The sequence below is a fragment of the Paenibacillus ferrarius genome (assembly GCF_002027705.1).
GTDB classification, from domain to species: domain Bacteria; phylum Bacillota; class Bacilli; order Paenibacillales; family NBRC-103111; genus Paenibacillus_E; species Paenibacillus_E ferrarius.
Map to the genome: position 1 here is coordinate 115,343 of NZ_MBTG01000023.1, position 57,671 is coordinate 173,013.

The window sequence follows — 57,671 nt, forward strand, 5'->3', positions numbered from 1 at the left end:
GGCAGCTTGCTGGACAAGGTTGGTGCGCTCGTCGCCAAATCCGAACACCATGCAGCGAATAATCAACTGATCATTGATATGAATCCATGGCGTCAAGGCACCCATGACAAAGAGAAGCTGAATATGCTGCGCACCGCCATTAAAGACTCTAAACAAGTTTCTTTTCAATATATTTCTTCACAAAGCGAGCAATCTATAAGAACCGCCGAACCGATGAGCATCGTGGCCAAAGGCTTTGGTTGGTATCTCTATGGTTATTGTCTGCTTCGCGAGAATTTTCGTGTCTTCCGTTTATCTCGAATGAAGGAAATCAACGTACTCTCTCAAACTTTTGAACGCAAAACAGAAACGATAGAGACGCTTCAGCACGGCTGGGGCAATCACGAACCCCATTCGCTTATTACACTTATCCTGCACGCTCAGCCTAATGTGCAGGCTCAAATCGAAGACTACTTCCAACCGAAACAGATTGACTATCAGCCGGACGGCTCCATGATGATCACGGCCACGCAGCCGGATGAGCCCTGGCTTCACGGGATGCTGCTAAGTTTCGGTCCGAGCCTACGGATACTTGAGCCGCCCCACATAGCAGCTATCATCAAAGAGAAGGCCGAAAAAATTGTTCAACTCTATTCGAACCACTGACAACCTGTTGTCAGTGGTAGTTGGCTATACTAGGGATATAGTACTCGAAAGGCTTAGTGCTTACGATGCCAGTCTGGCGAAAAGTTCAAGCGAATGCTTATGATGCCAGTTTTTCTGGCGAAAAACTCAAGCGAATGCTTACGATGCCAGTTTTTCTGGCGAAAAACTCAAGCGAATGCTTACGATGCCAGTTTTTCTGGCGAAAAACTCAAGCGAATGCTTACGATGCCAGTTTTTCTGGCGAAAAACTCTAAGGAGGCTCTCCCATGTTTAAAACAATTCAAGATTTCGTTGCGGAATGGAACAATGAAACACAAGCGACTCAGCGCGTGTTGGACACTTTGACGGATGTTTCACTTACACAACGTATTGCGCCGGACTTCCGCACGCTCGGACAACTAGGCTGGCACATTGCAACAACCATTCATGAAATGCTCTCACGTACAGGACTTACTTTCACGGCGCCTCCTGAGGAGCACCATGCCCCATCGTCTGCCCAAACAATTGCAGATACATATCGTACTGCCGCTGCCGGCCTTACCGATGCGATCCAGTCCCAGTGGACAGATGCCAAATTGGCGGAATCCACCGACATGTATGGAGAGCAGTGGGTGAATGCAGCAACCCTGCGTATTCTCATCTCCCATGAGATCCATCATCGTGGTGAAATGATCGTCTTGATGCGTCAAGCCGGTCTCCGCGTGCCGGACATCTACGGACCCACACGTGAGGATTGGATTGAACGTGGCATGGAGCCTCTGGTGTAGGAATTAAATAGACTAAAGAGGCTGTTTCCAAAAGTAGAAATAGCTACTTAGGAACAGCCCCTTTTTGTGTATTTCTATGGCTGCCCCTGATGCGTCTCTTGTATAATCAGATTCATTTTGACACATGTAGCGTTGGCTAGTTGTTGCAGGGAATTTGCTTGTCAAAGGGGAAGTTGAGCTGTTTCTTTCTATGTTTTCGATACAGTCAAAGACAAAGAAAGCTCTTCAGACACGTAGAGATATTCTTTTCCTTGGTAAACGGTACGAATGCAGCGAAATGAGTGGCTGAACTTTTTGAAAGCCTGCGATTATACATCTTTTTCATCCGAGAAATCACCTAAACGATGAAATTCCTGCGTTTCTGCAGGCTTTTGAAGCCCTTTCCGAACTTGAGGCTGATAAAGCTAAAAATTCCTGCACAATTGCAGGAATTTTCGTTTTCCGTACGTTTTTCTGGAAAAAGCCTGCACTTTTACAGGTATTATCGTCGATGACTGATACTCCTTGCGCGAATCCTGACGACCGTATGCCATGACACCACATGGCGGCGATCAAACCCCCGTCATCCTAATACCACACACCCCATACTCAAACATGGCTTGTAGTACGACCCCAGTTTATTCATGTCCATCCCTACGTCCCGAAACTCCTATCTACTTACCTAACTATACATCCACAGTTTCTGCCCATCCAGCCATTCATCCATCTATTCTACTTATCTATCTACCTGTACATCTACTTATCGCTCTGCCCATCGCCCCATCTATCTCCCCATCCATCTGCTTATCGTTCTATCCACCAATTCATCTATTTACCTGCTCATCACACCATCTATCTACTCATCTGTCTGTCCATCAATCTATCTGACTACCTGTGCATCTATTTATCTTTCTACCGATCAATCCATCTATTCTACTCATCTATCTCACCATCTATTTACTTATCGCTCTGTCCATCAATCTATCTAACTACCTGTGCATCTATTTACCTTTCTACTGATCAATCCATCCATTCCACTCATCAATCTCCCCATCGACCACCTTCTATCTCCCTACCTACCCACACTCCGATAAGCAGACAATGCGAGTCCCCTATCCATAAGCTATAATGGAATAAAAAACCAAGGAGGCGTCCGTATGCATCATCCAACCGTTATTGTTACCGGAGCTAACTCTGGGATGGGACTGGCAACCACCGTCGCCCTAGCCCGCAAAGGTGCGCATGTTATTATGCTGTGCCGCAGCAAGCAGAGGGGTGAGCTTGCGCTGGCTGAGGCGCGACAGCAAAGCGGATCCGATCGCATAGAGCTGATGCTTTGCGATCTGGGGTCGCTCGCGAGCATTCGCGCCTTCGCGGAAGATTTCCTTGCCAAGCACCAGATGCTCGATGTGCTCGTCAACAATGCCGGTGTGGTCACCGTGAAGCGGCAAACGACGTCCGATGGCTTCGAGGCCATGACGGGCGTCAATCATCTTGGTCACTTCCTGCTGACCAACCTGCTCTTAGAGGCCATTGTCCGCGCGCCGCAAGGGCGGATCGTGAACGTATCCTCCGGCGCCCATAAGATCGGGCGCTTCGATTTCGATAACCCTTACCTGATGCGGGGATTCAGTGTGTGGAGAGGGTATGCGCAATCCAAAATTGCGAATATTTGGTTCACGCGTGAGCTGGCCAAGCGACTAGCGGGCACCACAGCTACGGTCAATGCCCTGCATCCGGGAGCCGTCGGCACGAACATCGGTGTCGATCGCGACACCGGTTTTGGCAAATTCATGCACCGGCTGCTTCGGCCTTTTTTTCTGACGCCGGAACAAGGCGCGGAAACGGCGATTTATTTGTCCATCAGTCCGGACGTACAGACGATCAGCGGCGAATATTGGTATAAGAAGAAGATAGCGCCCATCTCGGAGAGGGCAAAGGATGAAGATATGGCACATCGCTTCTGGGCATGGAGTGAACAGAAGGTTCGCTTATAAGCGGCCAATAACGATGAAATCCCAACAAAAAGACGAGCAAACGCTATCCGTAGCATTTGTTCGTCTTTTTGTTAACAGATAACTCTGGTCCCAGCATATATCGGGAGCATTTTTTCATTTCATTGTGTACATTTTTCGGCTCAAATGATATTATGTTATTATGTAATTACGTAAATACGTAATTACATAAATTATTAATGAGGTGATCCAATTGACAGTGCCACGTGACTATGGAGCCGAGCTAGATGCATTGCAAGCGCAAATGAATACGCTCCAGCAACGAATCGAAGAATTCATGCATAGACAGGAAGATACGAGCAAATTTATGACCCAACAACAGCTGCCGGATGCGGAACAAGGCGGGGTCTTTTACTCGGGACAATTCCAGAGCGGGCCTACCCATTATCGCTGGGAGCCGCAAGAAAGAGGCGTTAGTCAGCTTCTGAGCTTGGATAGCGATAAAGCAGCCAAAATTCTTGGGGCTATCGGCCATAAGCAGCGTCTGGATATTTTGCGGACCGTTTTGCAAGAGCCGCTTACCGGTCCAGAGCTCGTTGAGCGTCTGAATATGGGAACAACGGGACAGCTTTATCATCATATGAAAGCATTAGCTGGCGCCGATCTGCTCGTACAGGAAGAGCGAGGCGGCAAATACGCAGTACCCGGCCATCGTGCACTTCCGCTCCTCCTGCTGCTTGCAGCGGCAGCTGATTTATTCGATACCAGTGATTTCCTTGACATGTCAGAGGTCAGAAATAATGCACATCCCTACTTGGGCGCAGCCAATGATGGCTATGACCCTCATCTTCTCCTCTGGGCTGTCGTCGAGAACAGCATTCTCGAGCATTTGCATGGGACCTGTACCGAGATCCATCTCATCCTGCATCGGGACGGCAGCGTAACCGTAGGCGATAACGGTCGAGGCATTCCTGTTCAGGCGCTTCCCGGCGTAGACCACCCCCGTGTTCAAACCGTTCTTACGGACATGAACCGTCTCAGTGCCAGCGCCTCATTCTTCGCACCTGGCAGCGAAAAAGGCATCAGCATGCCTATCGTCAACGCGCTGTCTCTTAAGCTTTCGGTTGAAATTCGCCGTGACGGCCGTGTGTTTCAACAATCTTATAAGCACGGCATCCCCCAAAGCGAGCTGCAAACCGTCGGGTTCACCCATGAGACTGGAACCAGCATGACTTTTTCGCCGGATCGGGACATTTTCACAAAACCATTTGATCGCAAGGAATTGGAGAAGCAGGCTGCGGAAATATCCGTTCTGTATCCGCAACTGCGCCTACAGGTGCTGCTGGATGAACCAACGGGTTGAACCCAGCAGACCAACCCTACAAGTTAGATAAAATCAACACCAACGCCGAGATCACGCCAGCGCTCATAGAAATCCGGGCACGTCTTCGACACACAGCCAGGATCAGCAATCTGCAAGCCATTTACCCTTGCACCGATCAGCGATAGCGCCATCGCCATCCGGTGGTCGTCATGAGGGTCAAGCAACGCTGGTTGTGGCTGTCCGGGGTGCACCGTCAAACCGTCTTCGTGCTCCTCGACTTGGATACCCAGCTTGCGAAGCTCCTGGCATATCGCCGCAATGCGATCACATTCATGATGCCGAATATGGGCAGCATCAGTCAGCGTAATAGGTCCGTCCGCGAATGGCGCCAACGCAGCAAGCGTAAGCGTCTGGTCGGACCAGCGCTGCATGCTTACAGTAAATCCCCCTTTAAGGCGTGCTGTGCCGCGCACCTCCACAAAAGTCTCGCCGCGAGTGATCGTACAGCCCATTTGCTCAAGTACATGCAGCAATTCGATATCCGGCTGGCGTGTCTGCGCCGAAATTCCCTCAATCCTTATGCGCCCATTCGTTAAAGCTGCTAATGCCCAGAAATAGCCGCACGTAGATACATCCGGCTCAAGAGATAATGTCCGAGCTTCATAGACACTTGGCTGAATCGCTATCGTCCGCCCATCGTCCTGAACTTCCGGTTTTACCCCAAATGCTCGCATCATATCCAGCGTCATTTCTACATAATCACGCTGTACGACCTCTCCATCAATGCGTATCATCAGCGGCTCTTTGGCATAGGGTGCGGCCAGCAATAATCCGCTGATAAACTGACTGGATACTGCGCCAGATACCGTAACCTCGCCTCCATTCAACCCATTTGCCTGCAAAGTCAGCGGCACACTCCCCGGATTCTCTTGATACTGGATATCGCAGCCTAAGCTTGATAGCGCATTTAACAGCACGGTTAGAGGTCTCTCGCTCATGCGCCGACTTCCTTTTAACGTCCAAACTCCCTTGCCTATCGCAAGCGCACTAGGCAAAAAGCGTGCAACCGTACCGGCTGCCCCCACATACAGCTCTGCTTCCGAGATCGCCCATTGCCCTTCATTCCCTTGGACAGTCACCGTATCCCCATCAACGTCAATGTGGACCCCCAGCTCTCTCAATGCTTTCATGCACCAATAAGAATCATCGCTTTGCAGAACACCCTGCAGCCGTGTCGTCCCCTTCGCCAGTGCGGCGATGATCAGCGCGCGGTTCGTAAAGCTTTTACTTCCAGGAATACGCAAAGTGTGATCAATCTGAGCATGAAGCGGCGATAACCGCACAGTTTGCCCCTCCTGATGCTGCGACCATGGTGATCTGGCTTCTCGGTCTGGTTCATGCTGAATCAATGATGATTTCATCTCCTGCACCCTCTCCAATTGTACTTAAGCTATAAGCTCATTATAATGAGGGGATTAGGCATAAATGAAATCGCCAAATAAGCACCTTCTCATAAAGGAGCTCTATATCATGATCCATTTGGAATGGTACCGTATTTTCCTGCACGCCGCCAGAACAGGCAATTTAACCAAGGCAGCACAAGAGCTGTACATCACCCAACCATCCGTTAGCTACGCCATTAAACAAATGGAGCAAGCCTTGTCCCTGAAGCTTTTCCATCGGCTGTCCAAGGGTGTGGAGCTTACGGAAGAAGGAAAAGCCCTGCTGGCTTATGTCGAACAGTCCTTCGCCCTGTTGGATGCAGGGGAACGCAAAATGTCCCAACTCAAAGACCTCACAGGAGGTGAACTTCGCATCGGAGCGAGCGACTCCTTATTCAAGCATTTCTTATTCCCTTATTTGGATAAGTATCATAAGCAGTATCCTGAGGTTCGTATCCGGCTCTCGCACGGTAAAACCTCCGAAATTACACAGAGGGTCAAAGAGGGCACCGTCGACTTTGGGCTGATTCATTTGCCCATTGCCGAAGATCCCCTTTTAACGATCCAAGCGATTATGACCTTGCAGGACTGCTTCGTAGGTGGAGAAGCTTATCGCGATAAGGCCGTTCTTCCTCTCACAGCCCATGATCTCGGCCAATTCCCACTGTTACTCTTATCAGCCGGAAGCAGCACCCGACGATTCGCTGAGCATTGGTTCTCCCAACAAAATGTCACAATTCAAGCCGATATTGAGCTAGGCAGCATTGATCTGCTCATCGAATTTGCCAAGCTTGGCCTAGGTGTCGCCTTCGTCTCCAAATCCTATGTAACCCAAGAACTAGCGGACGGGCTGCTCTACGAGTTGAAGCCTACTGTCGCCATTCCAACACGCTATATCGGAATCGCTGCTCGCCGAGATACAACGCCATCCCTCGCGGCTGCCAAATTTCATGAAATGCTGATGGCGGATATGCCGGCATTGGTTACATGAAACGTTTCTCCACTCTTTTGCTAATCAGCATAGATACGACTACGAATACAACAACATATAGAATCCGGTAGGGATTCTCAATAAATCCATTAAGATCGTGGCCGATAAAAGAAACCGACATGACCATGACGGCTTTCCCTGCGGCAACAGCAACTAGAAACGAGCGAAATCTCATTCCAACCAGCCCCGCAGCCATATTAATGACGACGAACGGGCCTAATGGAAAGAGGCTGAGCAGGAAGACATAGTTGAACGCCTGGCGACGAGCCCACACAAGGCTTTTCTGCACCTTTGGCTTCTGCGACCAGCGCTCTAGATAAGGGTGCCCTGCAACCTTTTTCACAAGGAGAAAAGTTACCAGACATCCGCTCACAATGCCGATCCAAGAATACAAAAAACCGAGCCAAAGCCCATATACAGCAGCATTTACGCTTATAATGACCAACGTGGGAAGCGGCGGAATGAACGATTTCATAAAAGGGAGAAGAAGACCGGGTAAAGGGCCGAGCGAACGGTACTTGTCTAACAGCAAGGATAAATTTTCTTCCGTGAAGTAGGACAAAAGTTCGGTTATTCCCATCTGTGCACACCTACTCTGTTTAACAAAAATTAGCGGCATACCGCGCCGCCCTCTATAGGCATGATAGCATACTTTATAGCGTTGGAGTACACCTGTTGCACCGTGAAAAAGCCTCCAAAACCACTTTATTGCGGCTTTGGAGGCTTAATTATGTCTAATGTGTGTGCAGCAAGCTTTCCGCTGGAACCTAAGCTTCCAGCGGGTTCACCGCTTCATGTAGCAGCCGCTCCAGCTCGGCTGCATAAGCCTTGGTCTGCGCTTCGTCCCAGCCGAAGCGCTCTGCCAGGAAGGCGACTGCCGGCGCCTTCCACTTCTTCGCCCACGCGATGTCGAAGAAGAGGGCACCCGTGCGGCGGATGAAGAAATCCGCCGGCTTCACGACCATCTCGCGCTCCACCGCGTATACGAGCGCAGCGAGCACGACGGCCGGCATGCCGCGCCGCGCCGCCTCATCCCGGTGCTGCTCCAGCAGCTCGTAGACGGCGTCCACGTTGGAGCCGTAGCGGTGCGCAAGCAGCGTTGCCTCTGGCTTCGTCAGCCCTAGCCGCTGGCCTTGGCTGATCTTGCCCTGCAAGAACGACGCCAGCTTCGCAGAGCCGCCCACATCGCCGCCAGAGATCGGCAGCATCCGGGTGCGGCTTGGCGGCAGCGCCGCCGAGACCTTGCCCTCCGCCAGCAGCATGGCGGCGATCTTGTCCACAACCGACTCCGCCATTTTGCGGTAGCCGGTCAGCTTGCCCCCGGCCATCGAGATGAGGCCGGAGTCCGAAACGAAGATTTCGTCGCGGCGCGAAATCTCGGAAGGGTCCTTGCCCTCTTGATGAATCAGCGGGCGCAGCCCGCTCCAGCTCGATTCAACATCCGCTTCCGTCAGCTCAAGGGACGGAAACATTTCGTTCGCGGCGCGCAGCACATAAGCGCGATCTGCAACCGTAATACGGGGATTCACAATATCCCCTTTATAATTGGTATCCGTCGTTCCGATGTAGGTTTTGCCGTCCCGCGGGATAGCAAACACCATTCTTCCGTCCGGTGTATCGAAATAAATCGCCTGCCGCAGCGGAAACTTGCTCTGATCAAACACCAGATGCACGCCTTTGGTCAAGTGCAGCGTCTTGCCTTGCTTGGATTTATCCATCTCACGCAAGGTGTCCACCCACGGACCTGCCGCATTTACAATTTTACTGGCATACAGCGAGTATGAATCCTTCCCGCCACTCATCTGATCAACCACGCGCACGCCGACCAGCTTGCCATTCTCCACGAGCAGTTCCTCGACCTTGGCGTAGTTTACAGCCATAACACCAAGCTCGACGGCTTTCTTCATCACTTCAATGGTTAAGCGTGCATCATCCGTCCGATATTCCACATAATAGCCGCCGCCTTTCAGATCCTTCTCCTTCAAAAGCGGCTCATGAGAAAGTGTCTGGTCAGGGCGAAACATCTTGCGCCGTTCCGACCTTTTGACACCAGCCAAGAAGTCATACACCCGCAAACCTAGCGATGTAGAAAATTTACCGAACGTGCCTCCTTTATAAAAAGGCAGCAGCATCCATTCCGGCGTCGTTACATGAGGGCCATTTTCATAAACAATAGCGCGTTCTTTGCCGACCTCGGCAACGACTTTAACATCCAATTGCTTCAGATAGCGAAGCCCCCCGTGAACCAATTTCGTCGAACGGCTCGACGTCCCTGCCGCGAAGTCCTGCATGTCAATCAGCGCGGTGCGAAGACCCCTGCTTTGAGCATCCAAAGCAATACCAGCGCCTGTAATTCCCCCGCCAATAACGATTAAATCCAAGGGCTGTTTCGTCATGGCTTGCAGAATCTCTGCTCTTTGCAGCCCATTAAATCCGTTCACGCCAACCGAAGTCTTTGTATGTTTTTGTTCCGTTGTCATCTGAATCTCTCCTCGCGTATATAAAAATAAAGAAGCCACAACACACCTAACACGTTCACACGCGTAGGCCGCTATGGCTTCTCCCAGTCTCCAACCGAATATTAACTTGTTATAAAATAGTATATCATTGCTTTGGATTATTTAAAAGCCATTGCGGCATTTACTGCTTTTTTCCAGCCCTGATACAGCTTAGCTTGCTGCTCACCCGCCATCGTTTGCTCGAAGGCATGATCCACCTGCCACTGAGCGGCAATCTCCGCTTGATCCTTCCAGAAACCGACCGCCAAGCCGGCAAGAAAAGCCGCACCAAGCGCTGTCGTCTCACTGATCATCGGGCGTTCTACAGTGACACCCAACATATCGCTTTGGAACTGCATCAGGAAGTCGTTCTTCACAGCACCACCATCAACCCGCAGCTTCGTCAGCTCAATGCCCGAGTCATCCTCCATCGCTTGCAAGACATCCTTGGTCTGATAAGCGAGAGACTCCAGCGTCGCCCGTATGAAGTGTTCTTTGGACGTGCCTCGTGTCAGGCCAAAAATTGCACCTCGCACATCACTATCCCAGTAGGGAGTCCCCAGCCCAACAAAGGCCGGAACGACATATACGCCATCCGTTGACGCAACCCTTTTCGCATAATCCTCCGTGTCCTTCGCAGACTTAATCATGCGCAGTCCGTCGCGCAGCCACTGAATCGCCGATCCCGCCACGAAAATGCTGCCTTCCAGCGCATATTCCACTTTTCCGCCCAGGCCCCAGGCAATTGTCGTCAGAAGGCCGCTGCGCGAAGGAATCGCATGATTGCCGGTATTCATCAGCATAAAGCAACCCGTGCCATACGTGTTCTTCGCCATGCCTTTGTCAAAACACGCTTGCCCGAACAAAGCCGCCTGCTGGTCTCCCGCCGCACCTGCAATCGGAATCGCCGATCCGAAAAAGAGGCTCTCCTGCGTATAGCCATACACCTCAGAGGAAGAGCGAACCTCAGGCAGCATCACCGCCGGGATGTCCAAATGACCAAGCAGCTCCTCATCCCACTTCAACTCGTGAATATTGTAGATGAGCGTGCGCGAAGCGTTGGAATAATCCGTCACATGCGCCTTGCCGCCTGTCAGCTTCCATATCAGCCACGTGTCCATCGTGCCAAACAGTAAATCCCCACGCACTGCCTTCTCACGGGCACCTTCCACATGGTCCAGAATCCACTTAATCTTCGTCCCCGAAAAATAAGCATCAATCAGCAGCCCTGTTCGCTCACGAAACAGATCGTTAAGCCCCTCAGCCTTCAACGCTTCGCAAATATCCGCCGTCTGACGCGACTGCCATACGATGGCATGGTAGACAGGCATGCCGGTATGCCGATCCCAGACAACCGCGGTTTCCCGCTGGTTCGTAATGCCAATCCCAGCAATTTCAGGAGGCTGCACCCCTGTTTCGGATAAAACTGCTGCCATTACACCCTGAATCGACAGCCATATTTCATTCGCATCGTGCTCCACCCAGCCTGGCTTCGGAAAAAATTGTTTGAATTCCTGCTGCGCAGTGTGCACAATACTCCCTTTTTGATCAAATAAAATCGCTCTAGAGCTCGTTGTTCCCTGGTCGAGGGAAAGTATATAAGAAGGTTTAGCCCCTGCGGCTGTCATTGTCATGCCTCCAAATGTTTCAGGATCGTTGCTGATAGTGCTGCCAAAGCTCCGTTTTGGACGTTGTCACCGCGGTGGCTCCAGCTCCTAGCGCAAGCTCAACATCTTCCACCGAGCGGATGAGGCCTCCGGCAAAAATAGGAATCCCCGCCCGTTCCTTCACTTCGCTGATGATGTGCGGAATGACGCCGGGAAGCACCTCAATATAATCGGGCTGCGTCCTCTCCAGCAAGCTGTAGCTTTTGTCCAAGGCACTGCTGTCTAAGAGAAAAAGCCGCTGAATGGCGATGAGGCCATTCTGTTTGGTTTTCGTAATCACATTCCCCCGCGTCGAAATAATGCCTGCCGGACGAATGCTCTGGCACAGAAATTCTGCTGCGTACTCATCGTTTTTCAGCCCTTCAATCAAGTCTGCATGCAGCAGCAGCTTTTTCCCGCTCGCCCTGCCCAGATCCACAATATTTTTCAATTGCCCAATATGGCTGTCGAGCAGCACAATGTAGGTAAAAGACGACTTCAAGAGCTTCTCCAAGTCCTTCATCTTTCGTATTGCCGGCAAAATTCGCTGCGCTTGCAATGACATGATCTTCGCCTCTTCCTCTGCCCAGGTCCTTAACGGATAAAATAATAAAAAAACTCACCAAGAACTGCCAATTATATGCAATTGGCAATCTAAGTGAGTCTCCCGTTCTCCGTCACACATGTATTAACTTATCCTCATTGTATCGAGGGGAGTGCCCCCTGTCAATGAGCAGACGTCCCCTTTTATGTCGATAAGGCTTTGCGGACAGCCAAAATATATTTGGACTGATCGAGTGGATTAACCCCCCGCCTCTTGCGCTCGGCCTGCACATCCGGCGGACTTGGCTGATACCCGCCGAAGGAGGACGTAATCACGCCCCTGCCCCCTGACATGGCGCTAAGCTTCACCGGATAGTCCAAGGAGGTAGCTGCAGGAAGGCGGCCCTCTACGACGAAACGGTCGCCGCTAATTTGCGGCGGATCGAAGATCGCACGCATCTGTACCAAGTCGCTCAGCACCTTGCCGCCGTAGACTTCTGGAACGGTAATCCGCACTTGCAGCATAGGCTCAAGCAGCTTCGTCCCCGTCTCCGCGAGACCTTGCATCAGGCCCATCGGCGTGGCTACGGCAAAATCGAGCGGATGGGTGTGCCACACGTGATGCTCACCGTACGTAAGCGTCACTTTCAGGTCGGTGACTTCCCAGCCGAGCAGCCCTTGCTGAAGCGCCTCCGGAACGCGGCGCTCCACTTCGTTCTGGTACTGCGCGAGCAGCTGCTCGCCCCGGACCAGCGATTGGTAAACGAGCCCGCTTCCCGGTTCACCGGGCTCGATCTGAAAGCGCAGGATGGCCCAGCAAGGCTTAGGCATCGTATAAGCAATGAAGCCTTCACCGGACTTCGAAGGCGTTTCTTTGTAAATCACGGAAGGCTGATCGAACCTTGCTTGCAGTCCGAAACGAGAGTCGAGCAAACTCGTCAGGATCTCGAGCTGAATCGTGCCCATAACTTTCACATGCAGCTCCCGCTCTTCTTGGATCCACTGCAAATCCAGCAGTGGATCTTCGTCGGTTAGCTCCTGCAAAGCGGCGACAAGCGCCGGATACTGAGCATCGCTCTGGGCATGCACCTGCACAGTCAACAGCGGCACTGCCAGCCGAGGTGCTGGCGGCACGGCATCAGACCTACCGAGCACATCGCCGATCCGCACCTGCGTCAGGCCGCAGACGGCAGCGATATCGCCTGCCGCCACCAACCCGATATCTTCGGCGCGGCGGCCGTCGATTTTGCGAATCTGGGTCACCTTCTCCTCCACGCCGCGCGTGGCATTGAAGAGGGTGTCCCGGTTGCGGATCGTCCCCTCGTAGACGCGGACGTAGGCCATGCGCCCCATGGTCTTGTCCCGCTCGACCTTGAACACTACGGCCGAAAGCGGCTGCTCCGCGCTGCCGCTCGGCCCGGGCAAATAATCGAGGATCGCTTCCATCAGCTCCTCGATGCCAATCCCTTTGCTGGAGGCTCCCACCAGCAAAGGATAAGCCATTCCCTGCCGTGCGTACCGCTGCAGGGTCGTCTTCACCTCGCGTGCCGGGATGGGCACGCCTTCGATATAGCTCGACAGCAGCGGCTCGTCGAGCTCGGACAGCTTTTCGACCGCTGCTGCGAGGTCGAAGCCGGGCGTGGGCGCGCTTGGCGCGCCCTCTGCCAGCACGTTCACCGCACCGCGGAACGTGTCCTCTATGCCAAGCGGCGCATAGATCGGCACCGCCATCGGTGTCAGCTGCTTGTGGATCTCTTGCAGCACGCGCGCTGGGTCTGCGCCGATGCGATCCATTTTATTCACATAGAGCAAGGTTGGAATCTTCAACGATTGCAGCGCATGCCAAATCATTTCCGTTTGCGACTGCACGCCTTCTACCGCAGAAACAATAAGAATCGCGCCGTCCATCACCCGCAAAGAACGCTCCACCTCGGATAAGAAATCCACGTGGCCCGGCGTATCTACCAAATTAATAAACGTCTCTTTCCACGAAAAAGCCGTCGTCGCGCTGCGCACCGAAATTCCCCGCTCCCGTTCCACATCCATGGAATCCGTTTGCGCCGTACCGCTATCTACACTGCCTAAGGCACGTATTCGTCCGCTATGATAAAGAAGATGCTCCGTTGTTGTTGTCTTTCCCGCATCGACATGGGCAAAAATCCCCACATTCCTGCGCGAAACCGACAACTGCTTACCCATTTCGCCTGCCATCCAGCTTCCCCCGCTCCTTCTCTGCAACGCCTTTATCTTTATATTATACTAAAAGCGCATTCAAAAAGTTATACACCGCGAGATGCATTAGCTCTACATCCTCTCAATCGAGAGGATCAGTTTGGAGAAACAAGCCATCCGTTTCAGCGCAACAATTCTTTTTAGCCATCGTATGTATTACTACACGAGCTTTCCAATAAGACTAATTCATCATTAACATAGGAGGCTTGCCGCTGCATGGAGACACAATCTTCCGAAGAACAACTACTGCCTGCCCCAACCACTTCATCCATTCGCCTGCACAAAGAACACCCCGCTATCCTCGCTTTATGCCAAGCCGACAGTCGTCTAGCGCAGCTAATTCACCTTATCGGTGAACGAACGCTTACACCAAGTGCATTCCCTTATGAATCTTTGGCGATGTCGATTATTTCTCAGCAGCTATCCGCCAAAGCAGCCGCGACCATCAAAGCCAGAGTCAAGCTAGTCATACCGGCATTCACGCCGGAGTTAGTACTCGCTGCCGATGAAACTGCTATTCGAGCATGCGGTGTCTCATTCCCCAAAATCCGCTATATCCGCGATCTCAGCACTAAAATCATAAGCGGCGAAGTGAACTTGGATCGCCTGCATGAGCTGGACAACGCAGAGCTGCTGAAGCAGCTTACAAGCGTCAAAGGCATTGGCGTCTGGACCGCGGAAATGTTCATGATTTTTGCGCTGGGCCGATCCGATGTCATGGCCATCGGGGATGCAGGCCTTCAGCGCGCAGCTCGCTGGCTGCACCAGCTGGAGGAACGCAAGGACTGCAATTATTTGGGACAAATCGCACCGGTGTGGGCACCTTACCGCAGCTTCGCCTCGCTCTATTTATGGCGTGCCGTCGATTTGGGCTATGTAGATTCCGGCCTGCCGGTTGAAGAATGCCAAATTGCAGAAAATCGCTAAATTCATGGCATTTATAAGGCCCAGGGAGCGGCTGAAATTCGCAAAAGTTCGGGCTTCAGCGAAATGTGTGACTATACTTTTTGGAAAACCTGCAATTGTGCATCTTTTTACTCTTGAAATTACCCTTTTTGGTAAGATTCCTGCATTTCTGCATGCTTTTGAATCTTTTTCCTGATTACAGAGCAAAAAGGCTTAAAATTCCTGCACAATTGCAGGAATTTGCATTTTTTCGCCGATTTAGTAGAAAAAACCTGCATTTTCGCAGGTTTTTGGTGGTTTGGGGGCTTGGTGTGGTTTGGTGCTCTTCGTGCTTGGGTAATTTGGGTAATTGGGTTACTTTTGACGCTTTGGGTGCTTCAGATACTTTGGGGTGTTCTCAGTGCTTCTGGTTTTTTGAGTGCTTTGAATACTTTTGATGCTTCTGGCGGTTTGGACGCTTGGGTAATTTGGTTACTCTGGATACTTTTGATGCTTTGGGTGCTTCAGCTACTTTGGGGTGTTCTCAGTGCTTCTCGTTCTTTGAGTGCTTGAGTACTTCCTGGTGCTTTGGATACTTTTGATGCTGCGGAAAGAGATTCACCCCTTGGCCATTCCCCGCAAATAGGTCGTCAAAAGCCGTCTCAGGCTTTCGTCCCGTTCCAGATTCATACGGAATCCGTTTTTCATCTCCAAGGATGCGAACCCATGAACGATGCTGCGGAAGCCGCGCACTACATGCAGAGCGTCTTCTTCACTTAAGTGGTAAGGCTCCAGTAGACGCAGTATAAACATCACAACTTGTGTACTCGCTTCTTTGACTTGTGGATCTTCCAAATCCGGCAATGCCGCCATAGCATCATATAGACCTGGCTGCTTTCTGACAAAATTCACATATGCGAATCCAGCAGCCAGGAGCGCGTCCTCGCCAGACTTGCCAAGCACAGCTTCGACCATCGCCTCTCTTATCTGCTGTAAACTTCGTTGAGACATTAGCTTCCTAAGATCCGGCAAGCCCTTGATATGATTATAAAGAGACGGTGTCTTTACATTTAATTTTGCTGCTAATGCCGCCAAGGTAACGAACTCGATACCCTGTTGATCTGCTATTTCGATCGCTGCCAGCAGTACGGTTTCTGAATCCAGTCCTTGTCGAATGGCCATTTTGTTACCTCATCTCTAAATGTTTGCTGTTTTGATATGAAAGCTTTTGGATGCTTCTTCCAAAGCTTTATCCATGATTTGTTGTGGCCGCTCAATCATTTGTCCGTGGCCAACTGCGAGTACACTAGGTTGAAGTGCTCTTAGTTTAACCGCGCTCTCCAGTGACCCTTCTTTGCTCCATGTTGCCAGAGCCGGGAAGGGGAACCAGAATTTCGTCACTCCGGACACGGCCACCCCTCCGCGCACTTGAAAAGCATCCCCTGCAATCAACGCACGGCTGCGAACATCCAAGAAAGCCATCATGCCCGGTGTATGCCCTGGAGCCACTACGGCTTGCAGCGAGCCGACCAAATCGCCATCTTCCAAGTATACATCCGGTTTCGTTTGGATGGCACCTGCTTTGGGCACGCCGCCCTTAATTGGTAAATTCGGCTCGCCCGCTTCCAGCTCTTGATTTCCTGCGAGCAGCTTTCCATCTCGGCGTGAAATGTAGACAACGGCTTGCGGCAGTGCCTTTTTCAAGCCATCCAGTGCACCTATATGATCACTATGCGCGTGGGTAAGTACAATGCGTGTAATGGGTTTGCCAATCGTCGCGGCCGCCTTCAGAATCCCTTTGAGACTAAATGGCATTGCCGCATCAATTAAGGTTAACTCCTCAGCTTCCTCCACCAAATAACAATTAACGGGGAATACTTTGGGCATAAAAGTAATTTGATATAACTGACCGATTTGCGTGATTTTCATCATAACGCCTCCTGTTTGCTATTTATATTAGTATAATAACTAATATCATTAGTTTAGTCAATAGGCTTATGAAAGATTTCACGCTTTTTCTTGGCTATGTTAAAATATTGCTCAGATCCGCATCGTATGTTCTTACAACTACAATGAATCAAAGCGAGGGAACCATCATGAATACTGAAACTTTAGAGTTATTCCGAACACTGACTGAGCTGCAAGCAGCGCCCGGTTTTGAACGGGACATCCGCAAGTTTGTACGCGGTGAGTTAGAGAAATATACGAACGAGTTCGTCCAGGACGGACTCGGCAGCTTGTTTGGCATCCTGCGCGGCGATGAAACAGGTCCTAGAATCATGGTCGCCGGCCACTTCGACGAGGTTGGCTTCCTCGTCAGCGGTATCACGGAGCATGGCACGATCAAATTCCAGCCCCTTGGCGGCTGGTTCAGTCAAGTACTGCCCGCGCAGCGCGTGCAGATTATGACCGAGCAGGGGCCGATCATCGGTGTGATCGGCTCGGTGCCCGTGCACTTGCTGGACGAAGCGTCACGCAGCAAGTCCGCAGACATCAAGACGATGTATATCGACATCGGCGCAGAAGACAAAGCCGATGCGCTCGCCATCGGCATCAAGCTCGGGCAGCAGATTGTGCCCATCTGCCCGTTCACCCCGCTGGCCAATCCGAAACGGATTATGGCCAAAGCTTGGGACAATCGCTACGGCGTCGGCCTGGCGATTGAACTGATGAAGGAGCTTCACGGTACGAAGCTCCCGAATGTCCTGTACGCCGGTGCAACCGTGCAGGAGGAGGTCGGCGTGCGCGGCGGACGAACGGCGGCGAACCTCATTGCGCCGGACCTCTTCTACGCGCTCGACGCCAGCGCCGCCGGGGATATGACCGGCGACCGCAATGCCTTCGGGCAGCTGGGGCGCGGAGCGCTGCTGCGTATCTTCGATCCCACGATGATAACCCACCGCGGGATGGTAGAGTTCATTCTGGATACGGCGGAGACGCATAAGATCCCGTATCAGTACTTCATCTCGGCGGGTGGAACAGATGCCGGCCTCGTACATGTCCAGGGCACAGGTATCCCCTCTGCCGTCATCGGGGTTTGCGCGCGTTACATTCATACCTCCGCGTCGATCCTGCACGTGGATGATTACGCAGCCGCGAAGGAGCTGCTCATTAAACTCGTGCAAGCTAGCGATCGCACGACATTGAATACGATTCATGCGCAAGCGTAAATGATTTTTTTTGAAATATAAATGACCAAGGGTTGAGCAGAAGCGTTTCTGTTCAACCCTTTTTTGTGCGATCAACCTTCTATTTTGGCAGTTGCATGTTCATATGTAGAACTCATGTTCCAATATATGGTATAATTAGCATAATCATAGGTTAATAGAAAGAAGGACTATTTATGACGTACATCATTCGTGAAGCTACTTCCCAAGATACCAAAGAAATCAGCACCTTTGTTTCTGCGCGCACAGGTAAAGACATTTCTCCTTTGCACATTGAAAATAGGCTGCATTTTATGCGAGATAATCCAAATGAATCCCTCTATGTCTACGAAGAGCAGAACCAGATTCTAGGTACATTGGGCTTTCGTATTCGTCAAGGCGATGGTGAGATTCTAAAGTTCAGCGAGATATCCGTTATTTCTTTGGATGAAACGAAACATCAGCAGGCTGCCGCCGATAAATTGAAGAATTATGCCGAGCAATTGACGAAGAAGCACGCTTGCAACGGGATGTGGTGGATCACGGGAGCAGAGAAGCATGATACATCGCGGGAGAATAATGAGCCGCTAGATTTTCATGAAACTGGCTACCGATTCGTCAAACGTTTTTTATAGAGAACGCAATCATATCTAGACGTCTAGCCTCTAAGAAACTTCTAAGGAGTGAACAGCATGTCAACTGGGTTTAACACAGGACCTTTTTCTATGGGCAGCAGCATTTTTTTTACGGTCTTTATCCTTATTTTTGTTCTCGTCATTGGCGGTTTTATCTTCATTATCATCAAATCACTCTCAACATGGGCGTCCAATAACGCCTCCCCCCTCCAAAGTCGGACCTGTAAGGTTGTCGCCAAAAGAATGCAGGTAAGCGGCGGTTCTGGTGATTCCACTTCAAGCACGAGCTACTATGCAACCTTTGAATTCGAAGATCGGAGTCGGCTTGAATTGCATATTGGCCGTCAGCAGTTCGGGTATATCGTTGAAGGCGATCTAGGAACTCTCTCGTATCAAGGCACCAGATATAAAGCATTCTCGCGCATACTATGAGCATGCTGCCTGAAGTCAGAAATGGTGGATCGCCTGCTTGCCAAATTAAACAAGGAATCCCGCCCAAAAACAACGCATACACGAGCAATTCAAAGCATATAGGAAATTAGGCGGGATAACTCGTTTGTAATCGAATATTCTGAATATTTACAATATTTAAATATTAATATATGATAAATACAAGCTCACTTGAAGGACAAGCCGTACAGCTGGTACAGCATTCGGACAGGAGCGAGGATAACCTCAACTTAGGAAGGGGATAGTCCATTGGACCACGTTAGCGAAACATGTCCACTTTTCCTTCAAACGACGGAAGAAAAGGTGCGGGAACGGCCATCGTTCATCGGACATGTGGGAATCCAACACGGTAAATGTGAATAGCGTTTATTCGAGGAAAGGATCCGTAGGTACGTAATGTCGTAATTTCAACGTCAGTTGGTTGATTGGAGTGTGTGTAGGTACAATTGAATACGATGAATGAACCTTAGGGGCCTCCGGTTATCTCAGATAAGCGGGGGTCCCTATTTCTGTTCATGCTCTTATTTCGGTAATGAGAAACGGACAATAAAGGTCGTGTTTTTCCCTGGTTCACTTTCTACAGCAATAGAGCCTTCATGCATCTCAATAATTTTCTTCACAATCGACAAGCCAAGTCCATTGCCGCCTGAAGTTCGGTTCCTCGACTTATCGGATTTATAGAACCTTTCAAAAATATGCGGCAAATCCTCCTCCGATATACACGCGCCATTATTTGAAATTCGGATGATTGCACTTTCTGCGCTGCTTGTAACATGGACACCAATCGTTCCCCCTACCGGGGTAAATTTCACTGCATTATGAATGAGATTTGTCCATACCTGACTTAGGAGGTCTTCATCAGCGGATATCGTAACCGCCTCAAGCTCAATATCCATCTCAATATCTTTGTCCACCCACTGGGGCTCACAGGCTAGAATAAGATTGCGGATCTGCTTATCCAGACGATAGCTTGTTGGTTCAAAAGGATGATGCTGTGATTCTAACGATGTTAGCTTCAATAAATTATCGCTAAGCTTCGATAGTCTTGTGCTTTCTGTTTCGATAATCTCCAAGTAATGCTTCCGCTCTGCGGGTGATAGCTGCTCGTTTTGCAGCGCCCGTGAGAATCCACTAATAGAAGTCAGCGGTGATTGTATTTCATGGGACACATTGGAGATGAACTCCTGTCTCATTTTTTCTACCTGCCCGAGCTCTACAGCCATCGTGTTGATCGAATCCACCAGTTCCACAAAGGGGCCGTTATGCGGATTATTCTCGACAGAAACGTTGAAATCCCCCCTCGACATGCTCCGAATGGCCGCTATCATTTTTTGAAAAAAGATCATTTGCTGGCTCTGAATGAATCGCCCCATAATCGCCATGGTGAGCCCCCAGAGAAACATTCCGCTAACGGAGTTAATGAGCTGGACCACCACTTCGGAAGGACGCTTATTGAGATAGCTATATAACCAGGACGTCCCATAAAACGAAGCCAGCCAATAGATAATAATCAAGATAAAAATGCCTACCGCAAAGAAGAAGCCTCGTACACGCTGCTTTCTGGACTGCATGTTTCGCATGCTCTTGCGCTGCTCGTGTTTCTCCCTCCGCATGTTCCTACGTGCTTGCCGCTTTTCCCTGCTCATGATCGCAGGACCTCCATCCGGTACCCAAGTCCCCGAATCGTTGCAATGCGAAAAGCATGCTGCTCCTCCGGGAACCTCTCCCGCAGCCGATTGATATGAACGTCTACTGTCCGTTCGTTGCCTTCATAATCGAAGCCCCAGATCTGCTCGATGAGCTGGTCTCGGGAGAAGGTTTTTCCCGGGTAGCTGGCAAGCTTATAAAGCAGCTCAAACTCTTTGAGCGGCAGGGTCATGCTATCGGAACCGACTGAGACTTCATACGTTTTGCGATTCATGCTGAGGTCTCCGACCTGAACTGTTTGAGACGAAGCGATTTTGTAGCGCTTCAGCAGCGCCTTCACGCGCAGCGCCAGCTCCACAGGCTCGAAGGGCTTGACGAGGTAATCGTCTGTGCCCAGCTCGAAGCCCTTGACCTTCTGCGAGGTCTCGCCTTTGGCAGTGAGCATAAGCAGCGGGAGATCGTAATGCTCCCGCAGCTCCTTGCACAGCTCCCAGCCGTCCATATTAGGCATCATAATATCCATAATCACCATGTCTACCTGAACGGTCTCGAGCAGTTTGAGCGCTTCCGCACCGTCCGCGGCTTCGACAACCTCGAAGCCTTCGTTCTGCATGAAGACGCGAACCAGCTCGCGGATATAGGGGTCATCATCAACAATTAGTATGGGAGCCATCTGCCTCACGCCTCGCTTTGTTAGAATCTAGTCACACTTGCTTTAACCTCATTTTAACATACAACTCCTAGCTCATTTAGACGAATAGACGAATTCTGATGGCTTCAGCACCGAATCTGCATTTACTTGTATCTCTATATCCTTCGGTGCTGGCGGCAGCATTCTCGCCTTTCCCAAGAAGATGGTTTTCCTCGTGTCTCCCCAGGCATAATATCACCAATAATCGTGATGGCTATCGCCATCAAGGTACCTGCGCCAATTCCTTGCAATCCACGGAAAACGATTAAATCTGACATGTTGCTCGCCTTCCTGTACTTAGCATACCGGGCTTTTATAAACTGAATTTAAACCAAAGCAGCCGTTCGTCCTGCAAGGGCTTTTTTTGGGAAATAATATGTGATACATTTTGGAGAAAGGAACTGTTTGGGAGGATATACTCGTATGACCAATCATCGATTTGCCGATTTTCAAAGCCTTCCTACCTGCGAGGATGAAGAAGCATTTCAAAAAGAGGTCCATGCCGAGGGCTATTCTGGTTTCCGCCGGATTTTAGACGGCCTTACAGAGACCATCAAAGCCGCAACTGACGCAGATATTGCAGACATTGAGCTGACGATCGCCACAGGCCGCCGCCTATTCCCAGAGCCTGTCCACTTCAGCCCTTCATGGGAATGTGTGTGGACAGAGCTTGAGGCCACTCTCGCGGCCAAAAAGCATGTCCTCACGACCATAGAACCGGCGAACCGCACAGGGGAATGGCAGGTGATCATGGATAACCCCAACGTGGTGCAGGAGGTCGTCTGCTATCCCGGATTGAGCTTCCAAGATGCCGCCTATCTATATGCCTATTTCCGGCCACAGCTGGAGAAGTCAGAGTATATTCGCTTGCAGAAGATTCAAACGGTCATCCAGGACATCGGAGGTTGAAGAGCCTGATTGGGAGGCTGAGATAGCCTTTCGACTCACGTGCATGATAGGGGGCTTCTACTAAGGAATGTGGAATTTCGTGCCTTGTGGAGTTTCTATTATTTGCAAGAATTTCGCCCGAGGGTGCCAGGAAGCGATACGTTGCCTTCATCTGATGGTGATACGGAACTACGGTACGCTATTTCGAGAAAAAAGGGCTATTTCGAGGCGAAACGGAACTAGAGTACGCTAATTGCCCGAATGTACCTGTTTCGGAGAAGCAAGTGCACATTTAGCGGATCCTAGTTCCGCCTATCTGGAATTAGAGCCATTTTTGATAAAATAACGGATCCTAGTTCCCTTCATTCCAAATGCTTACGGCCCCGCAGCAAAAACCACTCCACAAGGAAAAGATTGATGAGCAGCCCCAGCCAGATGTTGACCTCTAAAATATCAGCGATCATCTGCTCGCGGCCGCCTTCCGGCAGATGGAATCCGTGCATAGCGAGATAGATCAAAATGCAAAAAGGAACGATCAACCGCCCTGATGTAGCGACCAAGGTGACGGCATAGCTCCTGATCATCCAAAGGCGATGCTCCGGGAACTTTCTTTTGACAGCGAATCGGAAGCCCTTCCATGTGGTAAACAGCCAGACAATACTCAAGGTCAGGAAAGCCATCGCTTTGACAAAGCTGTCGATGTATAAGGTGATGACCAGCCCCAAAAGTCCACTTAGCATAACACTAGCGACATATACACGACCGAGAGCTCGATGCCATGACGGATAGCGTGTGCGGAATTGCACAGGAAATTGAAATAAGCCGCTGATTAGGGCAACCAGGGCAAATCCAATATGAACAACAAGCACCGTATAGTGCAAAGAAAAAGAGGGATTCAGCGTAGCTCGGCTGCGCGCAGGATCTAAGGTAACATAGGGAAACACCGCGGCAATCGCAACCCCTACAATAAGGATAATGAAGAACATGCTCCACTTTTTACTCATATCGAACCCCCGTTTAAGATCATCACTCCTCTCTTAGTGTAATGCCTTCATCTAAATGCTTTCTAACTAATTTCTTAAATAAATCTAAACTGCCTGCTGGAGCCGCTCACTAACTAAGCTTCTTCTTCATCCACTCGCACCAGGACAAGTCTGCGTCTACTTTCATCATAGCCTTCTGTACCAATACGTAGGGACCGAACTGGGAATCGTGAATTTCCAGTTTCTCAAGTGGCTTGCCGCTCTCTTCTTTGATTTTATCAAATAATAAATGAAGACGATTTCTCTTCTTCAAATAGTATTCTTTGCGTTCTGCAAGCAATTTCAGCGCAGGCTCTTTGTCGACAAGGCTAATGCAGTACACCTTTAAGGCCAGCTCATCCCGCATCACAGGCTCGTCCGTAGGCTCTGCGATCCAAAGACTCGTCGCTTCCTTGCCTTTCTCCGTGATGGAGTACACTTTTTTATCTGGTTTATCTGACTGCGGGACATGAACGAACTCCACATAGCCATTCTGCTCTAATTGCGCAAGCAGTGGATAGATTTGGCTATGTTTAGCTTGCCAAAAAGGCTGAATATGCTGCATGAGTTCATAACCCGTTCGAGAGTGTTTCGTTAACAGGCTTAGCAAGCCATAAGAAAGGGTATTCATAAGACCTCCTTCGATATGTCATTATTGACATATATCTTCTTTGGTAGTATGATGATTTTCATTCAAATTATAGAGAATCCGGCAAAGAAGTCAATAACTGGAGTGGAGGCATTACCTTGAGCAAGAGTAAGGATGATCTACAGCAAGTACGATTCTGGCCTGTTATGATTGCAATATTCTTCGGGTCGTTCGTTTCAATTCTCAGCATGAGCACAATTAATATTGCCATACCGATTTTGAGCCAACATTTTAACACCGATTTAAGTAAAATCCAGTGGACGATTACGGGCTTCATGCTCGCGAGCGGCACCATTGCCCCAATTACCGGTTATTTCGGCGAACGCTTTAGCTACAAGCGCTTATATGCACTGGCCCTCGTAGGTTTTACCGTCTTTTCGTTTCTATGCGCGATTTCTTGGGATGCGACTTCTCTCATCGCTTTCCGTATAGCGCAAGGGGCGTTCAGCGGTCTCATTATGCCTGCCACGATGACGATTATTTACCAAGTCATTCCGCGTGACAAACAGCCCGTAGCCATATCCTTGTGGTCCCTATCGGCTATGATGGCGCCTGCCATCGGTCCTACCTTGAGCGGATGGCTGCTGCAAAACTGGAGCTGGCACTGGTTGTTCCTTATGAACATACCTGTTGGTCTGGTCGCCATCTTCCTAGTTTTGAAATTAATCCCGTATTACCGCCTTTCTGTACCTAAAAGGTTTGACCTGATCGGCTTGCTAACTGTCGTTGTCAGCAGTCTTTCCTTGCTGATCGCTTTCTCACAAGGGCATGCGTGGGGATGGACATCAGGCAAGGTCATTGGCTTGTTCGCACTTGGTTTTGTCGTGCTTCTCCTCTTCATTTGGAGAGAACTATCGGTAGAAACACCTCTGTTGAATATTCGTGTTTTGCACAATTCACGTTACTCATTAACACTCATAATTTCAAGTATCGTTACGATTAGCTTATATTCCGGGACTTTTTTGACTCCTATTTTCTTGCAAAATATTCAGCATGTAACTCCGTTAGATACAGGGCTCATTTTGCTGCCTGCATCGCTGGCCATGGCACTCTGCATGCCGATCGTAGGGAAGCTATATGGCATTGTCGGTCCTCGCGTCCTTATGTTCAGCGGAATTACGTTAATCGCGGTTGGTACTTTAACGCTTAGTTGGTTAAGTGTAGACGTATCTCGCAGCTACATTTTGTTCTGGATGATCGTTCGGAACATCGGGATTGCCCTGGCGACCATGCCTGCGAGCAATGCGGGTATGGAACAAATTCCGCGGACCCTGTCCGGTCATGCCACATCGATCAGCAACTGGGTTCGCAACGTCTTTGGCTCGTTCGCCATCGCCCTCTTCACATCGGTTCTGTCATCCAAAACCGCTTCACATACGACCGAGTTGGTTAGCAGCGGCATCAAGGATAAAGTGGTTATTGGCTCACATGCCTTCACCATGAGTGTCAATGATGTTTACTTGCTGGCTACCCTCATCGTAGTCGTCGCTTTGCCGCTTACTTTGTTTATCAAAAAGCGCCCGATTGAGAAAGAAGATCCGGCAGCGATCAATGCTATGGTTCAATCGAGTGTGTCCAAGTAATTTCCATGAACAAAAAGCCTTAAGCCCGAGGGAGAAGTTCCCTCTGGCCAAAGGCTTTTTGTTTTTTAGCCCAACACCACGCGGTCATCCGCTAACTTGGTGCCGCTAATGTTCTCGAACTCACCGAGCAGCTGCTCCACGGTGAGGTCCTTCTTCCGCTCCGCGCTGACATCGAGGATGATGCGGCCTTTGTCCATCATGATCAGGCGATTGCCTAGCCTGATCGCCTGCTCCATGTTGTGCGTGACCATCAAGGTGGTCAGCTTCATTTCGCGCACGATATCCTCGGTCAATCGTGTAATCAGCTCCGCGCGCGAGGGATCGAGCGCGGCCGTGTGCTCGTCAAGCAGCAGAATCTGCGGCTTGGTGAACGTCGCCATGAGCAAGCTGAGGGCTTGACGCTCGCCGCCGGAGAGCAGACCCACCTTCGCGCGCAGACGGCCCTCCAGGCCGATTCCGAGGCGCTGAAGCTGTTCCAGGAACAGCTTGCGCTTCCGCGCGGTGACGCCGAAGCTCAGCCCGCGCTTCTTGCCGCGGGCGTACGCCATGGCGAGATTCTCCTCGATGGTCATTCGAGGAGCAGTCCCCGCCATGGGATCTTGAAAGACGCGGCCGATCCAGCGGCTGCGCTCGTACTCCGGCAGGTGGTGAATCACCTCGCCGCCGATGCGCACTTCGCCAGCATCCGGCGTCATCACGCCGGAGATGATATTCATCAGCGTCGACTTACCGGCGCCATTGCTGCCAATGACCGTCACGAAGTCACCGGGCTTCAGGTTTAAGTTAATGCCGATCAGCGCGATTTTCTCATCCGCTGAGCCAGGGTTAAAAAGCTTGGAAACATTGGAGAGCTGGAGCATCAGCGTTTACCTCCCTTATTCAGCTGCACAGCGCGAGCGATGAGCTCGGCTGAGCGGCGTTTGGCTGTTGCTTTTTGCTTCACAGAGCGCTGCACAGAAGGCAGGACAAGCGCAATGATAACGATGATAGCGGTGATCAGCTTCAGATCAGAAGCTTTCAGCCATTCTACGCGGAGCGCCAAGGCCACTACAATACGGTACACAATAGAACCGAGTACCGCAGCCAGCGTCGCTTGGAATACAGTGCGAGCGCCAAAAATCGCTTCGCCGATAATAACCGAAGCCAGTCCGATAACAATCATCCCGATCCCCATCGAAATGTCCGCAAAACCTGATTGCTGAGCGATCAGCGCACCGGAAAGCGCAACTAAGCCGTTGGATAAGCTGACGCCTAGAATCGTAGTTCGATCCGTATTCGCGCCAAAGCTGCGGATCATGCGAGCATTATCTCCTGTTGCTCGCAAGGATAGTCCTAAATCTGTATGCAGGAACGCATCCAACAGCAGCTTGAAAATAATCACAATAATGAGCACGACCGTAATCGGCTTCATCGCCGAGAATAACGTATCGGCCCCCAGCAGTGAAATATTCGGTTTCCCCATAATCCGCATATTAATGGAATAAAGGGCAATCATCATGAGAATACCTGACAGCAATCCATTAATTTTCCCCTTCGTATGAAGCAAGCCCGTGCATGCTCCGGCAGCAAGTCCGCCTGCAAAAGCAGCCACACACGCAAGTATCGGCGAATATCCGTTCGAAATCATGATCGCAGCAATCGCTCCGCCCGTCGTGAAGCTTCCATCCACCGTCAAATCCGGAAAATCGAGAATACGAAACGTGATATACACACCAAGTGCCATCAGCGCATAAAGCAAGCCTAGCTCGACGGCGCCAATCATGGAATCCATCATCTGAAAAAACCTCCCTAACTCATAAAAAAAAGAAACTCACAACTTGAAAAAAGAGATGAACGAAAGTGACGTTCACCCCTTTTGTGTCCTAAACTTTACTGAATGATGTTTTTCTCTTTATCTTTGACAGCATTTTTCATGGCATCCGTCACTTCAATCCCTTGGGCTTTCGCTGCTTTCAGGTTCAAAATCAGGTCCAGCTTCTCAGGTACAGTAACTTTCATATCTGCCGGTTTCTTACCGTTTTTAAGAATCTCTACAGCCATTTGGCCAACTTGGTAGCCATGGTCATAGTATTTGAAGCCAACTGTTGCGAAAGCACCCTTTTCTACCGTATCACGATCACTGGAGAAGAACGGAATGTGCTTGTCATTCGCAATTTGAATGATACCGTCTACGCCGCTAACAACCGTGTTATCGAGTGTAATCAAGAAGGCATCTGCACGACCCACAAGGGATTGAGCAGCTTGCTTAACTTCCGATGTGTTGGTAACCGGTGCTTTGACCAATTTAATACCGTGTTTGGTCAGAGAATCTTCCGCATTTTTGGCCATGATGACCGCATTCGGCTCCCCTTCATTGATAACGAGACCCACTGTTTTGATTTTCGGCATATTCGTAGCCACGAAATCCATTAACTGAGCAACCGCCATCGGATTCGTATCGGATGCTCCGGATACGTTGCCGCCCGGCTTGTCAACACTGCTAACAATCTTGGCAGCAAGCGGATCAGTTACCGCCGCAAATAGAATCGGAGCTTTCTTCACTTGCTGTACAACCGCTTGTGCGGATGGTGTCGCAATACCGAGTACCAAATCATTGTCTGCGGAAGCAATTTTTTGAGCAATGGATAAGTTGTTCGTTTGATCGCCCTGTGCGTTGTTGAAATCAACCTTCAGGTTCGTTCCTTCCACAATCCCTGCATCCTTCAATGCTGCCAAGAAGCCTTGACGTGTAGCATCCAAGGAAGGATGCTCAACGATCTGTGAAATAGCGACTTTGTACGTCTTGCCAGCTGCAGCCGTGGCTGCTGGTGCTGGCGCGCTTGCTGCCGGAGTCTTGTCAGCCGCTTTTTGCCCACAACCTGCTGCTACAAGCATAAGTGCTGCTGATAATACGAGTGACGCGAGTGCTTTCTTTTTCAAACTGATTACCCCTCTCTACGTTCCCATTTGTTGGACTTGGCCAATTCGCCCGCTCACCACTTTAACGCTTTCGTGGAGCAAAGTGCGAAGATGCCTGACTGCGAAGCGCCAAGTATAGATCACAATTAACCATAGTTTAATTGGGTCTAGGGTTTCCGTCAATCGTTTTATCCGTATTTGTACGTTTTTTGTAAACATCTGGTGAAAGCGCAATCACGCCTATGTCATGTGATAGAAGTCTTTTAGCAGCCCATCCATCACCCGATTCGTCCTCGCGGCCGTTACGCCTGTACTCGGGCTTTTGCCGAGTCCTCTCAATTCCTCTACGACTTTCGTAATTAACGGCTGCTGCACATGTGCCGGGTTCGGTATGTCCTTTTCTTCAATAAGACCGTCCAAGCCCTCAATCCGCAAATCGCCGCTAAACGTGGAAAACGTCATTTTCCCCAGACTGCCGACAATCTCGTTTTTGTCCAAGTGCGTATATGTATTGAAGCTCCATATGCCCGTCCCCATCACACCGGACTCAAACGCATACGTCGCAGTTACAATGTCTTCTACTTGATGACGTTGGGCCTGATTCTTGGCGAAACCTTGAACCTCACCGATCGGACCTAACAGATAATCAAGAATATCCAACGTATGGCTGGCTAAATCAACAAACAGCCCGCCGCCGGATAACTCTGGCTGCAGCCGCCAAGGCAGTTCTTCGCCCAGATTGTCCTTCGCCTGCTGCAAATAGGTGGTCTGTACGAAACGAACATCGCCGATCACACCGCTGTCCAGCAACCGCTTAATTTCCACGAATTTGGGCAAGCCTCTTCGATAATAGGCAACAAATAAAGGCACGCCTGCTTCTTCACAGGCTGCTATCATATCCAAGCATTCCTGATGATTCTTCGCCATTGGCTTCTCGACATAGACTGGCTTCCCAGCGCGAGCGGCCATCAAAGCATATTCGTGGTGAAAAGCCGGAGGTGTTGCTACATATATCGCATCCACATCCGGATCATGAACCAGCGCTTCAGCATTGTCGTACCACTTGGCTACGCCATGTCTCTTCGCGTAATCTTCTGCAAGATGCGCATCCCGCCGCATTACGGCTGCAAGCTCAGAGCCTTCCACCTTCTGCAGGGCAGGACCGCTTTTGACTTCCGTCACATTGCCGCAGCCGATAATTCCCCATCGTACTTTATCCATTCTTCATTCCTCCTACTGGTATCAGTCCAATCTAGTTGATGAACATATTCGACGTACGATTGTCCCTTCCCTTTAAGCAAATAGAAGTGTTAATGCCCTTTGTTTTAGGGTATAATATAGAGATAATTATACTGTCTCCTAGGGAAAGAAGGGGTACTAATGCCACACGTAGTCACTATGATCGAAGACACAACTGACTATGCTTTTCGCAACGCGAAAGCCTCACTTGAAATAGAAGGACAAACTTTACCTACAGGCAGCGAAGAACTAATCCTAAAAAATCTCAGGGGAGAGTTATCCGAAGAGGAATTCCTCCAACGTGCGCTCGAAATTGCTTTAAGTGTATAGAAAAGCTTCCAATCAATCTAAGTACTGCTATCCCGGTACAGAAATTCTAATTAATAAGCCCGACATAAGGGACCAACATAAGTTAACGGCATATGAGAGTATAGTTAGTACTAGACGCAATGCATTATTGGTTACGCAGCCCTTGCCTGGTTCTTTTGACTTTGCACACTTACGGGTCATCCATCATTATCTTTTCCAGGATGTATACCCCTTGTTCGCTGGAAAAATCCGGGAAGAGGACATAAGTAAGGGCAACTTTAATTTTGCCTATACCCAGCATATACTCCCTCAATCCAAGGAGATATTCAGCAAGTTAAAAGACGAAAATCACCTAATTGGCTTGGACGTTGAGATCTTTTCTTTAAAAGCGGCGTTATTTATGGGGGACCTTAACCACTTACATCCCTTCCGGGAAGGTAACGGTAGAGCTCAGAGAGAGTTCCTCCGATGCTTGGCACTAAATACTGGGTTTAAGCTAGACTGGTCTTTAGTAAACAAAGATGAAATTCTTCTGGCTTTTATCAAGTCAGTTAGAGACGAACAACCTCTGGCCGATGTTATTAGAAGGTGTATTTAGCAATAATTCTACATATCTCAAAAAAAAGATCAGAGCCCATTTCATGGCTCTGATCTTTTTCTATATTTGCTGCACATTTTCCCTTTGATTCAAGCTCAAAGAAAAAGCCGCCCAAGGATTCAGGCGACTTCTGTTTAGCTACAATGCACTAGGAGCATGCTCCGCAACCATCTGCTCCTGAAGCTGCAACTGCTGCGTAGCAAATTCGCGGTACATCTCATGAGACTCCAGCAATTGCTGATGCGTCCCGCTCCCTGTGACGACACCCTTGTCGAGGAAGATGATTTGGTCGGCATCCACGACGGTGGACAAGCGGTGCGCAATGACTAATGTTGTGCGTCCTTGCATCAAGTTTTGCAGGGCTTGCTGGACGACAACCTCAGATTTGCTGTCCAGACTCGATGTAGCTTCGTCCAGCATCAGAATTTTCGGATCTCTCAGCAGAGCCCGTGCAATCGCAATCCGCTGTCTTTGGCCACCGGACAGCTTGATCCCGCGCTCACCCACTTCGGTATCGTACTTTTGGGGAAGCTCTTCGATAAATGCGTCGGCATAGGCCATCTGCGAAGCTTTCTTCAGCTCTTCCATCGTAATTTCATGCTGCAAGCCGTAGCAAATATTGTCCCGAATGGTACCGGCAATCAAGGGGCTCTCTTGAGACACATAGCCGATTTGACTCCGCCAGGATATGAGGGAGAACTGATCAATGCCTTCTACACCTAAGGTAATAGCCCCTTTTTGCGGTGAGTAAAAACGTTCCAACAACGAGAACATCGTCGTCTTGCCGCTGCCGCTCGGACCTACGATAGCCGTGACTTTACCCGCTTCCATGGTGAAGCTGACATTTTTCAACACCGGCTCCCCCTCTTTGTATCCATAGGTCACCCGATCGAATTGAAGCGACTGGGAGGCGTTCGTGACAGCAGCGCCTGCATGCGGATTCTCTTCTTCATAATCCAGAACATTCAGGATCGTATCCGTAGCGCCCATCGCTTTCTGTGCTTGATTGAAGAACTGTGTGATTTGGGTAATGGGCATAACAATTTGGAACAAATACAACATGAACGCCACCAGCTGACCGGCAGAAATCGCCCCAGAGGAGACACGCATGCCGCCATAGCCGAACAAAACGACGAATAGCATCAGCATGACGAAAGTAACAAGCGGTGCCATTAGCGCTTGAATGCGGCCTTCTTTAAGCCCAAATTTGAAAAGCTTTTGAATGCCCGTACTGCCTTCTTTGTACTCAACTGGCTCCGCATTGGCCGCTTTCACTAAGCGAATTTCAGACAATACTCGATTGAGTACTGAAGTGAAATTGGCGGTTTCTGCTTGCAGGCCTTTGGATACTTTGAACATTTGCCGTCCTAATGGGAACAAGATTATGAATGCTAATGGGAATACGCTGAACATGATCAAAGTCATTTTCCAATCCATATAAAGCAAAACTACGATCGAACCAATAATCGCAATGATACCTGTAATGAAGCCCGACATATGCTCGGCAATCAAACCTTTAATCACAGCGGTATCGTTCGTCATTCGAGATATTGTATCACCTGTTTGATGGTTGTCATAATAGCTAACTGGCAGCACGAGCAACTTTTTCCAAAGCCGATCCCTGATCCCTGCTACCACACGCTGCCCTGCTAAATTCAGCAGGTACACGGATACCCCGGAGGCAACCGCTGAGGCTACGAAAGCAATCGCCATCCCGCTAATCTGCAGCCAGTTTAGAGAGTCAATGGAGAAGCTATCCACGACATTCTTGGTGAACAACGGTATGACCAAGCCTACTAACGTTGAAATAACACTTAATCCTAATGCTATGCCGAGTACGAGTTTGGGGGGATTCGTCTGGAGAAGCAAGCGGACAAACCCGCGCCAGTTGCTCTTGCCCCTGAGCTCTTCTTTCTTTGTTGTAGTCATATCTCCTACTCCTTTGCCGATCGGATGCTTATGATCCGTCTGTGTATGTTCTACTTCTTTAACCTGATCATACACATCAATTTTAAACGGAATATAAACAAAATGAATCGGTCGGCAGGTGTAGTTGCTTATTGGGGCTGCTGACGATACCAAGCGATGGTTTCTTCAAGCGCAGCGCGTAGAGGTGTTGGTGTCATTTCCTTACCAAAACGCTTCATGAATTTCGTACAATCCATCACAAAAGGCTGCTCAAACTCATACAGCATCTCCACAACTTCTTTCGCCGCGGGTATGAACAGACCACCCAATCGGAGCATCCCGCGACCCATCGTACCGATACGTGGAGCGTGTCCAGCAACTTCATAAGCTAGTTCTGTGAATTTGCGGGCGCTCACAGTCTCTGCATGCGGGACATGCCATACTTGGCCGAAGGCATCCTCGTGCTCACTTAGAATAACGAGTGCTCGCCCGAAATCCTCCACATACGTGACCGTGTGCAATTCATTCGGATTTCCCAGCAGCGAAACAGCCTTTCCCTTCGTCAGTGGTCCAAAAAAGCGGTCACCATACGAGGAATTCCGGGCATGTGGACCATAGAAATCAGATCCTCGGCCAATCGTTACTTTTAACGTGCCTGTATCATACAGGTTGAGCAGATTTCGAGCCAGCTCAGCCCTCACCTTGCCCTTGCGGGTATGGGTTTTATAGGGCAACCCTTCATGAATAGGCCCTTTCACTTCTCCATACATATACAGGTTATCCCCCATAATGAGATTGGCCTGATGATACGATGCCGCGTGCGCAATATGGCCCATCATCTGCTGGAATAAGCCTTCCCACTTATGATACGGCGGTGCTGCGCATTGAAAGACGTTATTCGCTCCCTTGATCGCGGCTAATGCGCCGCTTTCACTCATCAGATCAGCCTGAACGGCCTCTACACCAGAGGGCACATCCGCTTTAACCGAGGAACTCACCATTCTTACACGGTTCCCTCTTTTCAAAAGCTCCTTCATGACTGCTCTGCCCAGCGGACCTGCTCCTAATATCACTTCCATCTCGCATCCTCCTTAGTGTTTTACGCGGCTCATTAGCCTTATGAAATAAAAATAAACCCTATAGCAGCTATAGGGTCAACACGTGTTTCACAGGAATTTGCAAATCAACAATAAATTCATCCGTGTTCCTCATATGAGTAAAATCAATCAAGTATCGCTCCAGAACAGGGCCGTTCTCTTCATAGTCATTCAAGATCATCCATTCTCGCAACCGCCTGTACAGCCCTTTACACGATTCTTCATCGGGAAACCCGGCATAGACTGCAGAGATGTACTCTCCGCCCGGCAACCATCTGGTGAAAGAAGGTTCGATCTTGCTCGCCAGCAGCGGCACACATACCTCAATATCAGAGTCATTTCGATCAAATGTCAGCAAATCTTCATGATAGATCGTCCAGATGTGGCCATCTACCGTCAATCCGTGCTCTTTGACCCTGTCTAACAAGGCCATAAACCGTATAACGGAAGACTCCATCCCGCATACATCGTTTTTCCTTTCGAAAGCCATATACCGGTCTGGATACGTCTTCAATTCTAAATAATATTCCGTATGCTCGAACGCTTTGCGCAGCTGATGATGAACTTCCAAATTCCGCAATCTTTCATCAATGGACCCAACTACAGTCTCGAGTGAGCGAATCGTCGCTTGCGCCTCTGCCCTCTTGGCACTCATCAGCTCCGGGATGCTCACTGTGTTGTTGTCCTTGAACATCTGGCCGATCTGCTCCAGCGTAAACTGCATGCCTTGCAGGTCCTGAACAATTTTAACCGCTAGAATATCTTGGCTGGAGTAATAGCGATAGCCATTCTGGTGATCTACACGATGCGGCTTTACAAGCCCTATTTTATCGTAAAAATGGAGTGTTTGAATCGAAGTCTGGCATATTTTAGCCGTCTGCCCTACAGAGTATCCTTTCATGATTCGATTTCCCCCTGACCCACTTTAGCTGCGCTTCTTCACCGCTAAGACGAATAGTACCACAAAAATGATAAGATCTGTCGTTGTTCACCTAACACAACTATAAGCAATTTCCAAAATATGATCCGATCGTCTAGTCGCCTCCAAACAACACATTTAATTTTAGATAATTAGATTCATCCAGCTGTAGAGAGGGTAAGCTGATAGTAAAGGCGGTTTGTCTTAAGAGAGGGCTTGTTTTGTTTTTTCAAGCTGCTTTCTATACAATGAAAACTAGTACGTTCAACTTTCCTACAGATTCACAGAGGAGGCACACCGATGAATACTTTTACATTTTACAATCCAACCACACTGCATTTCGGTCAGGGGCAACTGGAGAAATTAACAGCTGAGGTACCTAAATACGGCAAAAACGTGCTGCTCGTCTATGGCGGCGGAAGTATTAAACAAAATGGAATTTATTCGAATGTCCTTCATTTGCTAAAAGGCATTGACGCCCACGTCTTCGAACTTAGCGGTGTTGAGCCCAATCCGAGATTGACTACCGTTCATCGGGGAGTGGAATTATGCCGCAACCAGAACATCGACCTTGTGCTCGCAGTTGGCGGGGGCAGCGTTATCGATTGTGCCAAAGCGATTGCTGTAGGCGCTAAATACGCCGGTGATTTCTGGGATATTGTTACACGCAAAGCCTCCCCTACAGGCGCGCTGCCGCTTGGAACAGTTCTCACTATTGCCGCGACTGGCTCGGAGATGAATTCCGGCTCTGTTATCACCAACTGGGAAACAAAAGAAAAGCTCGGCTGGGGCAGCCCGTTCGCCTTCCCGAAATTTTCAATTCTCGATCCTGCTCATACCACTTCTTTGCCTGAAAACCAAACCGTTTACGGCATCGTAGATATCATGTCCCATGTCTTTGAGCAATATTTCCATCATACAACAAATACGCCTTTGCAGGACGGCTTCTGTGAGACCATTCTTCGCACCGTGATTGATACGGCACCACGCCTGCTTCAGGATCTGGAGAATCTGGAGGAACGCGCTACGATTCTATATAGCGGCACGATGGTGCTCAACGGTACTCTAAGCATGGGCGTTCGCGGTGACTGGGCCACGCATAATCTGGAGCATGCCGTATCCGCGGTTCACGATATTCCGCACGGCGGCGGGTTGGCTATCCTCTTCCCGAACTGGATGACCTACACACTTGATGCCAACGTGCCGCGTTTCAAACAATTCGCTCAGCGCGTCTTCGACATTGATGCGTCCAGCAAAACAGACCGCCAAGTTGCCGAGGAAGGGATTGCGGCACTCCGCGATTTCCTGGCTTCCATCGGTGCGCCAAGCAAACTGGCAGACTACGATATCGACGAGTCCAGCATCGAAGTGATGGCAGACAAGGCCATGATTTACGGCGATTTCGGCAACTTCAAGAAGCTGTCTCGCGAGGACGTCGTGAACATTTATCGCATGTCCCTGTAAGGAAAGAAGTGCTCACTGGCATGATCGTGCCGGTGGGCACTTTTTGCTTTGGTGGGGTTGGAGATGAGATGGCTCTTTGGGAGCCTGGGGGGGTGGGCGCAGGCGACCAATGAGACTGCCTTTTCGGCAGGCTCAGTCCTACTTCGCTTTAGCCCACTTTGGGCGCTAAGCCTGCCATTTCCGACTGCTCAGCGCGGGTTCGCGCGCAGGCTCAGTCCTACCGACGCCGCGAAGGAAGCACCGTGTAGTCGCGCCACTCCTCCGGCAGCAAGCGCTGGTACAGCGGCTGCAGGTAACGGTCGTCGATCAACAGCAGTACGCCGCGATCCGTTTCGGAGCGGATCAGACGACCGCCGGCTTGCTGGACTTTATTCATGCCGGGGAAGACGTAGGCGTATTCGTAGCCATTTTTGCCGGTGCTGTCCATGTAAGACTTGATCAGATTCCGTTCCGGACCTAACTGAGGCAAACCGACGCCCACGACAGCTACGCCTGTCAGCCGATCTCCCACCAAGTCGATGCCCTCGGAGAAAATCCCTCCCATCACAACAAAGCCTACCAGCGTCCTCTCCGTACCCGCCTGAAACGCGGCTAGAAACTGCTCGCGCTCTTCCTCGGACATGAGAGCTTGCTGAACAAGAACGTCCAGACCGCTCCCGGCTTCTCGCGATGATGCTCCATCCGCTGGCTGAGCTCCGACAAGATCGGTGAAAGCTTCATACACGCTGCTCATGTAAGCATAGGAAGGAAAAAACACGAAATAATTGCCTGGACGGCCCGTCACCAGCTCCAAGATGGAACGTGCAATCGGCTCACGGCTGCGCTCACGGTCTTGATAGCGTGTCGACAACGGCTGTACGAACACCTCCAATTGGTCTTTGCTAAAAGGGGATGGCACCGTCACCGAATAGTCCTCCTCTCCAGCACCCAGTGTGTCCATGAAATAGGACAGCGGCGACAAGGTCGCAGAAAAAAACACGTGGGATCGGTACCCTTTGCCCATTTGCCGAAGCAGATGGGAAGGGTCCAGACAGAATAGCTTCACATTAACCTCGTTCCTGTCACTAGCGGTGAACGTCACATACCGCTCATCAAACAACTTCGCGATACGCACGAAATTCTGCGTGCTAAAGTAAGCCTCAAGCAGCAGCGCAGGTTCCGTCAAGCGATCACTCTCGTCAGGAGTCGTCTCCCCTGAGAAAATGTCTGCACGCCCTTGATCCGCTCTGCCTCCCGCCCCGGCCAGCACCTTCTCAGCTGCTGCAATAAACACTTCGAGCTGTGCAATCAAGCTTTCCGGCAGCTCCGGCTCCACAAGCATAGGGCTGTCTCCCATTCTTTTGCGCAGCGCAATGAAATACTGATTGATCGCCTTGGCCGCATCGTGCAGCTCAGCATGAACGCCCTTGAACTCACGCTGCAGCGCAAGAAAGCTGGATTTCTGCAGCTCGCTGGAGTACATCTCCCGCGCACGATCAACGAGATTGTGCGCTTCATCGACAAGCAGAGCGGTTTGCCGCTTCTGCTCTTCGAACAGCCTTTTCAAATTCACCCGAGGATCGAAAATGTAATTGTAATCGCAAATGATCGCATCAGCCGCATAAGCGACATCCAAAGAAAATTCAAAAGGACACACACGATGCTTACGCGCATACGATTCAATGACGTGACGAGTCATCATCGTCTCATGCCGCAATAGATCTAATACCGCTTCATTAATCCGGTCATAGTAGCCGTCAGCGAATTCACAGTACTCCTTCGTGCAGCGGACTTCGTCCTTAAAGCATACCTTATCCTTAGCCGTGATCGTCACCGTATGAAGTCGCAGGCCCTGATCCTGCAAAAGCGAATAAGCTTCCTCCGCAGCCGTTCTTGTAATCGTCTTTGCCGTCAGATAGAATATCCGCTGCAGCAGCCCCTCACCTATCGCTTTGACCGCGGGAAAAAGGGTCGAAATCGTCTTCCCGATGCCCGTCGGGGCTTTGGCAAACAGCTTATGCCCTTCGTTTATCGTTTGATAAACAGCGCCTGCAAGCTTTCGCTGCCCTTCTCGGTAGCTGGGAAACGGGAAAGCGAGCTCCTTAATGCTCAGATTCCTGCGCTGTTCATGCTCATATTTGGCCAATGCATACGGATAGAATCGCTGCACGACATGAAAGACGAACTGCTCCAGCTCCTCGATGGAGGCCTCAACGACAAAACGCCGAACTTCTTCCGTCTCCACCTGCATATAGGTAAGTTGTACACGCATGCGGGTAAGACCCCGATCTTTGGCTACCATATAGGCATAGCACTTCGCTTGTGCCCAGTGAACCGGATAAGAGTCCGCCTCAATCAGGCTGATGTCCGAAGAGGTTGATTTGATTTCGTCCACAGTAACCGTTACGCCGTCTGGATCCAACAACAGACCATCACAACGTCCATCAATGACAAACAGCAGACCCTGATAGGTAATTTCCGCCGAAACATACACTTCATGCAGATCCAACTCGTCATATTGCTTCTGTAGTTTTTGGTGGGCTTTGGTTCCTTCTGTCAGCGCGCGGCTTGTCCGAAATCCCGACTCAATGCTGCCGCTGCGATACACATATTCCACCAAAGAGCGGACGGACATATTGAAGATTTCAGCCATTGTGATTCTCCATTTCAGAACATTTGTTCCTTATTTTAACACGCCTAAGCGGCAAAAATCCACTTTTCCAACAATAAATCAAACTATGATACAATGATGTCGTCCACATCCCATTTTTTCCATTTAGACCCATGAAAGGACAGCTCTATGTTCTATTTCAGTAAATTTTTTCTGAAGCTGCTGCGGATGAATAACAAGTTCCTTTTTGGACTAGCCGCTCTGTTTCTTGTAACTTCTTCAGTATGTGCTTACCTTTTGGAAAAAGAGACCTTCGGCAACGTCTTCAACGGCCTTTGGTGGGTGATGACAACCGTGACCACAACAGGCTATGGAGATTATTATCCGAGAACAGTGGCAGGCAAATGCCTTGGCATTTTTCTCTATGTCTTCGGTATAGGCTTGATCTCTGTAAGCATCGGGAAAGTGATTGATTCACTTTTTATCTACAGAAAGCGAAAGGAAGCGGGCAAATTGAGATACCAAGGGGAACAGCATTTTGTGATCATTGACTGGAGCAAGCATGCCGAGCTGGCCATTCAGGAAATCTTGAATACAGATACCGAAACTGAGATTGTGCTCATTGATATCATGGAGAAGACGCCTATTATCCATAACCGCGTTCATTATATTCAAGGGAATCCGTCTCATCTTGAAACGTTAGAAATGGCGAATATGACTAAAGCACGTTCGGTATTTGTTTTTGCCAATGATACGACAGCGGACCATACGATGCTTCGCGATCCTTCTTTCGTTGATGGCAAAACACTGCTCGTTGCCACGACCATTGAACGTAATTACAGTCATGTACATTCCATTGTCGAAATCAAAAATCGTGAAAACATGCAAAATTTCCAACATGTCAACGTCAATGAGTTCATTCTGGGCAACGAAACCATTTCGCAATTAGCTGTGCGTTCTGCTTTTTCGCCAGGTTCCTCCCGTATCGTATCCAAGCTGCTTACAAGGCAATCCGATAATAACTTTCATGTTCTTGGCCGCAGACAATCGTGGAGAACGTACCGCGACGCTTTCGAGCTGCTGCTGGAAGAAGGGGCAACCCTGATCTCCGATGGGGATCAACTGAATATCAACCGCAAGCTGGATCAGCTTATTCCGGAGGAAGCGCGGCTGTTCGTCATTTGCGATTTCGAAACCTATGAGCGTATTTCTGCGGTAAAATAAAAAAGGACACTGGGCCACGCTGCAAGTCAGCGGGTTTGGTGTCCTTTTTCTCCTAGCCTTTGGGCTCCACCCAGCGAAACGGTGTCGTGCCCCAGAACAGATCGGGATTGACCTGCACATTATGCGCCCAAAAGGTAAAGTGCAGATGCGGCCCCGTAGAAAATCCCGTCGTGCCGACCAGCCCAATAATATCGCCCTGCTTGACCCGATCGCCCGTTTTGACGCGCAGTTCAGACAGATGGGCATATTGCGAAAAAAGCCCCATCCCATGGTCAATATAGATGGAATTGCCAGTCAGGTACAAGCTGTCGGCTAACGCGACGACCCCGTCGTTGGTGGCTTTGATCGGGGTGCCTTCCTTGGCGGCCAGATCAACGGCCATATGAGCGCTGTCGTATTTCCCGTTCACATAACGGGTGTACCCATACGGCGTCGTCAAAATCCCCTCGATCGGCTTCACGAACGGACCGCTGAACAGGAACGCAGGCTCGGACTTGCTTCGAGCCTGATCAATCTTCTTCTGATCCGCATCAATGCGCGCCGTATCTTGCTTCATGCTTTCCATTTGAGCGGTCACCTTCAAATATTGCGTTTCAAACTTTTTGGCCCGAACGGTTAAGGTTTGGTCGCCAATCGGATATTTGCCTGGCTTGGCACTCATCGAAAGCGGCAAATAAGCGAAATACCCCGCTCCATACGGCTGAAGCGTGTAGGTTTTATTCAGCCATTGTATCGTCCCTGGCTCGTCATGACGCACCAGCACCACATCGCCAGGAGCGGCAGTTTCTGGCACAAGCTTCCACTTCGAGCCGATAATTGCCTTGGCTGCTGCCTGATCCGTATAGAGCACAGATTCCAGCTTCAACTGCTGAAGGTGATCCTTCTCCTTCTGAATCGCTGCCTTCATGTCCGGTGTCAGGCCATCCACCCAAGTCTGTCCGCCATCTATTGTTGCCAGCAGTGGGCTCTTGCTGTCTTTGGCGCTAGCGGGCAATGCCCAGCCGATGCGAGGCGTCAAGAACTGCGACTGCTTCACAGGAAATGTCGCTCCGCCTATAGTGACGGTTAGCGGTTTAGGCGTTTCCTGCTGACCTGTTAGACCAGCTTCCAAGCTAAGCAGCTCATTGAAAGGCCCGTCCGCTGGAAGGGCAGCCCCAGCTTCCTCGGCCGTGATGTCGGCTCCAATCGCATCCTGCCACTGATCCCCACCGTCTGCAGTCTTCATGACGCCATCGACGTATTTCACCCACCCTCGATCAAAGCCGAGCATCCGAAAAGAAACAGCCTCTCGAGGCGGCGGTGTTGGAATCGGTGTGGCTAGAGCGGCTGGGCTATCGGTTTGCTGACTCCATGTGGCAATTGCGCCAAGTGGGGACTTGCCCACTACAATAACCACACATGCCGCCAGTACGCATGCGCCCACTAATAACGGCCATTGACGTCGTTTGCTTGATTTCACAGAAATTGGTCCTCCCCGGTCCGACGAATAGTTGTACATCCTTTTCCAATAGAATAACACAAAAAACCCGAAGACAGTCATGCCCCCGGGTTCTCTTCTCTTATATTTGCACGCCTTTTTTGAGCGTTTTTTGATCACTATTCGTGTTATTAACTAATGGAAGTAACTTGACACTTCGAACCATGGTGGACTGACATAAATGACAAGTCGGTACGTGATCGAATGCAAAATTATCTCGCATCCAGCCTTTACAGCCTTCTTTTTCACAAGACCATATCGTCACATTTTCTAGAGGCATCTCTTCAAGCGACTTTTTTCTGGAATACATGATAAACCTCCTTAGTATTGCGCTATTTGGCAAAACCGTTAAGCCGCATGGACTAAATTGAAAAAGACTGCCATTACACAAGTAAAGGCAGTCTTTTTAATTATATTACAGTTTTACAACGTTTTCTGCTTGTGGTCCGCGGTTGCCTTGAACTACGCTGAACTCAACTTGTTGGCCTTCGTCCAAAGTTTTGAAACCGTCGCCTTGGATTGCGGAGAAGTGAACGAATACATCGTTGCCGCCTTCAACTTCGATGAAACCGAAACCTTTTTCTGCGTTAAACCATTTTACTGTACCAGTAGCCATGAGAAATACCTCCAAAAATTATTAACATGTTTTTTATTCTTCAAAGAGAAAAAAATTCACACATTGCAAAAGGTTCACTAACAAAAATGAAAACCCTTTACAATATGTGAATTCAGGTTCTTTTTGTCGATTGGATTCATCATACCATATCCATTTTGAAAACGCAAACTATTTCCAGTTTATTCATAACTATGTAATCGCTTACCTCATAAAACAAGCGGAATAGGGCACTGACATCTTCCCCCAACTTTGGTCTAGGTCTTCACTTAGCCTCTGGACCGTTTGAAGGGCCCCCAAGGGAATCTATACTTAAGTTATCGCAAATTATTTAGGAGGGTTCTTCATTGTGTACAGCATAAGCACTCAAATTATCTTATTCGCTAGTCTCATGTATCTCGTTTTCACTTGGATCGGGAGTGTCAAAGCTTCAGGGCTGCTTTATAGCCGTCATATAGAAAAACTTCACGACAAAACGCGCAAGGTGCTGTTCTGGTCGTGGTTTCCAATCCTTCCAGCTGCTGCTGTCATCAGCCCCATTGTCTGGATACAGCAAACGATGGATCCTATCTTCTGGTTAGATCGTGTATGTATTCAAGCTCCGCTCGTGATTGTGCCGCTCTTGACCGTTTGGCTCATATCGGTTCCCAAGCTGTTTAAACTGCGTTCTTTGACCAAGCAAATAAAAGCAGAGCAGAATGCACTCGAACAAAGCGAAGCCATGCCGCTGGAAACCGTCATTTACCAAAGGGCCGCAAGTCCAGCACTTATTCTTCCCTTCCAAATGACAGCATTAGGCGCATTAACAGCCCTATATTTCTCCTTGGTGCCTCCGGTTTGGTTTCAATGGCTCGAGATGTCCATTCCACTCGCTGTCTTCGCAGTCGCAACGGCAGGGCTGTGGTGGAGACATCAGATGCGTTACAGGCAGGTGGGCAAAATGGCCAACTATGTGATCCCCGCTTTCTGGAAGCGTGGCTTAACGATGCTGAGCGTACTAGCCGTAGTCGCAGGATCGGCATACTACCTATTCACAATCGCCATGAACAACAGTGAATTACCGCCCGAAATTGATATGGCAAGCGGAACCTCGGATTACGGCCGGCAGTCCGTATTGGGAAATGGCAGTCTGCCTGCTTACAATGGCGAGAAGGGGGCTATGAACGACTCCTCTGCCACAATGGTTGCGGTCGCTGATCTAAGCGGGTCGCGCGAAGTAACGCCGGATCGTCGCTTCACACTAACCGCGCAGAAAAAGACCGTAACGCTAAGCTCAGGTAAAACCATAGACGCTTGGACCTACAACGGCCAGATCCCCGGGCCAGAGCTGCGCGTGAAAGCAGGAGAGTTGGTTGAAGTGACATTGGTCAATGAGGACATTGAACAAGGTGTTACCCTTCATTGGCATGGCTTGGATGTGCCAAATGGGGAGGATGCCGTTGCCGGAGCTATGCAAAATGCCGTCATGCCCGGCGAAACCTATACTTACCGTTTCCGCGCGGAGCAGGTGGGTACCTTCTGGTATCATTCCCATCAGGATTCCCAGGAAGCCGTCAGCATGGGATTGTTTGGTTCCCTCATTGTAGAACCCAAAGAGACACCTCTGCAGGAGGTCAAAGATATTACAGTGATGACACATCGCTGGAAAGGCGCTGCGCTGGCTATCGGCGCATCCGATCAGCTCGAACGCATGACGATCGCGCCGGGGACGTCCGTTCGGTTAAGGCTTATCAACACGGATGATTGGATTCAGCAGAAATATACGCTGGTGGGTACACATTTTGAGGTTGCTGCGATTGATGGCACGGACCTGAATAAGCCCGACATTTTGACTAATACTCATCTCACTGCTGCTTCAGGCGGACGTTATGACTTGGCCTTCATCATGCCGGAGCATCCGGTATACCTCGATGTTGGCGAGAACGATAAGCTAGGTATCCTGATGTCACCGGATGGAAGAGGGGAGATTCCAACAGTTCCTAGGACCATTGCTTTTGATCCATTTCAATATGGCAGTCCGGCGGCCACGCCTTTTGATGCAAGCAGCTCGTTTAATCGAGAGTTCACTTTAGTTTTAGATAATAAATTAGGCTTCTATAATCGCCAAATGGATTTTTTGTACACATTGAACGGACATGTATTCCCAAAAACGCCGATGCTGGAGGCAAAAGAGGGAGACCTCGTCAAAACTACAATCGTCAATCGCGGCATCATTGATCATCCGATGTATCTCCACGGACACCGTGTACTCGTGCTGTCTCGCAATGGCAAGCCCTCCACGGGCAGTCCATGGTGGACAGATACACTGGACGTTCAGCCGGGCGAGACGTATGAGGTTGCGTTCGTCGCCAATAATCCTGACCTCTGGATGGATCATCGCCATAACCTCGCGCATACTGCAGCTGGAATGATGATGCACTTACTGTACGAAAGAGTGACAACTTTCTATTCCTTTGGCAGCGGAACTCAGAATCACTCGAAATGAAAACGTCATTTTCATAAAAGAGGGAGGGCATGTCAGTTAATCTAACGCACTGTTGACAAATTTCAGCGATCCGTTTACGCTAGAGGAAAGCAAAAGCGAACTGAATAGGATCCATTTCGTATAACCTTAATAATTGGATTAAGGGTCTCTACTTAGAAACCGTAAATTTCTAGCTACGAAAAATGTGCATACCGGCATATTTTTCGTGGCTATTTTTTGTTCCCTAGCTTCATACTCTAGATGGAAATAGGAGGTTTGTAACGATGACAACCATTTTAATTAAAAATGCTGAAATTGTGACCATGAACCGTAAAAATGAAATTGTGAACTGGGATATTTTAATCGAAAATGATCGGATTACGGCGATCGGCCCGGACTTAGACCCTCCGCAGGTGGATAAAATCATTGATGCTGCCAACCGCACGGTCATTCCCGGCTTTGTCCAAACGCACATCCATCTTTGCCAAACCATTTTTCGTGGCAAAGGCGACGATTTGGAATTAATGGATTGGTTGAAAAAGCGGATCTGGCCGCTCGAAGCCTCCCATGACGAGGAGTCCATCTATTACTCCGCGCTGCTTGGCATTGGCGAGCTGATCCAAAGCGGTACGACAACGATCGTCGATATGGAAACCGTGCATCATACGGACTTCGCCTTCCAAGCCATTGCCTCCAGCGGCATCCGCGCGCTTTCTGGCAAAGTGATGATGGACAAAGGGGATGAGGTTCCCTTTGCCTTGCAAGAGAAAACAGCCGAATCCCTTCAACAAAGCGTGGATTTGCTCGAAAAATGGAACGGCCATGACGACGGCCGCATTCAATATGCCTTCTCGCCGCGCTTCGTCATCTCCTGTACGGAGGAGCTGCTGCGTGAGGTTCGCAGCTTGTCAGAGCAGTACCAAGTGAAGGTGCACACGCACGCTTCCGAAAATCTCGGCGAGATCGAGATTGTGCAAGCCGAGACCGGCATGCGCAATGTCGTCTATCTCGACCATCTTGGTCTGGCCAATGAGCGCCTCATTCTGGCGCATTGCATATGGCTCGATGACGAGGAGAAGCGCATCATCCATGAGCGTGGCGTCCATGTGAGCCACTGTCCCGGCTCCAACCTGAAGCTGGCTTCAGGGATTGCCGAGACGCCGGAGCTGCTGAAGCTCGACATCTCCGTCAGCTTAGGAGCAGACGGCGCACCGTGCAACAATAATCTCGACATGTTTAACGAGATGCGGCTCGCGGCGCTGATCCAGAAGCCCATCCACGGGCCGACCGCGATGAACGCGCAAACGGTCTTCCGCATGGCGACCATTGGCGGTGCCCGCGCGGTCGGCATGGAGAAGGAGATCGGCAGCATCGAAGTCGGCAAGAAAGCCGACCTGGCGATCCTCGATCTCAATAACTTCCACACGTACCCGTCCTTCGACGTGGACCCGATCTCGCGCATCGTCTACTCTGCGACGCGCGCCGATGTGGAGACGACGATCATCAATGGTCGGATCGTCATGGAGAACCGCATCATGCGGACGATCGACAAGGACATCGTCCTCCCAGAAGCGAACCGCTCCATCAAGCGGCTGCTGCAGCGTGCCAATCTTCGGTAGGCGCGGCGATGGGGCGTCAGGTCAGGTGAACCTCCGTCTAGGAGGTCGCCTTGATGATTGTCTTTGCTTTTGGAGTTTTCTCCTGCACCGTGTAGATGAAACGGAACTACGATCCTCTATTTTGGGTGAATAGCGGCAAACGGAGATGAAAGGGAACTGGGTTCCGCTATTTAGCGAAATTACCGTCATAAGATGGCTAAACCAACAAAATAAGGGACTGTAGTTCCGCCTGACCTTGAATTCAGGTAGTTTTAGATGAAATAGAGGACCGTAGTTCCCTAAGTTGGTTAGCGCCCCCTATTTCACCTTGCTATAGAGTAATTTGCCCGCTTCTAATTTGTTAAGCCCAGCCATATCTCGAGAAGGGTCCTGCGTGAGAATAGCTTTCTTTTGTGTTTGGGTTGCCGGCTCCTTACGCAGGATATCATCTAGATTGGAGTAGGCTATTTGACTGATTAACGTGGGCTCATTCAAGGCATCCAAGACACGATACATCGCTTCAATCGCCGCTTCCTCACTCCCAACTCCGTAGCCAGAGTCGGTACTCAGCATAAATCTGTCAGGAAATTGCTTCATCAACGGAAGGAAATCCTCGAGTCGATTCGCACTGTCCAGATTGAGAATCGTAAAGCCTGCGAAGAAATCCATATAAACATTGGGGTATTTCTCCAGCAGCTGTTTGATATTCTCTGGTGAGTTATAAGCATTGGCATGGCCGAAAATGAAAGTTGTCTTCGGATGACTCTTCAATGCTTCCTCCAATTTATCTATAACAAAACCGTTTGGAGGATCCATATGCAGCAGAATAGGGGCTTGGTATTCTGCACATAAATCATAAATTTGCGGTAAGAAGCCATCCATAGGATCTTTGCCTTTCCACTCTACTTTGGACACCACAGGTGAGTTGTAGGAAGCAGCCACTATCTCACCAAGGCCGAAATAGCCTTGTTCGAGATTTTTTCTGATAACATCCAGACAGCTTGGATCGTGCAAATCAAAGCCGGAGAAAAAAGGCGTAAAAAAATCCGATCTTTCCGTATAAGCTTCCCAAGCATACTCATCCGTGCGGATTGCGCTATACTCGGAAACGTCACCAAAAAGAACAACTCGGTCCACCTGGTCTCGCTGCCAGACACCCTTCATCCCGGCGTACTTCTTATCACTTGCATCATGATTGTGCACGTCCGCTAAGGGGAGGGAGCCGTATTGCAGCAGCAAGTCAGCTAAGCTTTTTTTAGCTGGCGCAGCTGTTTCTATCGAATTAGGGGAAGGCGCTGGTAGAGAAGCGACCATGGAAGAAGCAACCGATTCCCCGGGCGTGGGTATAGCTGCCTTTTGCCAAAATCCAGTCGAATTGAACCCCCAAAAGCTCACTCCAATTACAACCAAAACCACGCTAATACTCGCGATAGAAATCGCTTTCATTTTAACCATGCTAGAAGTACCATCCCCAATCATTCGGTAAGTCACCCAGTATTGCAATTATTCAATTATTCAATTGTTCATTTATTTGTTCATTCATTCATTCATTCATTCGTAAGTTCATTCGTTCACTCATTCATTTATTTGTTCATTCATTTGTTCTTTCATTTGTTCATTCATTTGTTCAATCCTGCATTCACTCAAACACTAACTCATCTCATTCGCTATTTACACCATATATCACTTGCAGATTTACTCGGTTATTCAATCAACCACTTACAGACTTACTCAGTTATTCAATCAACCACTTACAGACTTACTCAGTTACTCCTTCAACCCCTCATTCAATCTTACACTCACCGTTCCCAATCACTTACTTATTCAATAATCTAATTATACCATATATTCCCTTTTGTATAACCAAAACTGCACGTCTCCTTCAGTAAAATGTTCCCAATCCCTTTTTTATCCATATAGTAATAAAGGTTCATACCTTAATGGAGGAAGGGATCTCCCATGACCAACGTCTTAAAGCGCTCTACACAACTTAAGGCGCCATCCAAGCTGCCCCAAGTCCTCGCTATTGTACCTGTCTCGACTAATGTAGGGGATATCCAAACCAATTCCGCAACTAATCGCGTGTATTATGTGCAAGGTGATAATCAAGTCGGTATTCTTAGCGGGGTTACCAACCGTGTTATACGGAATGTGAAGGTGGGGGAGGGTGCTACTTACCTTGCCGTGAACACTCGTACCAATCGGATTTATGTGACTAATTTTCGCGATCGCACGGTTTCCGTCATTGACGGCAAATTAAACCGTGTCATAGCGACCGTTTCCGTCGGACTGCGCCCTTATGGCATTGCCGTACACCGAGGCAGCAATCGCATCTATGTCGCCAATCTGGGCGGGACGATCAGCGTGATTGACGGCAGCACCAACCGTATACTGCAAACCATGAACGTCGGCGGATCACCGGCTCTCGTCTCCGTGAATGAGCGGACGAACTACATTTATGTGACGAACGTTGGGAAAAACTCTCTTCATATCGTCAACGGAAAAACGCTGCAAGTAAGCAAGACCATTAAAGTAGGCAGAAATCCTATCATTGTACCGGGTATTAACAGCACATCCAACCGTATCTATATTGCCAATAATTTAAGCCGGTTCGCTTCCTTAATTCTGGGCAATGCCCCTGAGAAGAGTATTCCTATTCAGCTCGGAAGCCTGCAAAGCGAGGTCGCTGTGAATCCGTTGACCAATCGTATTTACTTCACAAGTGCTCAGGAGGAGGGGAGAGGGAAGCTTTATGTCCTCCGCGGTGAAACCAATCGTATCTTGGAGACATTGCAGATTCCGGCCTTCTCCTCCATATTGGTCAATCCGCTCACTAATCATTATTTCATCGGAGACTTCGATAGCCGTAATTTATCGGCCTATAACGGACAGAGCAATAAGCTTCTAACCACGCTGCGCACGGGGGAATCCGCGGGAAATATGGCGCTGAACACACGAACAAACCGCGTCTACGTAGGAAATACAGCGAGCATTACGGTTGTTCAAGATTATCCGATCGCGAATAACGGTATGAGGACTCTGCCTCTTCTTGCCAAGCATGCCCGCCTAGGCTAATCGTGGTCTTGGAGGGGACAGCGCTGTCTCCTCCTTGGAGATGATGGACAAGCCACTTCAAGCGCGTGTACCTCGCCATACATAAGTTTGTAAACCGCCAATGATATTGTTCGATTGTGAATGAATTGTGTTCATTACTCTCATTTTTCAAGCGGGACTTACCTTTTATACTAAGCATATAAGCTTTAACATGAAAGGCGGTTTTCCCGATGAAGGCTGACACGAGTTTATCTTCCCACAAGCTTCCCGCAAGTAAGCTAAAAACAGCATTTACCCTGAGAGGACGCTGGGAGTCGCCATTTGCTGGTTATTTATTTATTTCCCCTTGGCTGATTGGGTTTCTGCTTCTAACCTTATGGCCGATGATTCAATCCATGTATTACTCCTTCACCAAATATACGCTGTTAGATGCACCGGAATGGATTGGCCTGCGGAATTATGAGCGCATCTTTGCTGATGACGAGCTGTTTCGCCAGTCTTTGAAAATCACGATTCTTTTCGTTGTCCTGTCTGTACCGATTAAGCTCTTCAGCGCTTTAATGGTAGCGATCCTGCTGAATAAGAAAATTAAAGGGATTTCCGTCTATCGAACGTTTATTTATTTGCCTTCCTTAATCGGAAGCAGCATTGCCGTGGCTATTCTTTGGCAAAATATTTTTGGGATTGACGGCTTCATCAATCGCTTCCTGAGCATGTTCGGCATTGACGGAGTCAGCTGGATCAGCAATCCCAAGACAGCCCTTGGCACCTTGATTATTCTGGTCGCTTGGCAGTTCGGCTCTTCCATGGTTATATTCCTGGCCGGATTAAAACAAATCCCTGCCGAGCTCTACGAAGCCTCTTCCGTAGACGGCGCTTCCAAAGTTAGACAGTTCTTTCAAATTACTTTGCCGATGCTGTCTCCCGTCTTGCTTTTTAACCTGGTGCTTCAAACGATTGGTTCCTTTCAAATGTTTACTCAGGCTTTCATTATTACGAAAGGCGGTCCCATCAACTCCACTTACATGTATGCCTTGTACCTCTATGATCGCGCTTTTTCGAGATATGAGATGGGTTATGCTTCCGCGCTGGCATGGATACTTCTTGTGGTGATTGCAATCGTGACCGCTGTCATTTTCGCCTCATCCCGCTACTGGGTATTCTACGAAACAGAAGGAGCGAAAAGAAAATGAATAAGTCGCGTACAATACGAACGCATCTTTTATTGGCCTTATTTTGCCTAGTTATGATTTATCCCATGTTATGGTGGGTCGGGGCTGCCTTCAAATCGAACGCAGAAATGAGTTCGCCTGCCCTATTCCCTAGCGTCTGGTTATGGAGCAATTTCAGCGAAGGATGGGTCGCCATTCCTAAGTTTACCTTTACGCATTTTTATCTGAACACCTTTGAACTCATTGCCGGCGTTCTGGTGACGTCCATTCTTTCCTGCAGCTTGGTTGCTTTTGGCTTCGCGCGGTTGGATTTTCCGTTGAAAAATTTCTGGTTCGCCATTCTGATGGTTACTCTAATGCTGCCAAGTCAAGTCACATTGGTGCCGCAATACATCATGTTTAACACGTGGGGATGGGTCAATACGTATCTGCCCTTCTATGTGCCGCATGCACTCGCCGGCGGTATAGGCGGCCCTTTCTTCATCTTCCTGCTGGTGCAGTTTATTCGCGGACTTCCGCGGGAGCTGGATGAATCGGCCAAAATGGACGGCTGCAGCTGGTTCGGCATCTACTGGCGAATCGTGCTGCCGCTAACGAAGCCTGCATTGGTGACCGTAGCCATCTATTGTTTCCTCTGGAATTGGGACGACTTCTTCGGACACCTGCTGTATATTAACTCTGTCAGCAAATACACCGTAGGCCTTGCTTTAAAGCTGTTCGTAGACAGCCAATCTGCCCTGCCGTGGGGACAATTGCTGGCGATGTCGCTCGTTTCCATTATCCCTTCCTTGATTTTATTTTTCATGGCGCAGCGTCATTTTGTCGATGGCATTGCCTCCGGTGCAGTGAAAGGATAGAATGAGAGACATATCATATGAAAAAGGTTGCGCTACCTGCAGCCTTTTTTCCACTTTTACCAGAAGCGATGGGGGAGGGATAAGCCCTGTTTACTATGTTCAAACGTGTTCGCATCGGACGGCTGTTCTTCGGAAGCTTTGCCGCATTCATTGCGGTTCTGCTGCTCATTTCCTCCTGGATCGGCTACAGCCTGACTTCACGGGAGTTAGCCAGCAATACAGCCAGCTATCAGCAGGATCTCTTAAATGAGTTAAACAAGCGCTTAGTGACTCAGTTGAACTCAGTTGAACAGATGTCTCTAGCCGCCTATCGGAATATTGAGACGATCGCGTTCGATCCCTTGGAGAGTGATTTATTTGAGCGAAATCGCCGTAAGGTGGATCTAATCAGCTTGCTCGCCAGCATTACCTACAGTACAACCATGGTGCAATCCATTTATTTATATATTGAACGGCCTTTTTCGACGGATGCACAAGGTCCACTGCGGGTTTATGATTTGCAAAAGGTAAAAGAAGAAGCATGGTTTCCGAGCATCCAGAATAACGATTTTGCTTGGATCGAAGAGCGAACCATTCCGACTAATTCCGGCCCGATTCCGGTGATCAGCTTCGCAAGGAAGCTGTACAATAACTCAGGAATCTACTATGGCATGCTCCTGCTCAATGTGAAATCTTCGGAGATTCAGAATTTGATCAGGGGGGAGACAGAGGGAAGAAGCAGGCTGCTTGTAGACGCCAGCGGCAGGAAAATTGCGACAATCGGCAACCCCGATCTGCAGGAGAGTGAACTGGAGAATATTAGACTGCTGAAGGAGAAATCGGGCAGTATTCATTTGACTAGCAAGCCGCAAGGGGATTCCTTGCTGGTCTGGAGCAAATCGCCCTCCAACTGGACACTCATTGAGATGACACCATGGAACACCATCATTCATGGTAGTATTCGCTTGGCGCTGATTCTCCTAACCGTCGGTCTTTCCGCCATTTTCGTTGCTTCCTTTGTTACCTTCTTCATCTCCCGGCAATTCACCACACCCATCAAGCTGCTGGTCGCTTTCATGGGCAAGCTTCCTGATCGGGGCTTTGTCGCTGACTTGCCAAGGGATTATACCAATGAGTTCGGGAATTTATTTAACGGCTACCGCAAGCAAATGGAACGAATCGAGGAGCTGCTTGAATCGTTGAAAGCTCAGCACAAACGCCAGCGCGAAGCCGAAATCAAAGCGCTCCAAGCGATGATTAATCCTCACTTTCTCTATAATACGCTCGATCAATTGAACTGGCTGGCGATTGACTCCGGCCAAGATAAGATTAGCAAGATTCTATCCTTGATGGGTAAAATGTTTCGTATCGGCCTGTCCAATGGGGAAACGTTGATTCCCATCGCGGACGAGATTACGCATGTTGAATGTTATTTGCAGATACAGCAAATTCGCTGGGGGGATCGTTTGACATTCACGATCTCTATCGATGAGGCTGCCAAGGAGCTCTATATTCCCAGACTGACCTTGCAGCCGTTCATCGAAAATGCTATTATTCATGGCTTTCATGGGAGGAAGACCGGGAATATCCGCGTGTCTGTGCATCTGCTGAATCAGGACATTCGATTCCAGATTGAAGATAACGGTGTCGGGCTGCGACCCGACTGGGATCAACCGAAGGCAAGGAAAACAGGCGGTTACGGCATGCGCAACGTGAAGGAGCGGATGGAAGCTTATTTCGGCCCTCCATACGGAATTCGCATTACAAGTACGGAAGGCACAGGGACTGAGGTTACGATCCTATTGCCGCAAATCCGAAATAAAGAAGAAGTCGAGGAGCGATATGATGTGGAAAATACTCATTATTGATGACGACTTTCAAGTGCTGGAAGGGATGAAGAAGGCGATTCCCTGGGCGTCTATTGATGCGGAGCTGGTTGGCGAAGCCAGTGACGGCGCCGAAGGGCTTGAGATGGTTCGACAAACTGAACCGGATATTATCATTACGGATATCTACATGCCGGTGATGAACGGCCTAGAAATGATTGAGAAACTGCGGGAGACTAACTTCCCCGGTGAATTGATTATCCTGAGCGGTTACACGGACTTTCAATATGCGAGGCAGGCATTGCGGCTGCAGGTGAGCGACTATTTGTCTAAGCCTGTCACCATTCAAGAGCTTGAAACGGTACTCGCCAAGGTCATCAAAGAACTCGAAGCCAAAGAAATCAAGAAAATAGAGCAGGAAGAAATCAAGAGACGCCTGCTGTTGTACGAGCCTTTTGGTCAGCAGGAATGGCTGAAATCTGTCATGACTGGCACGCTTCATAAATCAGCGGCGGCGGCGAGTATTCCCCCTTCTGAACAAAGCTATTGGCTGCACCGAAGCCATCTTGTGATGGGAATTGAGCTGATGAGTACCGTTCGTACGGCCAATTTATCCCTTATCGACTGGAACTTATTCCGCTTCGCTTTAGCCAACATCATTAGAGAGGTTTTGGCCGAGGATTGGCCGGAGTCTGACTTCATTGAGCTTCACAGCCATCATGCTGCGATTATGTTCCATATTGATGATACTATCCCTATGGAGACTGCTCTTGATCGCATCAGATCGATCGGCAATCGCATAACTGAATGTGTTCTCACTTATCTAAAGCTGACTATCCGATTAGGACTAGGACAGATTAAAGCGTCATGGCTGGAAATCTCTGATTCGACAGAGGAAGCTTTCTTGGATTTATTGCAGCAAACAGTTACCACCCCGCAGGGGAAGCTGGCTTCCGTCTCATCCGAGCTGGCGATTCGACCGATTAAGTTTTATCAAGAGCTTGCGGAAGCGATCGTCTACTCCAAAGAGGAAACTGCCGCTCAGATTGTAGAAGCTTATATTCGTCAAATACAAAGCATGTCCACCATTACACCGGCTTACTTGCAGTATTTGTGTACAGAGCTTTGGACTATTTTCGCCTACTCCTTATACAGCGTGAGCATCGTACTTGACGAGCTGTTCCCAGACATGAATCTGTCAGCAGAAATCGTTCAAATCCAAACGCCGGAGCAGCTGCAGCAATGGCTTCAGCACAAAATCCACATCATCGCCACAAGTCGTCATTGGAATGAGAATTCCAAACATAAGGATGTAGTTGAATTCATGATTCAATATGCGCATGATCATTATGCCGAGGAAATTGGCTTGGAGGATATGTCGAAGCAGTTGTATCTGTCTCGCAATTATTTGAATCAAATTTTCAAAAAAGCGACCGGAGAAACCTTCACCAACTATTTAATCCAAGTCCGGATGAAGAAGGCGCAAACCCTTCTGGCCGAAGGCAACTATCTGATCTATGAGATATCCGAGAAGGTCGGGTACAAAAATGTTCCTTATTTTAGCTCGATTTTCAAAAAGTATACAGGGGTCAGCCCCAGCGAGGTTGGGAAAAGCGGCTTATAACCGTTTGCAAGGCTGCTTGTCCCCGTATTGTGATCAAAAGTGAAAGAAGTGTGTTCATTACTCTCCTTTTTCTTCTTTTGAGTTATTTCTATAATGAAACTGTATAGATCATAAGGTAGCGAAAGGGGATTTATCAATGAAAGTGCAGATGAGACAATGGAGCATGCTTTCGATGACTGCCATAATAGCGCTGACCCTAAGTGCATGTGGTTCCGGAAATACATCAAGTACACCTGCGGCGAGCAGCCCTGCTGCAACGAAGGCGCCGGCGGCTACAGCCTCCCAGCCTGTTAAGCTGCGTATTGTATGGTGGGGCTCACAAGCAAGACACGACGCTACGCTGAAAGCGCTAGATGCCTATACCAAAAAGAATCCGAATGTCACCTTCGAACCGGAGTTTTCGGGGTTTGACGGCTATGCGGATAAACTGGCTACCCAAGCAGCTGCCAAAAATGCACCGGATATTATCCAAATGGACCCGGCTTGGCTTGCGGAATATGCTGGCAGAAATCAACTCGCAGAGCTGTCCAAAGGCATTCGCACCGAAGATATCGACAAATCTCTCGTAGATTCCGGGAAATTCAAAGATAAGCTATATGCGATCCCGCTTGGGAATAACGCTACAGGTATGATCTACAATAAAAATGCCGTTGATAAACTGGGAATCACACCACCTAAAAATAGTTGGACTTGGGATGAATACTTCCAGTTCGGCAAAGACGCCAAAGCGAAGCTGGAAAAAGACAAATATGTGTTGATGGATGCAACAAGCGATTACACAACGTATTCCTCTTATCAAATCAGTCAAGGCAAGGGTTACCCGATCACCGTCGACGGCAAATTCAACTTTGATAAAGATACCTATTTAACCTTCGTCAAGAAATATACGGAGCTTCGAACAGCCGGAGTTGTACCTCCTGCGGAGATCGCGACTACGGACAAAGAGTCTGACGCTAAGCTGGATTTAATGAACAATGACACCGTTTTGATGAAACGTACTTTTGCCGCATTATTCCCAGGCTATGAAGGAGTTAAGCCGTCTGCCTATTCCCTTGTGAGTCAGCCTAAAGGCCCGCAATCCAGCGGCTTCCTGAAGCCGTCCATGTTCTGGTCGGTCAGCGCAGATTCCAAATATGCCGAAGAGTCCAAGAAATTCATCGACTGGTTCGTGAATGACAGCGAAGCCGCAGATCTATTAACGACTACTCGAGGCGTGCCCGTCTCCAAAAAAATGTTGGAGTACTTAACACCTAAGTTAACGCCTGCTGATAAATTGCAAATTGAGCTGATCAAAACGGTTGCTCCTGACGCACAACCTTTCAACGCGGGAGCTAAAGGCTGGAGTAATTATACAGCGAAGGATTTCAAAAATATCGGCGAGAAAATTATGTTTGGCAAAATAACGCCAGAAGCTGCTTACGAAGAGCTTGTGAAGAAAGCTAAAGATTATCAATAAGAACGTGTGGATGAGGAGCCCTTCGGGGCTCCTTATTTGTATGCCGCTGCTGCCGTGGAACGCAAAAAAGAACGGCCCTCAACGAATGTTAAGAGCCGTTCTTCGAGAATGCTATTTGTGCAAGCTGGAGCTTACAGTTTTACAACGTTCTCAGCTTGTGGTCCGCGGTTGCCTTGAACTACGTTGAACTCAACGCGTTGGCCTTCGTCCAAAGATTTGAAACCTTCGCCAGTGATTGCGGAGAAATGTACGAATACATCGTTGCCGCCTTCAACTTCGATAAAGCCAAATCCTTTTTCTGCGTTAAACCATTTTACTGTTCCTACTGCCATGGGTAATACCTCCAAAGTTTTATTAACATGTCTTTTTTCTTGTTTCGAACAAAAAAATTACACATTGGAAAAGGTTTCATTTACTTAAATGATAACCCTTTGCAATACGCAATTCAGGTTTTACCTTTAAGACTATTACTACTGTACCACACAAATTTATGTAATGCAATTATCCCTCAGAGGGATTTATTGCTAAGGATAAGAGTTCCTCTCGATCCTCTATTTTTAAGGCAATTGCGAGTGCAATTACGACATCTTTCGACGGCTCAATTCGACCGTTTTCGATCGAATTGAGGATCGAGTAGCTGACGCCAGCTTTCTCTCCAAGCTTGCGAAGAGTAAGATTTTGCTGCTGTCTCAGCTCTTTTAACCTGACATGAAATTTCATGCTGCGCCTCCTCTATTTATTTATCTTGCTGCCTGCGAATTTCAGCACTAATTTTGTCGAATGGGTCCTGCCAAGATGGCGGTTTAATGGTTTTGCCAAATTCGTTCTTATGGACTAGACCGTCGGGCCATACCTTGGACATATTCGCATGATGCACAATATCAAAAACCGGTCCAGGCTCTACACCCATCTCAACTAAGGTGCCCAGAACAAAATACAACTCATCAATCATGGCATCTACTTCATCTTCCAGCGTTGCCGCTTCCTTGTACTCATTCAGTTCTTCTTGCATCCAAGCCAAACGAGCCGCTTTACGGCTTTCGGATAAGCGCTGCGGGGAAGTTCCGATCGGGTGCTGAAAGGCTTCATGAAACTTTTTAATATCCTCATAAGCATTCTTTAACGTCATTGTGATGGTTCGCTCCCTTGCGATGGTTTTCTTTTATATACCATTAATACGCGGGAGAGGTCAACAGGCCAAGCCATATTCCATGGGAAAGGATATAGGTTCCATTTTTACTTATTTTACATCGTGTACATAACTTCACATTTATACTATACTGTAAACAGGTACCCGCTTACAAACACATGGGTATTCAGTGGCTTATCATTCTAGTTTCGTAAAGAAAGGTAGGATCGAAGATGGGACGTTTAAGTGGAAAAGTAGCTATTATTACAGGGGCGGCCTTAGGCATGGGGGCTGCGGAAGCGAAGCTTTTTGCCCAAGAAGGCGCTAAAGTGGTAGGAACGGATATTAAGGATGCCGAGCTGCAGGAAGTCATTCGGGAAATTAATGAAAACGGCGGTGAAGCCATCGGATTCAAACATAACGTTGCTTCGGAAGAAGAGTGGCAGCAGATCGTCCAAGAAACGGTCAACCGCTTCGGCAAAGTGGACATCCTTGTGAACAACGCGGGAATTTCGTCGACGAAAACGATCGCGAATATCGAAATGAGCGAGTGGAATC

General features: G+C 49.2%; 52 protein-coding genes and 1 riboswitch (2 of these 53 running past the window's edge). Of the genes, 24 read left to right on the forward strand and 28 right to left on the reverse strand.

What is annotated here, in order from left to right:
• The 4 genes from BC351_RS23135 to BC351_RS23150 form a co-directional block, all read left to right on the forward strand.
• Positions 1 to 645: the 3' portion of a helix-turn-helix transcriptional regulator gene (locus BC351_RS23135; protein WP_244209148.1), read on the forward strand. The gene continues 288 nt to the left of window position 1, outside the view; 645 of the gene's 933 nt are visible here — the last part of the coding sequence; the start codon falls outside the window, past its left edge; its stop codon occupies positions 643 to 645.
• A 266-nt stretch (positions 646 to 911) separates the two neighbouring features.
• Positions 912 to 1,412: a DinB family protein gene (locus BC351_RS23140; RefSeq protein WP_079415372.1), complete on the forward strand. Its 501-nt coding sequence runs from the start codon at positions 912 to 914 to the stop codon at positions 1,410 to 1,412.
• 1,136 nt (positions 1,413 to 2,548) lie between these two features.
• Positions 2,549 to 3,388: an SDR family oxidoreductase gene (locus BC351_RS23145; protein WP_079415374.1), complete on the forward strand. Its 840-nt coding sequence runs from the start codon at positions 2,549 to 2,551 to the stop codon at positions 3,386 to 3,388.
• 217 nt (positions 3,389 to 3,605) lie between these two features.
• Positions 3,606 to 4,709, forward strand: coding sequence for an ATP-binding protein (locus BC351_RS23150; RefSeq protein WP_079415890.1), 1,104 nt, complete (start codon positions 3,606 to 3,608; stop codon positions 4,707 to 4,709).
• A gap of 23 nt (positions 4,710 to 4,732) precedes the next feature.
• On the opposite strand, the gene aroA is transcribed toward BC351_RS23150, so the two are convergent.
• Positions 4,733 to 6,091 (reverse strand): 3-phosphoshikimate 1-carboxyvinyltransferase, encoded by a 1,359-nt coding sequence (gene aroA / locus BC351_RS23155; RefSeq protein WP_244209149.1) that lies wholly within the window; start codon positions 6,089 to 6,091, stop codon positions 4,733 to 4,735.
• Positions 6,092 to 6,200: 109 nt separating this feature from the next.
• Between aroA and BC351_RS23160 the strand changes: the two genes are divergently transcribed.
• Positions 6,201 to 7,103 carry a LysR family transcriptional regulator gene (locus tag BC351_RS23160; protein WP_079415376.1) on the forward strand — a complete coding sequence of 301 codons (903 nt, stop codon included), beginning with the start codon at positions 6,201 to 6,203 and terminating at the stop codon, positions 7,101 to 7,103.
• On the opposite strand, the gene BC351_RS23165 is transcribed toward BC351_RS23160, so the two are convergent.
• The 5 genes from BC351_RS23165 to BC351_RS23185 all read right to left on the reverse strand — a co-directional run bounded on the left by BC351_RS23165 (position 7,096) and on the right by BC351_RS23185 (position 14,001).
• Positions 7,096 to 7,683, reverse strand: coding sequence for a TVP38/TMEM64 family protein (locus tag BC351_RS23165; protein ID WP_079415378.1), 588 nt, complete (start codon positions 7,681 to 7,683; stop codon positions 7,096 to 7,098). The two genes, BC351_RS23160 and BC351_RS23165, sit on opposite strands and share 8 nt — an antisense overlap.
• A 187-nt stretch (positions 7,684 to 7,870) precedes the next feature.
• Positions 7,871 to 9,583, reverse strand: a complete 1,713-nt coding sequence (locus BC351_RS23170) for a glycerol-3-phosphate dehydrogenase/oxidase (RefSeq protein ID WP_079415380.1) — start codon at positions 9,581 to 9,583, stop codon at positions 7,871 to 7,873.
• 137 nt (positions 9,584 to 9,720) lie between these two features.
• Positions 9,721 to 11,229: a glycerol kinase GlpK gene (glpK, locus tag BC351_RS23175; protein WP_079415382.1), complete on the reverse strand. Its 1,509-nt coding sequence runs from the start codon at positions 11,227 to 11,229 to the stop codon at positions 9,721 to 9,723.
• Between the two features lie 19 nt (positions 11,230 to 11,248).
• Complete coding sequence (locus tag BC351_RS23180) at positions 11,249 to 11,812, reverse strand: glycerol-3-phosphate responsive antiterminator (protein ID WP_079415384.1); 564 nt, start codon at positions 11,810 to 11,812, stop codon at positions 11,249 to 11,251.
• 182 nt (positions 11,813 to 11,994) lie between these two features.
• The gene (locus BC351_RS23185; protein WP_244209150.1) at positions 11,995 to 14,001 is read right to left on the reverse strand and encodes a GTP-binding protein; all 2,007 of its coding nucleotides are present in this window, start codon (positions 13,999 to 14,001) and stop codon (positions 11,995 to 11,997) included.
• A gap of 237 nt (positions 14,002 to 14,238) precedes the next feature.
• Between BC351_RS23185 and BC351_RS23190 the strand changes: the two genes are divergently transcribed.
• The gene (locus BC351_RS23190; RefSeq protein ID WP_079415385.1) at positions 14,239 to 14,949 is read left to right on the forward strand and encodes a DNA-3-methyladenine glycosylase family protein; all 711 of its coding nucleotides are present in this window, start codon (positions 14,239 to 14,241) and stop codon (positions 14,947 to 14,949) included.
• A gap of 576 nt (positions 14,950 to 15,525) precedes the next feature.
• Here BC351_RS23190 and BC351_RS23205 read toward each other — a convergent pair.
• Both BC351_RS23205 and BC351_RS23210 read right to left on the reverse strand, forming a co-directional pair.
• Positions 15,526 to 16,089 carry a TetR/AcrR family transcriptional regulator gene (locus BC351_RS23205; protein ID WP_079415391.1) on the reverse strand — a complete coding sequence of 188 codons (564 nt, stop codon included), beginning with the start codon at positions 16,087 to 16,089 and terminating at the stop codon, positions 15,526 to 15,528.
• Between the two features lie 15 nt (positions 16,090 to 16,104).
• Positions 16,105 to 16,836 carry an MBL fold metallo-hydrolase gene (locus BC351_RS23210; protein WP_079415393.1) on the reverse strand — a complete coding sequence of 244 codons (732 nt, stop codon included), beginning with the start codon at positions 16,834 to 16,836 and terminating at the stop codon, positions 16,105 to 16,107.
• Between the two features lie 167 nt (positions 16,837 to 17,003).
• On the opposite strand from BC351_RS23210, the gene BC351_RS23215 reads away from it, so the two are divergent.
• The 3 genes from BC351_RS23215 (at position 17,004) to BC351_RS23225 (ending at position 19,120) form a co-directional block, all read left to right on the forward strand.
• Entirely contained in the window at positions 17,004 to 18,077 is a 1,074-nt protein-coding gene (locus BC351_RS23215) for a M42 family metallopeptidase (protein ID WP_079415896.1), read from the forward strand.
• Positions 18,078 to 18,250: 173 nt separating this feature from the next.
• Complete coding sequence (locus BC351_RS23220; protein ID WP_079415395.1) at positions 18,251 to 18,688, forward strand: GNAT family N-acetyltransferase; 438 nt, start codon at positions 18,251 to 18,253, stop codon at positions 18,686 to 18,688.
• A 57-nt stretch (positions 18,689 to 18,745) separates the two neighbouring features.
• Positions 18,746 to 19,120 (forward strand): DUF2500 domain-containing protein, encoded by a 375-nt coding sequence (locus tag BC351_RS23225; protein WP_244209151.1) that lies wholly within the window; start codon positions 18,746 to 18,748, stop codon positions 19,118 to 19,120.
• Between the two features lie 539 nt (positions 19,121 to 19,659).
• Here the strand turns inward: BC351_RS23225 and BC351_RS23230 are convergent.
• From BC351_RS23230 to BC351_RS41730, 3 genes are all read right to left on the reverse strand, one after another.
• A complete protein-coding gene (locus tag BC351_RS23230) occupies positions 19,660 to 20,784 on the reverse strand; it encodes a HAMP domain-containing sensor histidine kinase (protein WP_341866015.1) in 1,125 nt (374 codons plus the stop codon).
• Positions 20,781 to 21,458, reverse strand: a complete 678-nt coding sequence (locus tag BC351_RS23235; RefSeq protein WP_079415397.1) for a response regulator transcription factor — start codon at positions 21,456 to 21,458, stop codon at positions 20,781 to 20,783. The genes BC351_RS23230 and BC351_RS23235 overlap by 4 nt, the downstream gene beginning before the upstream one ends.
• 134 nt (positions 21,459 to 21,592) lie before the next feature.
• A complete protein-coding gene (locus BC351_RS41730; protein WP_144028501.1) occupies positions 21,593 to 21,754 on the reverse strand; it encodes an MFS transporter in 162 nt (53 codons plus the stop codon).
• Between the two features lie 145 nt (positions 21,755 to 21,899).
• On the opposite strand from BC351_RS41730, the gene BC351_RS23240 reads away from it, so the two are divergent.
• Positions 21,900 to 22,385, forward strand: a complete 486-nt coding sequence (locus tag BC351_RS23240) for a hypothetical protein (protein ID WP_079415399.1) — start codon at positions 21,900 to 21,902, stop codon at positions 22,383 to 22,385.
• A 341-nt stretch (positions 22,386 to 22,726) separates the two neighbouring features.
• On the opposite strand, the gene BC351_RS23245 is transcribed toward BC351_RS23240, so the two are convergent.
• Together BC351_RS23245 and BC351_RS23250 are read right to left on the reverse strand one after the other, a co-directional pair.
• Positions 22,727 to 23,368, reverse strand: a complete 642-nt coding sequence (locus BC351_RS23245; protein WP_079415401.1) for a DUF2306 domain-containing protein — start codon at positions 23,366 to 23,368, stop codon at positions 22,727 to 22,729.
• 109 nt (positions 23,369 to 23,477) lie between these two features.
• On the reverse strand, positions 23,478 to 24,017 hold the full coding sequence (locus tag BC351_RS23250) for a PadR family transcriptional regulator (protein WP_079415403.1): 540 nt from the start codon (positions 24,015 to 24,017) through the stop codon (positions 23,478 to 23,480).
• 116 nt (positions 24,018 to 24,133) lie between these two features.
• On the opposite strand from BC351_RS23250, the gene BC351_RS23255 reads away from it, so the two are divergent.
• Positions 24,134 to 25,618 carry an MDR family MFS transporter gene (locus tag BC351_RS23255; protein ID WP_244209152.1) on the forward strand — a complete coding sequence of 495 codons (1,485 nt, stop codon included), beginning with the start codon at positions 24,134 to 24,136 and terminating at the stop codon, positions 25,616 to 25,618.
• A 65-nt stretch (positions 25,619 to 25,683) separates the two neighbouring features.
• On the opposite strand, the gene BC351_RS23260 is transcribed toward BC351_RS23255, so the two are convergent.
• The 4 genes from BC351_RS23260 to BC351_RS23275 all read right to left on the reverse strand — a co-directional run bounded on the left by BC351_RS23260 (position 25,684) and on the right by BC351_RS23275 (position 29,737).
• Complete coding sequence (locus tag BC351_RS23260) at positions 25,684 to 26,478, reverse strand: ABC transporter ATP-binding protein (RefSeq protein WP_079415405.1); 795 nt, start codon at positions 26,476 to 26,478, stop codon at positions 25,684 to 25,686.
• On the reverse strand, positions 26,478 to 27,392 hold the full coding sequence (locus BC351_RS23265) for an ABC transporter permease (RefSeq protein WP_079415407.1): 915 nt from the start codon (positions 27,390 to 27,392) through the stop codon (positions 26,478 to 26,480). Before BC351_RS23265 ends, BC351_RS23260 begins: the two co-directional genes overlap by 1 nt.
• Before the next feature lie 95 nt (positions 27,393 to 27,487).
• The gene (locus tag BC351_RS23270) at positions 27,488 to 28,537 is read right to left on the reverse strand and encodes an ABC transporter substrate-binding protein (RefSeq protein ID WP_079415409.1); all 1,050 of its coding nucleotides are present in this window, start codon (positions 28,535 to 28,537) and stop codon (positions 27,488 to 27,490) included.
• A gap of 219 nt (positions 28,538 to 28,756) precedes the next feature.
• Positions 28,757 to 29,737 (reverse strand): Gfo/Idh/MocA family protein, encoded by a 981-nt coding sequence (locus BC351_RS23275; protein WP_079415411.1) that lies wholly within the window; start codon positions 29,735 to 29,737, stop codon positions 28,757 to 28,759.
• Positions 29,738 to 29,896: 159 nt separating this feature from the next.
• On the opposite strand from BC351_RS23275, the gene BC351_RS23280 reads away from it, so the two are divergent.
• Positions 29,897 to 30,085, forward strand: coding sequence for an antitoxin VbhA family protein (locus BC351_RS23280; RefSeq protein WP_079415413.1), 189 nt, complete (start codon positions 29,897 to 29,899; stop codon positions 30,083 to 30,085).
• Positions 30,078 to 30,662: a Fic/DOC family protein gene (locus BC351_RS43975; protein WP_079415415.1), complete on the forward strand. Its 585-nt coding sequence runs from the start codon at positions 30,078 to 30,080 to the stop codon at positions 30,660 to 30,662. Before BC351_RS23280 ends, BC351_RS43975 begins: the two co-directional genes overlap by 8 nt.
• A 138-nt stretch (positions 30,663 to 30,800) precedes the next feature.
• Here the strand turns inward: BC351_RS43975 and BC351_RS23290 are convergent, their stop codons facing one another.
• The 3 genes from BC351_RS23290 to BC351_RS23300 form a co-directional block, all read right to left on the reverse strand.
• Complete coding sequence (locus tag BC351_RS23290) at positions 30,801 to 32,591, reverse strand: ABC transporter ATP-binding protein (RefSeq protein WP_079415902.1); 1,791 nt, start codon at positions 32,589 to 32,591, stop codon at positions 30,801 to 30,803.
• 128 nt (positions 32,592 to 32,719) lie between these two features.
• Positions 32,720 to 33,649 carry an NAD-dependent epimerase/dehydratase family protein gene (locus tag BC351_RS23295; RefSeq protein ID WP_079415417.1) on the reverse strand — a complete coding sequence of 310 codons (930 nt, stop codon included), beginning with the start codon at positions 33,647 to 33,649 and terminating at the stop codon, positions 32,720 to 32,722.
• Between the two features lie 67 nt (positions 33,650 to 33,716).
• A complete protein-coding gene (locus BC351_RS23300) occupies positions 33,717 to 34,568 on the reverse strand; it encodes a MerR family transcriptional regulator (RefSeq protein WP_079415419.1) in 852 nt (283 codons plus the stop codon).
• Between the two features lie 318 nt (positions 34,569 to 34,886).
• Between BC351_RS23300 and BC351_RS23305 the strand changes: the two genes are divergently transcribed.
• On the forward strand, positions 34,887 to 36,050 hold the full coding sequence (locus BC351_RS23305; protein ID WP_079415421.1) for an iron-containing alcohol dehydrogenase: 1,164 nt from the start codon (positions 34,887 to 34,889) through the stop codon (positions 36,048 to 36,050).
• A gap of 217 nt (positions 36,051 to 36,267) precedes the next feature.
• Here BC351_RS23305 and BC351_RS23310 read toward each other — a convergent pair whose 3' ends face one another.
• Positions 36,268 to 38,682 carry an ATP-dependent DNA helicase gene (locus BC351_RS23310; RefSeq protein ID WP_079415423.1) on the reverse strand — a complete coding sequence of 805 codons (2,415 nt, stop codon included), beginning with the start codon at positions 38,680 to 38,682 and terminating at the stop codon, positions 36,268 to 36,270.
• Positions 38,683 to 38,829: 147 nt separating this feature from the next.
• Between BC351_RS23310 and BC351_RS23315 the strand changes: the two genes are divergently transcribed.
• Positions 38,830 to 39,864: a potassium channel family protein gene (locus tag BC351_RS23315; RefSeq protein WP_079415425.1), complete on the forward strand. Its 1,035-nt coding sequence runs from the start codon at positions 38,830 to 38,832 to the stop codon at positions 39,862 to 39,864.
• A gap of 52 nt (positions 39,865 to 39,916) precedes the next feature.
• On the opposite strand, the gene BC351_RS23320 is transcribed toward BC351_RS23315, so the two are convergent.
• From BC351_RS23320 to BC351_RS23330, 3 genes are all read right to left on the reverse strand, one after another.
• Positions 39,917 to 41,323, reverse strand: a complete 1,407-nt coding sequence (locus BC351_RS23320) for a M23 family metallopeptidase (RefSeq protein WP_158082201.1) — start codon at positions 41,321 to 41,323, stop codon at positions 39,917 to 39,919.
• Between the two features lie 100 nt (positions 41,324 to 41,423).
• Positions 41,424 to 41,651, reverse strand: coding sequence for a cold-shock protein (locus BC351_RS23325; protein ID WP_079415429.1), 228 nt, complete (start codon positions 41,649 to 41,651; stop codon positions 41,424 to 41,426).
• A 105-nt stretch (positions 41,652 to 41,756) separates the two neighbouring features.
• A complete protein-coding gene (locus tag BC351_RS23330; RefSeq protein ID WP_079415431.1) occupies positions 41,757 to 41,957 on the reverse strand; it encodes a cold-shock protein in 201 nt (66 codons plus the stop codon).
• A 346-nt stretch (positions 41,958 to 42,303) separates the two neighbouring features.
• Here BC351_RS23330 and BC351_RS23335 point away from each other — a divergent pair, with 346 nt between their 5' ends.
• Positions 42,304 to 44,439: a multicopper oxidase family protein gene (locus BC351_RS23335; protein ID WP_244209154.1), complete on the forward strand. Its 2,136-nt coding sequence runs from the start codon at positions 42,304 to 42,306 to the stop codon at positions 44,437 to 44,439.
• A gap of 96 nt (positions 44,440 to 44,535) precedes the next feature.
• A riboswitch (purine riboswitch) is annotated at positions 44,536 to 44,635 on the forward strand.
• Positions 44,636 to 44,702: 67 nt separating this feature from the next.
• Positions 44,703 to 46,037 carry a 5'-deoxyadenosine deaminase gene (locus BC351_RS23340; RefSeq protein WP_079415433.1) on the forward strand — a complete coding sequence of 445 codons (1,335 nt, stop codon included), beginning with the start codon at positions 44,703 to 44,705 and terminating at the stop codon, positions 46,035 to 46,037.
• Between the two features lie 297 nt (positions 46,038 to 46,334).
• Here the strand turns inward: BC351_RS23340 and BC351_RS23345 are convergent, their stop codons facing one another.
• On the reverse strand, positions 46,335 to 47,471 hold the full coding sequence (locus tag BC351_RS23345; protein ID WP_158082202.1) for an amidohydrolase family protein: 1,137 nt from the start codon (positions 47,469 to 47,471) through the stop codon (positions 46,335 to 46,337).
• A 504-nt stretch (positions 47,472 to 47,975) separates the two neighbouring features.
• Between BC351_RS23345 and BC351_RS23350 the strand changes: the two genes are divergently transcribed.
• The 6 genes from BC351_RS23350 (at position 47,976) to BC351_RS23375 (ending at position 55,984) form a co-directional block, all read left to right on the forward strand.
• Entirely contained in the window at positions 47,976 to 49,091 is a 1,116-nt protein-coding gene (locus BC351_RS23350) for a YncE family protein (RefSeq protein ID WP_079415435.1), read from the forward strand.
• Positions 49,092 to 49,300: 209 nt separating this feature from the next.
• On the forward strand, positions 49,301 to 50,263 hold the full coding sequence (locus BC351_RS23355; RefSeq protein ID WP_079415437.1) for a carbohydrate ABC transporter permease: 963 nt from the start codon (positions 49,301 to 49,303) through the stop codon (positions 50,261 to 50,263).
• Positions 50,260 to 51,099, forward strand: a complete 840-nt coding sequence (locus BC351_RS23360) for a carbohydrate ABC transporter permease (RefSeq protein ID WP_079415439.1) — start codon at positions 50,260 to 50,262, stop codon at positions 51,097 to 51,099. The genes BC351_RS23355 and BC351_RS23360 overlap by 4 nt, the downstream gene beginning before the upstream one ends.
• A gap of 95 nt (positions 51,100 to 51,194) precedes the next feature.
• Positions 51,195 to 52,946: a cache domain-containing sensor histidine kinase gene (locus BC351_RS23365; protein ID WP_079415441.1), complete on the forward strand. Its 1,752-nt coding sequence runs from the start codon at positions 51,195 to 51,197 to the stop codon at positions 52,944 to 52,946.
• A complete protein-coding gene (locus BC351_RS23370) occupies positions 52,921 to 54,528 on the forward strand; it encodes a response regulator transcription factor (protein ID WP_244209155.1) in 1,608 nt (535 codons plus the stop codon). The genes BC351_RS23365 and BC351_RS23370 overlap by 26 nt, the downstream gene beginning before the upstream one ends.
• Positions 54,529 to 54,664: 136 nt before the next feature.
• A complete protein-coding gene (locus BC351_RS23375) occupies positions 54,665 to 55,984 on the forward strand; it encodes an ABC transporter substrate-binding protein (RefSeq protein WP_079415445.1) in 1,320 nt (439 codons plus the stop codon).
• A 131-nt stretch (positions 55,985 to 56,115) separates the two neighbouring features.
• Here the strand turns inward: BC351_RS23375 and BC351_RS23380 are convergent, their stop codons facing one another.
• From BC351_RS23380 to BC351_RS23390, 3 genes are all read right to left on the reverse strand, one after another.
• Positions 56,116 to 56,316: a cold-shock protein gene (locus BC351_RS23380; RefSeq protein WP_028555213.1), complete on the reverse strand. Its 201-nt coding sequence runs from the start codon at positions 56,314 to 56,316 to the stop codon at positions 56,116 to 56,118.
• Between the two features lie 169 nt (positions 56,317 to 56,485).
• Entirely contained in the window at positions 56,486 to 56,704 is a 219-nt protein-coding gene (locus BC351_RS23385; RefSeq protein ID WP_079415447.1) for a helix-turn-helix domain-containing protein, read from the reverse strand.
• A gap of 16 nt (positions 56,705 to 56,720) precedes the next feature.
• Positions 56,721 to 57,113, reverse strand: a complete 393-nt coding sequence (locus BC351_RS23390) for a pyrophosphohydrolase domain-containing protein (RefSeq protein WP_079415449.1) — start codon at positions 57,111 to 57,113, stop codon at positions 56,721 to 56,723.
• 233 nt (positions 57,114 to 57,346) lie between these two features.
• Between BC351_RS23390 and BC351_RS23395 the strand changes: the two genes are divergently transcribed.
• Positions 57,347 to 57,671 carry the 5' end (the start) of an SDR family NAD(P)-dependent oxidoreductase gene (locus tag BC351_RS23395; protein ID WP_079415451.1) on the forward strand. 422 nt of this gene lie beyond the right edge of the window, so 325 of the gene's 747 nt are visible here — the first part of the coding sequence; its start codon is at positions 57,347 to 57,349; its stop codon lies beyond the right edge, outside the window.

What these genes read in the sequence shown, in the direction of transcription:
- BC351_RS23140 (WP_079415372.1), top strand. Translation starts at nt 912, where the DNA reads ATGTTTAAAACAATTCAAGATTTCGTTGCGGAATGGAACAATGAAACA.
- BC351_RS23145 (WP_079415374.1), top strand. Translation starts at nt 2,549, where the DNA reads ATGCATCATCCAACCGTTATTGTTACCGGAGCTAACTCTGGGATGGGA.
- aroA (WP_244209149.1), bottom strand. Translation starts at nt 6,091, where the DNA reads ATGAAATCATCATTGATTCAGCATGAACCAGACCGAGAAGCCAGATCA.
- BC351_RS23160 (WP_079415376.1), top strand. Translation starts at nt 6,201, where the DNA reads ATGATCCATTTGGAATGGTACCGTATTTTCCTGCACGCCGCCAGAACA.
- BC351_RS23165 (WP_079415378.1), bottom strand. Translation starts at nt 7,683, where the DNA reads ATGGGAATAACCGAACTTTTGTCCTACTTCACGGAAGAAAATTTATCC.
- BC351_RS23170 (WP_079415380.1), bottom strand. Translation starts at nt 9,583, where the DNA reads ATGACAACGGAACAAAAACATACAAAGACTTCGGTTGGCGTGAACGGA.
- glpK (WP_079415382.1), bottom strand. Translation starts at nt 11,229, where the DNA reads ATGACAGCCGCAGGGGCTAAACCTTCTTATATACTTTCCCTCGACCAG.
- BC351_RS23180 (WP_079415384.1), bottom strand. Translation starts at nt 11,812, where the DNA reads ATGTCATTGCAAGCGCAGCGAATTTTGCCGGCAATACGAAAGATGAAG.
- BC351_RS23185 (WP_244209150.1), bottom strand. Translation starts at nt 14,001, where the DNA reads ATGGCAGGCGAAATGGGTAAGCAGTTGTCGGTTTCGCGCAGGAATGTG.
- BC351_RS23190 (WP_079415385.1), top strand. Translation starts at nt 14,239, where the DNA reads ATGGAGACACAATCTTCCGAAGAACAACTACTGCCTGCCCCAACCACT.
- BC351_RS23205 (WP_079415391.1), bottom strand. Translation starts at nt 16,089, where the DNA reads ATGGCCATTCGACAAGGACTGGATTCAGAAACCGTACTGCTGGCAGCG.
- BC351_RS23210 (WP_079415393.1), bottom strand. Translation starts at nt 16,836, where the DNA reads ATGAAAATCACGCAAATCGGTCAGTTATATCAAATTACTTTTATGCCC.
- BC351_RS23215 (WP_079415896.1), top strand. Translation starts at nt 17,004, where the DNA reads ATGAATACTGAAACTTTAGAGTTATTCCGAACACTGACTGAGCTGCAA.
- BC351_RS23220 (WP_079415395.1), top strand. Translation starts at nt 18,251, where the DNA reads ATGACGTACATCATTCGTGAAGCTACTTCCCAAGATACCAAAGAAATC.
- BC351_RS23225 (WP_244209151.1), top strand. Translation starts at nt 18,746, where the DNA reads ATGTCAACTGGGTTTAACACAGGACCTTTTTCTATGGGCAGCAGCATT.
- BC351_RS23230 (WP_341866015.1), bottom strand. Translation starts at nt 20,784, where the DNA reads ATGAGCAGGGAAAAGCGGCAAGCACGTAGGAACATGCGGAGGGAGAAA.
- BC351_RS23235 (WP_079415397.1), bottom strand. Translation starts at nt 21,458, where the DNA reads ATGGCTCCCATACTAATTGTTGATGATGACCCCTATATCCGCGAGCTG.
- BC351_RS41730 (WP_144028501.1), bottom strand. Translation starts at nt 21,754, where the DNA reads ATGTCAGATTTAATCGTTTTCCGTGGATTGCAAGGAATTGGCGCAGGT.
- BC351_RS23240 (WP_079415399.1), top strand. Translation starts at nt 21,900, where the DNA reads ATGACCAATCATCGATTTGCCGATTTTCAAAGCCTTCCTACCTGCGAG.
- BC351_RS23245 (WP_079415401.1), bottom strand. Translation starts at nt 23,368, where the DNA reads ATGAGTAAAAAGTGGAGCATGTTCTTCATTATCCTTATTGTAGGGGTT.
- BC351_RS23250 (WP_079415403.1), bottom strand. Translation starts at nt 24,017, where the DNA reads ATGAATACCCTTTCTTATGGCTTGCTAAGCCTGTTAACGAAACACTCT.
- BC351_RS23260 (WP_079415405.1), bottom strand. Translation starts at nt 26,478, where the DNA reads ATGCTCCAGCTCTCCAATGTTTCCAAGCTTTTTAACCCTGGCTCAGCG.
- BC351_RS23265 (WP_079415407.1), bottom strand. Translation starts at nt 27,392, where the DNA reads ATGATGGATTCCATGATTGGCGCCGTCGAGCTAGGCTTGCTTTATGCG.
- BC351_RS23275 (WP_079415411.1), bottom strand. Translation starts at nt 29,737, where the DNA reads ATGGATAAAGTACGATGGGGAATTATCGGCTGCGGCAATGTGACGGAA.
- BC351_RS23280 (WP_079415413.1), top strand. Translation starts at nt 29,897, where the DNA reads ATGCCACACGTAGTCACTATGATCGAAGACACAACTGACTATGCTTTT.
- BC351_RS23290 (WP_079415902.1), bottom strand. Translation starts at nt 32,591, where the DNA reads ATGACTACAACAAAGAAAGAAGAGCTCAGGGGCAAGAGCAACTGGCGC.
- BC351_RS23295 (WP_079415417.1), bottom strand. Translation starts at nt 33,649, where the DNA reads ATGGAAGTGATATTAGGAGCAGGTCCGCTGGGCAGAGCAGTCATGAAG.
- BC351_RS23300 (WP_079415419.1), bottom strand. Translation starts at nt 34,568, where the DNA reads ATGAAAGGATACTCTGTAGGGCAGACGGCTAAAATATGCCAGACTTCG.
- BC351_RS23305 (WP_079415421.1), top strand. Translation starts at nt 34,887, where the DNA reads ATGAATACTTTTACATTTTACAATCCAACCACACTGCATTTCGGTCAG.
- BC351_RS23310 (WP_079415423.1), bottom strand. Translation starts at nt 38,682, where the DNA reads ATGGCTGAAATCTTCAATATGTCCGTCCGCTCTTTGGTGGAATATGTG.
- BC351_RS23315 (WP_079415425.1), top strand. Translation starts at nt 38,830, where the DNA reads ATGTTCTATTTCAGTAAATTTTTTCTGAAGCTGCTGCGGATGAATAAC.
- BC351_RS23325 (WP_079415429.1), bottom strand. Translation starts at nt 41,651, where the DNA reads ATGTATTCCAGAAAAAAGTCGCTTGAAGAGATGCCTCTAGAAAATGTG.
- BC351_RS23330 (WP_079415431.1), bottom strand. Translation starts at nt 41,957, where the DNA reads ATGGCTACTGGTACAGTAAAATGGTTTAACGCAGAAAAAGGTTTCGGT.
- BC351_RS23340 (WP_079415433.1), top strand. Translation starts at nt 44,703, where the DNA reads ATGACAACCATTTTAATTAAAAATGCTGAAATTGTGACCATGAACCGT.
- BC351_RS23345 (WP_158082202.1), bottom strand. Translation starts at nt 47,471, where the DNA reads ATGGTTAAAATGAAAGCGATTTCTATCGCGAGTATTAGCGTGGTTTTG.
- BC351_RS23350 (WP_079415435.1), top strand. Translation starts at nt 47,976, where the DNA reads ATGACCAACGTCTTAAAGCGCTCTACACAACTTAAGGCGCCATCCAAG.
- BC351_RS23355 (WP_079415437.1), top strand. Translation starts at nt 49,301, where the DNA reads ATGAAGGCTGACACGAGTTTATCTTCCCACAAGCTTCCCGCAAGTAAG.
- BC351_RS23360 (WP_079415439.1), top strand. Translation starts at nt 50,260, where the DNA reads ATGAATAAGTCGCGTACAATACGAACGCATCTTTTATTGGCCTTATTT.
- BC351_RS23365 (WP_079415441.1), top strand. Translation starts at nt 51,195, where the DNA reads ATGTTCAAACGTGTTCGCATCGGACGGCTGTTCTTCGGAAGCTTTGCC.
- BC351_RS23370 (WP_244209155.1), top strand. Translation starts at nt 52,921, where the DNA reads ATGATGTGGAAAATACTCATTATTGATGACGACTTTCAAGTGCTGGAA.
- BC351_RS23375 (WP_079415445.1), top strand. Translation starts at nt 54,665, where the DNA reads ATGAAAGTGCAGATGAGACAATGGAGCATGCTTTCGATGACTGCCATA.
- BC351_RS23380 (WP_028555213.1), bottom strand. Translation starts at nt 56,316, where the DNA reads ATGGCAGTAGGAACAGTAAAATGGTTTAACGCAGAAAAAGGATTTGGC.
- BC351_RS23385 (WP_079415447.1), bottom strand. Translation starts at nt 56,704, where the DNA reads ATGAAATTTCATGTCAGGTTAAAAGAGCTGAGACAGCAGCAAAATCTT.
- BC351_RS23390 (WP_079415449.1), bottom strand. Translation starts at nt 57,113, where the DNA reads ATGACGTTAAAGAATGCTTATGAGGATATTAAAAAGTTTCATGAAGCC.